The 57,671-nt window shown below is 38.0% G+C and carries 46 protein-coding genes and 1 riboswitch (2 of these 47 running past the window's edge); of the genes, 22 read left to right on the top strand and 24 right to left on the bottom strand.

The annotated features are described in order from the left end of the window. Positions 1-44 carry the start of a WD40/YVTN/BNR-like repeat-containing protein gene (locus tag BM141_RS00655; RefSeq protein WP_177217219.1) on the bottom strand. The gene continues 3,061 nt to the left of window position 1, outside the view, so 44 of the gene's 3,105 nt are visible here — the first part of the coding sequence; the start codon lies at positions 42-44; its stop codon lies off the left edge, out of view. 456 nt (positions 45-500) lie between these two features. On the opposite strand from BM141_RS00655, the gene BM141_RS00650 reads away from it, so the two are divergent. From BM141_RS00650 to cutB, 3 genes are all read left to right on the top strand, one after another. After that, positions 501-989, top strand: coding sequence for a (2Fe-2S)-binding protein (locus tag BM141_RS00650; protein ID WP_091538551.1), 489 nt, complete (start codon positions 501-503; stop codon positions 987-989). Continuing rightward, on the top strand, positions 982-3,348 hold the full coding sequence (locus BM141_RS00645; protein WP_091538335.1) for a xanthine dehydrogenase family protein molybdopterin-binding subunit: 2,367 nt from the start codon (positions 982-984) through the stop codon (positions 3,346-3,348). The genes BM141_RS00650 and BM141_RS00645 overlap by 8 nt, the downstream gene beginning before the upstream one ends. A gap of 97 nt (positions 3,349-3,445) precedes the next feature. Further along, entirely contained in the window at positions 3,446-4,291 is an 846-nt protein-coding gene (cutB, locus tag BM141_RS00640; protein ID WP_091538333.1) for a glyceraldehyde dehydrogenase subunit beta, read from the top strand. A gap of 137 nt (positions 4,292-4,428) precedes the next feature. Here the strand turns inward: cutB and BM141_RS00635 are convergent, their stop codons facing one another. From BM141_RS00635 to porX, 3 genes are read right to left on the bottom strand one after another with little or no spacing between them, the layout of a single operon-like run. Then, the gene (locus BM141_RS00635; RefSeq protein WP_091538331.1) at positions 4,429-5,364 is read right to left on the bottom strand and encodes an NAD(P)-dependent oxidoreductase; all 936 of its coding nucleotides are present in this window, start codon (positions 5,362-5,364) and stop codon (positions 4,429-4,431) included. Next, a complete protein-coding gene (locus BM141_RS00630; protein ID WP_091538329.1) occupies positions 5,361-6,803 on the bottom strand; it encodes an aldehyde dehydrogenase in 1,443 nt (480 codons plus the stop codon). The genes BM141_RS00635 and BM141_RS00630 overlap by 4 nt, the downstream gene beginning before the upstream one ends. 5 nt (positions 6,804-6,808) lie before the next feature. Continuing rightward, complete coding sequence (gene porX, locus BM141_RS00625; protein ID WP_091538327.1) at positions 6,809-8,362, bottom strand: T9SS response regulator signal transducer PorX; 1,554 nt, start codon at positions 8,360-8,362, stop codon at positions 6,809-6,811. Positions 8,363-8,646: 284 nt separating this feature from the next. Here porX and BM141_RS00620 point away from each other — a divergent pair, with 284 nt between their 5' ends. The 11 genes from BM141_RS00620 (at position 8,647) to BM141_RS00570 (ending at position 24,669) form a co-directional block, all read left to right on the top strand. After that, positions 8,647-10,674 (top strand): GAF domain-containing protein, encoded by a 2,028-nt coding sequence (locus tag BM141_RS00620; protein ID WP_143090732.1) that lies wholly within the window; start codon positions 8,647-8,649, stop codon positions 10,672-10,674. Between the two features lie 14 nt (positions 10,675-10,688). Continuing rightward, positions 10,689-11,537, top strand: a complete 849-nt coding sequence (locus BM141_RS00615) for an alpha/beta hydrolase (RefSeq protein WP_091538323.1) — start codon at positions 10,689-10,691, stop codon at positions 11,535-11,537. Between the two features lie 38 nt (positions 11,538-11,575). Then, positions 11,576-12,184, top strand: coding sequence for a hypothetical protein (locus BM141_RS00610; RefSeq protein WP_091538321.1), 609 nt, complete (start codon positions 11,576-11,578; stop codon positions 12,182-12,184). A 96-nt stretch (positions 12,185-12,280) separates the two neighbouring features. After that, complete coding sequence (locus BM141_RS00605) at positions 12,281-15,463, top strand: ligand-binding sensor domain-containing protein (protein WP_091538319.1); 3,183 nt, start codon at positions 12,281-12,283, stop codon at positions 15,461-15,463. 54 nt (positions 15,464-15,517) lie between these two features. After that, positions 15,518-16,267 carry a Uma2 family endonuclease gene (locus BM141_RS00600; protein ID WP_091538317.1) on the top strand — a complete coding sequence of 250 codons (750 nt, stop codon included), beginning with the start codon at positions 15,518-15,520 and terminating at the stop codon, positions 16,265-16,267. Between the two features lie 31 nt (positions 16,268-16,298). Continuing rightward, positions 16,299-17,048, top strand: a complete 750-nt coding sequence (locus tag BM141_RS00595; RefSeq protein WP_091538315.1) for a LytR/AlgR family response regulator transcription factor — start codon at positions 16,299-16,301, stop codon at positions 17,046-17,048. Positions 17,049-17,359: 311 nt separating this feature from the next. Then, on the top strand, positions 17,360-17,869 hold the full coding sequence (locus BM141_RS00590) for a hypothetical protein (RefSeq protein ID WP_091538313.1): 510 nt from the start codon (positions 17,360-17,362) through the stop codon (positions 17,867-17,869). Between the two features lie 176 nt (positions 17,870-18,045). After that, positions 18,046-18,519: a hypothetical protein gene (locus BM141_RS00585; protein ID WP_091538311.1), complete on the top strand. Its 474-nt coding sequence runs from the start codon at positions 18,046-18,048 to the stop codon at positions 18,517-18,519. Between the two features lie 41 nt (positions 18,520-18,560). After that, entirely contained in the window at positions 18,561-21,260 is a 2,700-nt protein-coding gene (locus BM141_RS00580; protein WP_091538309.1) for a trypsin-like peptidase domain-containing protein, read from the top strand. Positions 21,261-21,279: 19 nt separating this feature from the next. Continuing rightward, on the top strand, positions 21,280-23,364 hold the full coding sequence (locus BM141_RS00575) for a WD40 repeat domain-containing protein (protein ID WP_091538308.1): 2,085 nt from the start codon (positions 21,280-21,282) through the stop codon (positions 23,362-23,364). Positions 23,365-23,367: 3 nt separating this feature from the next. Further along, positions 23,368-24,669, top strand: a complete 1,302-nt coding sequence (locus BM141_RS00570) for a hypothetical protein (protein ID WP_091538306.1) — start codon at positions 23,368-23,370, stop codon at positions 24,667-24,669. Positions 24,670-24,917: 248 nt separating this feature from the next. On the opposite strand, the gene nqrE is transcribed toward BM141_RS00570, so the two are convergent. The 7 genes from nqrE to BM141_RS00535 form a co-directional block, all read right to left on the bottom strand. After that, on the bottom strand, positions 24,918-25,529 hold the full coding sequence (nqrE, locus tag BM141_RS00565; protein ID WP_091538305.1) for an NADH:ubiquinone reductase (Na(+)-transporting) subunit E: 612 nt from the start codon (positions 25,527-25,529) through the stop codon (positions 24,918-24,920). A gap of 79 nt (positions 25,530-25,608) precedes the next feature. Then, positions 25,609-26,289: an NADH:ubiquinone reductase (Na(+)-transporting) subunit D gene (locus BM141_RS00560; RefSeq protein WP_091538303.1), complete on the bottom strand. Its 681-nt coding sequence runs from the start codon at positions 26,287-26,289 to the stop codon at positions 25,609-25,611. 35 nt (positions 26,290-26,324) lie between these two features. Then, positions 26,325-27,140, bottom strand: a complete 816-nt coding sequence (gene nqrC / locus BM141_RS00555) for an NADH:ubiquinone reductase (Na(+)-transporting) subunit C (protein ID WP_091538302.1) — start codon at positions 27,138-27,140, stop codon at positions 26,325-26,327. After that, positions 27,127-28,353: an NADH:ubiquinone reductase (Na(+)-transporting) subunit B gene (locus tag BM141_RS00550; protein ID WP_091538300.1), complete on the bottom strand. Its 1,227-nt coding sequence runs from the start codon at positions 28,351-28,353 to the stop codon at positions 27,127-27,129. The genes nqrC and BM141_RS00550 overlap by 14 nt, the downstream gene beginning before the upstream one ends. A 171-nt stretch (positions 28,354-28,524) precedes the next feature. After that, positions 28,525-29,901: a Na(+)-translocating NADH-quinone reductase subunit A gene (locus tag BM141_RS00545; RefSeq protein WP_091538298.1), complete on the bottom strand. Its 1,377-nt coding sequence runs from the start codon at positions 29,899-29,901 to the stop codon at positions 28,525-28,527. Positions 29,902-30,106: 205 nt separating this feature from the next. Then, on the bottom strand, positions 30,107-30,382 hold the full coding sequence (locus BM141_RS00540) for a hypothetical protein (RefSeq protein WP_091538297.1): 276 nt from the start codon (positions 30,380-30,382) through the stop codon (positions 30,107-30,109). Between the two features lie 250 nt (positions 30,383-30,632). Continuing rightward, positions 30,633-31,286, bottom strand: coding sequence for an RNA polymerase sigma factor (locus BM141_RS00535; protein WP_245763949.1), 654 nt, complete (start codon positions 31,284-31,286; stop codon positions 30,633-30,635). 367 nt (positions 31,287-31,653) lie between these two features. Between BM141_RS00535 and BM141_RS00530 the strand changes: the two genes are divergently transcribed. Beyond that, positions 31,654-33,414, top strand: coding sequence for a family 43 glycosylhydrolase (locus BM141_RS00530; protein WP_091538296.1), 1,761 nt, complete (start codon positions 31,654-31,656; stop codon positions 33,412-33,414). 9 nt (positions 33,415-33,423) lie between these two features. Here BM141_RS00530 and BM141_RS00525 read toward each other — a convergent pair whose 3' ends face one another. The 3 genes from BM141_RS00525 to BM141_RS00515 form a co-directional block, all read right to left on the bottom strand. Then, positions 33,424-34,554 carry a trans-sulfuration enzyme family protein gene (locus BM141_RS00525; RefSeq protein WP_091538295.1) on the bottom strand — a complete coding sequence of 377 codons (1,131 nt, stop codon included), beginning with the start codon at positions 34,552-34,554 and terminating at the stop codon, positions 33,424-33,426. A gap of 130 nt (positions 34,555-34,684) precedes the next feature. Continuing rightward, positions 34,685-35,011: a HesB/IscA family protein gene (locus tag BM141_RS00520; RefSeq protein WP_091538294.1), complete on the bottom strand. Its 327-nt coding sequence runs from the start codon at positions 35,009-35,011 to the stop codon at positions 34,685-34,687. Positions 35,012-35,265: 254 nt separating this feature from the next. Then, positions 35,266-36,000: an outer membrane beta-barrel protein gene (locus BM141_RS00515; RefSeq protein ID WP_091538293.1), complete on the bottom strand. Its 735-nt coding sequence runs from the start codon at positions 35,998-36,000 to the stop codon at positions 35,266-35,268. A 436-nt stretch (positions 36,001-36,436) separates the two neighbouring features. On the opposite strand from BM141_RS00515, the gene BM141_RS00510 reads away from it, so the two are divergent. The 4 genes from BM141_RS00510 to BM141_RS00495 all read left to right on the top strand — a co-directional run bounded on the left by BM141_RS00510 (position 36,437) and on the right by BM141_RS00495 (position 40,989). Beyond that, complete coding sequence (locus tag BM141_RS00510; RefSeq protein WP_143090731.1) at positions 36,437-37,420, top strand: hypothetical protein; 984 nt, start codon at positions 36,437-36,439, stop codon at positions 37,418-37,420. A 35-nt stretch (positions 37,421-37,455) separates the two neighbouring features. Continuing rightward, complete coding sequence (locus tag BM141_RS00505) at positions 37,456-38,697, top strand: S-adenosylmethionine:tRNA ribosyltransferase-isomerase (protein WP_177217218.1); 1,242 nt, start codon at positions 37,456-37,458, stop codon at positions 38,695-38,697. A gap of 287 nt (positions 38,698-38,984) precedes the next feature. Beyond that, entirely contained in the window at positions 38,985-39,638 is a 654-nt protein-coding gene (locus tag BM141_RS00500; protein WP_091538287.1) for a response regulator, read from the top strand. A 124-nt stretch (positions 39,639-39,762) separates the two neighbouring features. Beyond that, on the top strand, positions 39,763-40,989 hold the full coding sequence (locus BM141_RS00495) for a Glu/Leu/Phe/Val dehydrogenase dimerization domain-containing protein (RefSeq protein ID WP_091538544.1): 1,227 nt from the start codon (positions 39,763-39,765) through the stop codon (positions 40,987-40,989). Between the two features lie 83 nt (positions 40,990-41,072). Here BM141_RS00495 and BM141_RS00490 read toward each other — a convergent pair whose 3' ends face one another. The 6 genes from BM141_RS00490 to metE all read right to left on the bottom strand — a co-directional run bounded on the left by BM141_RS00490 (position 41,073) and on the right by metE (position 47,528). Then, complete coding sequence (locus tag BM141_RS00490; protein WP_091538285.1) at positions 41,073-41,828, bottom strand: TIGR02757 family protein; 756 nt, start codon at positions 41,826-41,828, stop codon at positions 41,073-41,075. Positions 41,829-41,877: 49 nt separating this feature from the next. After that, complete coding sequence (locus BM141_RS00485; protein WP_091538283.1) at positions 41,878-43,686, bottom strand: 1-deoxy-D-xylulose-5-phosphate synthase; 1,809 nt, start codon at positions 43,684-43,686, stop codon at positions 41,878-41,880. A 237-nt stretch (positions 43,687-43,923) separates the two neighbouring features. After that, complete coding sequence (locus BM141_RS00480) at positions 43,924-44,322, bottom strand: acyl-CoA thioesterase (RefSeq protein WP_091538281.1); 399 nt, start codon at positions 44,320-44,322, stop codon at positions 43,924-43,926. Beyond that, positions 44,322-44,882, bottom strand: coding sequence for a PAS domain-containing protein (locus BM141_RS00475; protein WP_091538279.1), 561 nt, complete (start codon positions 44,880-44,882; stop codon positions 44,322-44,324). The genes BM141_RS00480 and BM141_RS00475 overlap by 1 nt, the downstream gene beginning before the upstream one ends. An 8-nt stretch (positions 44,883-44,890) precedes the next feature. Continuing rightward, positions 44,891-45,133 carry a cysteine-rich CWC family protein gene (locus BM141_RS00470; RefSeq protein ID WP_091538277.1) on the bottom strand — a complete coding sequence of 81 codons (243 nt, stop codon included), beginning with the start codon at positions 45,131-45,133 and terminating at the stop codon, positions 44,891-44,893. A gap of 85 nt (positions 45,134-45,218) precedes the next feature. Further along, the gene (gene metE, locus BM141_RS00465; protein ID WP_091538274.1) at positions 45,219-47,528 is read right to left on the bottom strand and encodes a 5-methyltetrahydropteroyltriglutamate--homocysteine S-methyltransferase; all 2,310 of its coding nucleotides are present in this window, start codon (positions 47,526-47,528) and stop codon (positions 45,219-45,221) included. Positions 47,529-47,706: 178 nt separating this feature from the next. Then, a riboswitch (cobalamin riboswitch) is annotated at positions 47,707-47,901 on the bottom strand. 197 nt (positions 47,902-48,098) lie between these two features. Between metE and BM141_RS00460 the strand changes: the two genes are divergently transcribed. Beyond that, entirely contained in the window at positions 48,099-51,830 is a 3,732-nt protein-coding gene (locus BM141_RS00460; protein WP_091538273.1) for a DUF7149 domain-containing protein, read from the top strand. Here BM141_RS00460 and BM141_RS00455 read toward each other — a convergent pair. Then, on the bottom strand, positions 51,819-52,817 hold the full coding sequence (locus BM141_RS00455; RefSeq protein WP_091538271.1) for a sensor histidine kinase: 999 nt from the start codon (positions 52,815-52,817) through the stop codon (positions 51,819-51,821). The two genes, BM141_RS00460 and BM141_RS00455, sit on opposite strands and share 12 nt — an antisense overlap. A gap of 190 nt (positions 52,818-53,007) precedes the next feature. Between BM141_RS00455 and BM141_RS00450 the strand changes: the two genes are divergently transcribed. Together BM141_RS00450 and BM141_RS00445 are read left to right on the top strand one after the other, a co-directional pair. Beyond that, positions 53,008-53,628 (top strand): hypothetical protein, encoded by a 621-nt coding sequence (locus tag BM141_RS00450; protein ID WP_143090730.1) that lies wholly within the window; start codon positions 53,008-53,010, stop codon positions 53,626-53,628. A 51-nt stretch (positions 53,629-53,679) separates the two neighbouring features. After that, complete coding sequence (locus BM141_RS00445; protein ID WP_091538267.1) at positions 53,680-55,071, top strand: alpha/beta hydrolase family protein; 1,392 nt, start codon at positions 53,680-53,682, stop codon at positions 55,069-55,071. Positions 55,072-55,087: 16 nt separating this feature from the next. On the opposite strand, the gene BM141_RS00440 is transcribed toward BM141_RS00445, so the two are convergent. The 3 genes in view from BM141_RS00440 to BM141_RS00430 are tightly spaced (at most 56 nt apart) and all read right to left on the bottom strand, a layout consistent with a single transcriptional unit that may run on beyond the window. Beyond that, positions 55,088-56,287 carry a hypothetical protein gene (locus BM141_RS00440; protein ID WP_143090729.1) on the bottom strand — a complete coding sequence of 400 codons (1,200 nt, stop codon included), beginning with the start codon at positions 56,285-56,287 and terminating at the stop codon, positions 55,088-55,090. Positions 56,288-56,343: 56 nt separating this feature from the next. Continuing rightward, positions 56,344-56,982, bottom strand: a complete 639-nt coding sequence (locus BM141_RS00435) for a hypothetical protein (RefSeq protein WP_091538263.1) — start codon at positions 56,980-56,982, stop codon at positions 56,344-56,346. A 32-nt stretch (positions 56,983-57,014) separates the two neighbouring features. Further along, positions 57,015-57,671, bottom strand: partial view of an LVIVD repeat-containing protein gene (locus BM141_RS00430; protein ID WP_143090728.1) — the 3' portion only. 102 nt of this gene lie beyond the right edge of the window; only the last 657 of its 759 coding nucleotides appear in the window; the start codon falls outside the window, past its right edge; its stop codon occupies positions 57,015-57,017.

The raw sequence follows: 57,671 nt of genomic DNA, 5'->3' as shown, positions 1-57,671 counted from the left end.
ACTTTTTGGCTGTAAGCAGTGAAACTTAATAGTACAAAAATCACTAAAGCACAAAGTTTGAAGTAGATTGAAATGGTTGATTGTTGGTTGTTTATTGCCGGTTGTTGTTGGTTAATAATTAATTGATGACTGTTTATTGTTAATTGATAATTATATTTTATTCCAGCCTCCAAATTACTTTGATTCCAGATTCCAGCCCGTTCTGATTCCAGATTTTGCATTTTTCTATTCATAAATATTCTCATTTTTCTAAAAGGATTTATTGAAAGCAAGGTAAAGTTAAAATTGGAATTTTCAAAAAGAAAATATTAAGTTGTCTTATTTAGATTCATTCAAAATAAGCTATTAAAGATAAAAATTTCCCTATTCACCTTTTTTAAATCCAATAAAATCTTTATAACTTACAAGCATAATTTTCTTTGCAAGTTTCTTCTTTCAACCTTATCATTTCTAAAGAAACTCACTTAATTACTAACAACTCATATCATAACATAGTAAATATGAATCTATCCATTCAAGTAGAAGTAAACGGAAAAAAACACAGAAGTACTGTTGAGGCTCGGCAGCTACTCGTGTATTATCTCCGCGACCAATTGCGACTGACAGGTACGCATATTGGTTGTGATACAAGCAGTTGTGGTGCTTGTACAGTCATTTTAGACGGCAAGGCTGTTAAATCTTGCACTATGCTGGCGGCGCAAGCTGACGGTTGCTCTATTACCACAGTAGAAGGACTTGCTCAAAATGGCGAACTGCACCCTATCCAAGAGGGTTTTCGTGAAGAGCATGGCTTGCAGTGTGGTTTTTGCACACCTGGTATGATTATGACCGCAGTGGACTTGCTCAATAAGAATCCTGAACCTACCGAAACTGAAATTAGGCATGCCTTGGAGGGTAATTTTTGTCGTTGCACAGGTTATCACAACATTGTAAAAGCTATTCAGTACGCCGCAACAAAAATGAAAGAAAAGGAGGTGGCTCATGTGTAGTTTGATAGGACAAGCTGTAAAACGTGTTGAAGACAAGCGTTTTATCACAGGAAAGGGCAAATATACAGATGATATTGTATTGCCTAACATGACTTATGCTTACATTATTCGTAGCCCGTATGCTCATGCTAAGATTTTGAAATTGGACACTTCTCAAGCCTTAGCTATGGAGGGTATAGTGGCTATTTTTACAGGAGAGGACATCGCCAAATCAGGGGTAAACGGTGTACCTTGTGGCTGGCAGGTGAATTTTAATACAGGAGAAACGATGAAAGAGCCTCCTCACCCGCTTTTGGTCAAAGATAAAGTTTTGCACGTTGGGGACTCTGTAGCAATAATCATCGCAGAAAGCAGAGCATTGGCAAAAGATGCCGCAGAAATGGTAGAGATTGAATATGAGGAACTCCCCTGCGTAACTGACCCCTATAAAGCCATTCAAAAAGGTGCGCCCGTAGTTCATGACATTGCTCCTGACAATAAATGTTATGTGTGGGAATTGGGCGATAGACAAAAAACAGATGATTATATGGCTAAGGCACATCACGTAACAAGTTTAGAGTTTGTCAATCAACGCCTTGTACCCAATGCCATAGAACCTCGTGCCGCTATTGGCGACTATGACGAAACCAATGATAGATATACGCTCTATACTTCTTCTCAAAACCCTCACTTAATCAGGCTCTTGATGTGTGCTTTTGTGCTTGGTCTGCCTGAACATAAGGTTAGGGTAATCGCCCCAGACGTAGGGGGAGGTTTTGGTAGCAAAATTTTCCATTACGTAGAGGAAGCCTTAGTTACTTGGGCATCTAAGCAAATCGGTCGCCCAGTAAAGTGGACAGCGGAACGCAGCGAAAGTTTTATTACTGATGCGCATGGACGCGACCACGTTACCAGAGCAGAAATGGGCTTTGACAAAGACGGAAAAATTATGGCTCTAAGAGTCAGAACTGCCGCCAACTTAGGGGCTTATCTTTCTACTTTCTCTACTTGCGTGCCTACTTATTTGCATGGAACGCTTTTGCAAGGACTTTACACTACCCCTGCGATTCACGTAGAGGTTACAGGGGCATTTACGCACACCACCGCAGTAGATGCGTATAGAGGTGCAGGTCGTCCCGAAGCGACTTATCTCTTGGAAAGATTAGTAGAAAATGGCGCAAGAGAGTTAGGCATAGACCCTGCCGAGTTGCGTTTTAAAAACTTTATCCCTCCTTTTGACGGAGTAAACCAACCAGGGTATCAGACCCAAGTAGCTTTGCAATACGACAGTGGGAACTATCCTGCAGTATTAGAAAGAGCCTTAGAAATGGTGGATTACAAGAATTTTAGGAAAGAGCAAGAGGAGGCTCGTAAAAATGGAAAATACTTAGGGATTGGCATTTCTACTTACATAGAGGCTTGTGGCATAGCTCCATCAGCAGTAGTAGGCTCGTTGGGTGCAAGAGCAGGGCTATTTGAGTCTGCCCAAGTCCGAATCCAGCCCACAGGCAAGGTCAGCGTTTACACAGGCTCGCACTCTCACGGACAAGGACATGAAACCACCTTTGCACAAGTAGTGGCAGACAAACTCGGAATCAGCATGAGCGATGTGGAAATCGTACACGGAGATTCTGATTCTGTAGCTTTTGGCATGGGAACGTATGGCTCTCGTTCTTTGGCAGTAGGAGGCAGTGCCATTGTAAAAAGCATTGACAAAGTTTTGGAAAAAGGAGCGAAAATCGCCGCCCACAAATTAGAGGCTTCGGTTGATGACCTCGAGTATGCAGGCGGAAAGTGGACAGTCAAAGGTACAGATAAATCTATTGGCTTTGGAGATATTGCCTTAACGGCTTATGTACCACATGACTACCCACAAGGTTTAGAACCAGGATTGGACTTTTCAAGTTTCTACGACCCTGCTAACTTTACCTATCCTTATGGGGCGCATATTGCAGTGGTAGAGGTGGATATAGAAACAGGAAAAGTTAATTTGAAACGCTTTGTGGCTTGTGATGACGTAGGAAACATTATTAATCCTATGATAGTAGAGGGACAGATACATGGTGGCGTAGTACAAGGCATTGGACAGGCACTTTTTGAGGAGGCTATTTACGATGACAACGGTCAGCTGCTCACAGGCTCATACATGGACTACACCATGCCAAGAGCTGATGATGTGCCTTCTTTTGAGGTGGACAGAACCATAACGCCCTGTCCTCATAATCCTTTGGGAGTAAAAGGTGCAGGAGAAGCAGGAACAATTGGCTCTGCCCCTGCGGTAGTCAATGCAGTACTTGATGCCCTTGCTCCTTTCAACATCAAAGACATCAAAATGCCACTTACGCCACAGAGAGTGTGGAAAGCAATACATGGGAAATGAGCAATTACTAATGATGAATTACTAATGATGAATTTTGATTTAGTAATTTCTAATTAGTGATTAGTAATTAAAAAATTATTAATTAGTAATTAAAGACATGATTCCATCAGAATTTGAATATATCAAAGCAAAAAGTATAGACGAGGCGATAGTTTTACTGCAAGAAGACGACAATGCAAAACTATTAGCAGGAGGGCACAGCCTTATTCCTGCTCTCAAATTGCGCCTCAATCGCCCTACAAAGTTGATTGACATTAGTCGTATTCCCGAACTCAAAGGTATTTCTCAGGAAGGCAATGAGTTAGTAATAGGAGCTATGACTACGCACTATGAAATTATGACCAATGACTTGGTAAGAAAGTACTTGCCTATCCTCTCCCAAGCAGCAGAACTCATTGGGGACGTGCAAGTTCGCAATGCAGGCACGCTGGGGGGGAGTTTGGCTCATGCTGACCCTGCTGCCGACTGGCCTGCTTCTATGCTAGCAACCGAAGCGACCATAGTAGTAGCTGGAGGAGGTGGAAAACGCAGCATTAAGGCAAGTGATTTCTTCACAGGCTTTTATACCACTGCCTTAGAGGAAGGAGAAATCATTACTCAGATTCGTGTTCCTATCCCTCCCGCAGGTACAAAGACTACTTACCTCAAGTTCATGCAACCTGCTTCTCGCTTTGCCATAGTAGGCTGTGCAGTAGTAGCAAAGGTCAATGGCGTATTTGATGATGTAAAAGTAGCTTTTACGGGTGTTTCCGACATGGCTTTCCGAGATACTGCGGTAGAGAATGCCTTGAAAGGTCAAAAAACAGACGAAGCGAGCATCATGTCAGCCGCTGCTATTGCCGCCGAGAGTGTCAATATCCTTTCTGACCACTTTGCTGATGAAGGCTACCGCAAGCACTTAGCAAAGGTGTATCTGAAAAGAGCATTGGTGAGCTTGGTGTAAGGAATAGGAGTATGGCTTTCTTAACTCACAAGTTTTAAGTGCATTGAAATCCTACAAGGTTTTTGCAATCTTGTAGGATTTTTCTACTAAGAACGTTTAGCATTGTTGATGTACTTATGCGATTTGGAGAAACTTTTTCACAAATCTAAACGTCTTATCTTTTCCACCAACACCTCATTAATCCTAATATAAGATTCTACTGTCCAGCCTGCTACATGTGGAGTGAAAAGAATATTGTCCATTGTTTTAAGGACTTCAAAAGCTTCTTTTTGTTTTTCTGTCATAGTAGCTAATTTTTCATTTTCCAATACGTCTAAGCAAGCACCTCTAATTTTCCCTGAGCGTAATTTTTCTTTTAATACCTGTAAATCAAGGAGTTCTCCTCTGGCAGTATTGATGATAAAAATATTTTTCTGAAAGTTATCAAAAAAAATAGCCGTAAAAATTTGCTTATTCTCTGGGGTCAAAGGAATATGCAAGCTAAAGATGTCTGCTTCTGCTTGGATTTGGGCTAAAGAAGATTTAATTACAAAGCTATCTGTAACTTTCTCATCGCAAAGGTCATACGCTAAAACCCGACAACCAAAACCCACTAACCTTTGAGCAAAAGCTCGACCCATGTTGCCATAGCCCATGATGCCTACGGTTTTGCCCATGAGTTCTATGCCTCGATTGCCTTCTCTATCCCAAACCAAGTTACGAACCTGCTTGTCTGCCAAGTTGATTTTATTGAATAAACAAAGCAACATTCCTACACAGTGTTCTGCTACAGCATCTCTATTGCCTTCGGGTGCATTCAGCAGGGCAATGTTTCTCTTTTGGGTTTCTTCTATGTCTATCTGGTCTAAACCTGCGCCTGCTCTGGCAATAAAACGCAATCGCTGGGCTTTTTCTAAAAATGGCTTATCTATTTTCAACTTACCCCTTACTACTATCCCTTCGTACTCTCCGATACTTGCTAAAACCTCTTCTTTGGTGATTTTAGGCTGATAATCTGCTTGGAAACCTATTTCTTGTAGCATGGGTAGTAGAGAGGAGTGCATTTCATCTACAATGAGTATTTTTTTCGTCATAATTTGATACAAATATTTTTTTCTTCCGTAAAAAATCGCAGGGCTTCAAATCCGCCCTCGCGCCCCAACCCTGAGTTTTTCATTCCTCCAAATGGAGTTCGCAAATCTCTTAATAGCCAACAATTTATCCAAATGATGCCACTTTGCAAGTGATGGGCTACATAGTGAGCAGTAGTCAAGTTTTCCGTCCAAATCATCGCCGCCAAGCCATAGGGCGTACAGTTGGCTAAGGCGACGGCTTCTTCTCTGCTCCCAAAAGGAATCAGCGTAACTACAGGTCCGAAAATTTCTTCTTGGTTAGTACGACAATCGGCAGAAAGCCCTTCAATAACAGTAGGTGCTATGAAAAAACCATTTTTACAACGACCTGATAGACTGATTGCCTTGCCTCCTGTCAAGATTTCTCCTCCTTCTTCTTGGGCTAAAGCAATGTAAGACAGCACTTTTTCTTGGTGTGCTTTGGAAACTACAGCCCCTAAGTCTGTACTTTCCTCTAAGGGATCGCCTACATTGAGTTGCTTTACTTTTTTTACAAACTCATCTCTAAACTGCTCATAAATAGATTTTTGTATCAAAATGCGTGAACCGCAAAGGCAAATCTGCCCTTGGTTGGCAAAAGAAGAACGCAAAGAAGTAGCCAAAGCGTTTTCAAAATTCGCATCGGCGAAAATGATGTTTGGGTTTTTCCCTCCTAACTCTAAGGAAATTTTTTTGAAAAGGGACGCTCCAGCCAAAGCAATTTTTTTTCCTGTAGCTGTGCCTCCTGTAAAGGAAATCGCTGGAATTTCCGGGTGTTCGGCTATGGCTTGTCCTATTTTGTGTCCGTATCCATGCACTATATTTAGCACTCCTTTGGGCAAGCCTGCCTCTATGCAAATTTGGGAAAGCAAGTAAGCCGTCATAGGAGTAATTTCCGAAGGTTTGGCAATCACACAATTTCCTGTGGCTAAGGCGGGGGCTATTTTCCAAGTAAACAAATACAAAGGTAGGTTCCAAGGGGAAATACAGCCTACAATGCCGAGTGGTTTCCTGAGCGTGTAATTAATCGCAATGGGATTAGTAAAATGAGATTCAGAAAATTCGTGCAAGATAGCTGTGCCGTAGAAATGAAAGTTGGCAGCAGCTCTGGGAATATCCATTGTTTTTGCCAAACTTAGGGGCTTACCGTTGTCTATGCTCTCTGCCAATGCCAACTTTTCGCTGTATTTTTCTATCAAAGTGGCTATTTGTACTAATAGCTTGGAACGCTCCTGTTGAGAAGTGCTTGCCCATGATGTGAAAGCACCTTTTGCCGCTTCCACTGCCAAAGCCAAGTCCCTTTCATCAGAATTAGGTATCAAGGAATACACCTCGCCAGTAGCTGGGTTTACATTCTCAATGTACTGCCGAGAAATAGGTAAAATGAGTTTCCCGTTAATATAGTTTTTGAGTTTCTCCACTTGCTTTATTTTGCACTAAGTTCTACAAAAGGAATGATGACTTCCTCCAAAGAGACGCCTCCATGCTGGAAAGTATCTTTATAATACTTGACGTAATGATTATAGTTGTTTGGATAAGCAAAGAAATAATCTTCAGTAGCAAATACGTAAGTAGTTGATACATTGACTTTTGGAAGGAAAAAGCGTTCAGGTCTGCGACACTCAAACACATACTTGTCATCATAGTCTAAGTTTTTTCCTTGTTTATAGCGTAAATTCGTATTAGTATTTTTATCACCTACTATCTTGTAAGGTCTTGTAGTTCTGATAGTTCCGTGGTCGGTAGTGATAATTACTCTACTATTTTTTTCTGCTAATTTTCTCAACAAATCCCAAAGTGGAGAGTGGACAAACCAAGACTTAGTCAAAGAGCGATACGCTGCTTCATCAGGAGCGAGTTCTCTAATCATTTCTGTATCAGTACGTGCATGAGAAAGCATATCTACAAAATTATACACAATCGCATTGAGTTGATTATGGTAAAGGTTATTCAAATTGTCCAATACCGTTTTTCCTTGACTTATATGAATTACCTTGTTGTAACTCATTTTGATATTAGCTAATTTATTTCTTTGGAGATTTTTTTGTAAAAATTCTTTCTCATGGTTATTTTTTGAGCCTTCGTCATCTTCCCCTAACCACAAATCTGGTTGCAAACGCTCCATTTCTGATGGCATCAGCCCAGAGAAAAGAGCATTGCGGGCATAGGCGGTAGTAGTGGGAAGAATAGAATAGTAAGTGCTTTCTTCTTTTACATTAAAGTATTCGCTAATAATAGGCTCTAAAACTTTCCATTGGTCGTAACGAAGGTTATCTATAACGATTAAAAACAAAGGGTTTTCATTAATCAGTGGGAAAACCTTTTTTCTGAGTAATTGATGAGAGAGGATGGGTTTGTCAGTATCCGCATCGTTGAGCCAGTCTTCGTAGTGGTCTTCTATGAACTTAGCAAAATTGACGTTAGCTTCTACTTTTTGCATTTGTAGTACATCAAACATGCTTTGGTGTTCGGTATTTTCTATCTCTAATTCCCAATAAACCAATTTTTTATATACTTCTGCCCATTCCTCATGGTTCATGGCATCGCTAAAAGCCATGCTGATATTTCGGAAATCTTGCTGATAGTTTTGGTTGGTTTTTTCTGTAATGATGCGTTTTTGTTCTAAGATTTTTTTGGCAGACAGTAAAATTTGATTGGGATTGACAGGTTTTATCAAGTAGTCAGCAATCTTTGCCCCGATAGCTTCTTCCATGATTCTCTCCTCCTCGTTTTTGGTAATCATCACTACGGGCAGGTGTGGACGCAAAGCCTTGATTTGAGCTAAGGCTTCTAAGCCACTCATGCCCGGCATATTTTCATCTAAAAAAACAAGGTCATAAATATTTTCTTCTACTTTTTCTACAGCATCAGCACCGCTATTCACTGCCGTAATGTCATAGCCTTTTTTAGAAAGAAAAAGAATGTGGGGCTTCAAAAGTTCTATCTCGTCATCAGCCCAAAGGATATTGTATCTTTGCATTGAGTTAGTAATAAGTTTTTAGTTATGTATTTTATGTCTTGCTTTGAGTATTTTATACGCTCTTTTCTACAAATGTAACAATTTAGAAGTTTAGAATATCAAACTTTTGTTGATTTCAAGCGCAATTCGTTAAGGAATAGCACATTTTCTGCAAGTTAAAAATTTATCTTTGTAGTAGAAAAACTTAATTTTTTTCATTTAACTTTACATTTGCACTCCCTTATCGTCAAAACTGTTTGGAAAGCATCAAAAAAGAGTCTGCTTTATTAATTTTTTTTGAATCAATGAAAGCATTTAAGGATTTAAACTTAGCAACCAAGTTTTCTCTCATTACCGCACTTTCGCTCAGTACGGTGTTTGCTATACTTATTATTGTTATTTATTACAATCAAAAGGCTAAAATCATAGAAGATGCAGATGCACGTTTTTTTACCCATTTGAGCGATTTAGTAAGTATCATAGACGAACAGAGAAAATCACAAGAAAATAAAGTAAAACAAGCGTTATTTGTCGCAGAAAAAATGATTCAAGAGCAAGGAGGGATTCGAGAAGGGGATTCGTTGATTAACTTTTTTTATATAGACCCTGCTACAGAAAAAAGGCAAAACGTCAAGGTCAAGGAATTATACATAGGAGAAAGAACTCTCCATTCAGATACTTTGTTAGCAGATGATTTTCAGACTATTACAGGTACGATGTTAGCCATAGAACAGTTTATACCCGCCGTAGGTTATACCAGTATTGTATCCTCGAAGATTCCTGCTTTTAATAACGTAAGAACGGTTGGTTCTGTTACTTTGCAAAAACCTATTGTAGAGGCACTGAATAATGATGCTTCCTATTTGGGTACATCTATCGGGACGATTTCTAAAAAAATTATCACTGTCGCTTGTAAACCCTTGAAAACAAACAAAGAATCAAAGTTAGCCTTGTATGCCTATGATGTACTTCAAGATGACGAGGGAATCAAAAAAAATATTATTCAAAAAGGCTACCTTGAGAAAGGCTTTGCTTATCTGATAAATGAAAACGGGGTCATTCTATTCCACCCCAGCCCTAAGGCTATAGGCATGGATTTGAAACAAATAAGCAAGGAGATGTTTGATTTCATGACAACTAATATGACGGGGCAGCACAAGTATATTTATACCGACCAAAATGAAGTAGTCAAATATAAATATTTCCAATTTTACCCTTCTTTCAATATGTTTGTAGCTATAGTTATTCCTGAAATGGATTTGTTGGACAAGCCATTGTCTGCTTTAAGGAACTTATTGATTATTGGGGCTATCTTTTCTATTCTGATTTGCAATTTTGCTATTGTCTTGCTTGCTAACAATTTCAGTACGAAACCTACTAAAAAAATATTGACCAAACTTAGTGCTTTATCAGAAGGCAAATCTGTTCTCAAAGAGGAGGTTACTCAAAAAGACGAGTATGGGCAAATTTTTATTGCGATGAACAGCCTGATAGAACGTCTAAATAAAGCGTCTCATTTTGCCAAAGAAGTAGGGAAAGGTAATTTTGGTGCAACACTGGAAGTCAGTGCCAACGATGAATTAGGAAAGGCTTTAGTAGAGATGAGAAATGACCTTAAAGAAGCTAACGAGCAGGAAACCAAAAGGCGTTGGATAAATGAAGGTATAACAAAGTTCAACGAAATCATTAGGCTGAACGCCAATCACATTCACGAACTTACTTTTCAGGTTTTGTCGGAACTCATCAAATATATCAATGCCAACCAAGGTGCAGTATTTTTGATAGAAGAAGATGAAGGTAAAGAACCTTGCTTAGAGTTGAGTGCTTGTTATGCTTATAAACGAAGGAAATATGCTAAGCAACGCATTTACCGCGGGGAAGGTTTGGTAGGGCAGACTTGGCAAGAAGGAGAAGAAATATATCTGAAGAAAATACCTGATAATTATATACGCATTGGCTCGGGACTCGGCGATGCCTTGCCTAACTGTTTGTTTATCGTTCCTTTGAAATTCAATGAGGAAATACAAGGAATTTTGGAAATAGCCTCTTTTAATCAATTTTCAGATACAGAAAGAGAATTTATCTTGAAAATAGTAGAATCGCTGGCAGCGGCTGTTTCCGTAGCAAAGTTTAATGAAAACACCAAAAAACTCTTGCAAGAATCCCAATACATGATGGAAAGCCTAAGAAGCCAAGAGGAAGAAATGCGACAAAATTATGAAGAATTGCAGGCAACCCAAGAGGAGATGTTTCGTAGGGAAATGGAATCCAAGCAAGAAAAAGAAGAACTTTTGGTCAAAATAAAACAGTTAGAAGAAAAATTAAAAACATAGCCTTGTATTTATCAATGGAAACTTTTGATTTTGATTGGCAAAGTACAGATGATTTAAAAATCTATGGTAAGTGTTGGCTTCCTGCTGCTATTACACCCAAAGCGATGATATGCACGGTTCATGGCTTTGCTGAGCATATAGGCAGATACGAACACGTAGCCCAATACATGAACAAACAAGGGTATGGATTCATTGGTTTTGACCAAAGAGGACACGGCAAATCAGAAGGACAACGCGGGCATACACCCAACTATGAGGCTTTACTAACCAATGTCAGCGAGTTTATTGCCCTTGTTAAAGAAAAATTTAATGGACTGCCCCTATTCCTATACGGACATAGCATGGGGGGGAATATAGTAGCTAATTTTGTGATTCGCTATCAGCCTAATTTTTTGCAAGGGGCAGTCATCACAAGCCCTTGGCTCAAATTAGCGTTTAATCCCCCTGCATTCAAACTTTGGTTAGGCACGCTCATGGCAAAAATATATCCTGCTTTCAAAGATAAAAGTGAACTGAATGCACAAGAATTATCTCATGACCCTGCTATAGGACAGGCTTATCTTGCTGACCCCTTAGTGCATCGTTCTATTTCTGCCAAAATGTTTGTAGAAATCACCAAAGCGGGGCTATTCGCTATAGCCCATGCCAAAGAGTTTAATTTACCACTCTTGCTGATGCACGGAACAGGAGATAATATCACTTCGCACCAAGCCACCCAAGAGTTTGCTAAGCAAGTACCAGCCAACTATCTCACTTTCCAACTTTGGGAAGCCATGAAACACGAACTGCACAATGAAATTGTGAAAGAACAAGTACTATCCACTATGAACGACTGGATAAAAGATAGGCTATCCATAAGTTAAAAATTTAAAATATCAAAAATCTAATGTAGCACACCACCATGAGAACTATTATTTTTTCTTTATTTTTCACTTTGTTTGTATTTACTTCAAGCGTTGCTCAAACATCTGTGATGGATTTTTTTAACGCCAGAATGAAAGCCTACAAAGCCGAACTTCGCAAAGGCAAGATAACCGATGAAACGCCTTTCCAAAACAATAAAAATATTACCGTCAAAGACATTAAAAATGGCTTTCTTAGATATGATTTACCTTATGCAGAAGGCTTTGAGGAAATGGCTTATTATATTCCTACACAAGGAAATAAGTTTGCTGTCATAGCTTCTTTTGCTTGCGGACCTGCTTGTGAAACAGATTTACCTACATTTTACGAGTTAGAAAATGGGAATCTGGTGGACAAAACGGACAAATACCTGCCCAAAGCTACCAGAGAAGAAATCAAAGAGGCATTAACTAAGGCTGAGTCTAAAATAGTGCTGTCTGACAAAGATGCTTCTTTGGGAATGTGGGTAAAAGTTCCTCAACAAGGCACTACTATCTTCATAGGTTTTAAAGAAGATGCAGGAATAAGTGAAGATGGTAAGTTTCACCAAATCTATGAGTTAGTATATACCCGAGCTAACGGAACTTTCAAAGCAGTGAGAAAGTAAAGAGAAGTAAAAAAAATTAGATATTTATATTAGGAAACCAGCTATGCCAACTAATTCAAATGATATTAAAACTTTCAATAATCACTTTGCTTTCAAATGCGGTTTCTATATACATCATTTGCATTTATATTGAGCCTTTCTACTTTTGCTCAATCTCCTACTGTTAAGTTCAATCATTTTACTACCGACAACGGCTTGGTATCCAATGAAATCAAATCACTCTTTACAGATAGTGAAGGTTTTATATGGATAGGGACAAGAAATGGGCTAAGTCGTTTTGATGGGAAAAATTTTAAAAATTATAAACACAACCCAGAAGATAGTTTATCTATTTCCAATAATTACATTTGGCATATCCATGAAACCGCAGATGGTTTACTTTGGTTTGGAACAAAAAATGGATTGACCGTTTTGAACAAAAAAACAAATCAGTTTAAAACGTATTATCATCAAAAAAATAATTCTAATTCTTTGATTGATAATGATATAAGAGAAATTTTAGAAGACGAAAACGGAATAATTTGGTTAGGAACAAAAGATGGATTGACTGCTTTTGACCGCAAGAAAGCACAATTTACAAACTACAAAACACCCAACCCGCAAGATGCCAGTAAACCTAACAGCATTTGGGCAATGTGTTTAGACAAAAACAAAACACTTTGGATAGGAACAGCGCAAGGTTTGTTCATTTTTGATAGGGAAAAGGGGGATTTTCTCTTGCAACCTTATCGTTACAGAGGGAAAGACAATGCTTTTATTGAACTTTATGAGGACAAAGAGGGCAATTTGTGGGCAAGTTCGAATGGAGGTGGAGTTTACCTAATTCCGCCAAGCAGAGAAAGAGAAAAAGTACGGATTTTTCATGCGGATTCCACAGATAATCAAGGATTTAAAGGAAGAGCAACGAATAAAATCCGCCAAGATAAACATGGGCTTATTTGGTTTCTGAATGCAGAAGAAGGTGTTTCTGTCTATAATCCTCAAAATAAACGTTTTACGAATTATGAAAAAGATGCGCGTAATCCCTATTCGCTTTCCAATAACTCCACAGGTGGTTTTTGTGAAGATAGAAGTGGTAATATTTGGATTGGTACTTACCAAAGTGGGCTAAATTACTCCGACAATCGCCAAAAAGGCAAAGCGTCTTTTCAGCTATTCCAACATTCCCCATTTATACCTAATCAACTACCTAACCAAGCCATTGCCGCTATTTTTGAGGATAGTGAAGGTTTATTATGGATAGGAACGTATGGAAAAGGGATTAGTGTTTATAATGGAAATAGTCAAACATATACAAATTATACAAAAGAAAATACACAAGGTGTGCTTTGCACAAATTTAATTGCAGGCTTTGCCGAAGATAGCAAGGGTAATATATGGGTGGCAACGGCTCATTGTGTGCGTTATTTTGATAAAAAGAGGGAAAAATTTGTTAGCGAAGTAAATAGCTTAATCCCCCAGATTGAATCAGAGTTTTTTGAAGGCACTTTAGCAAGCATTTACGAAGATAAAGAAGGAGTTTTTTATTTTGGAGGGAATGCGGGTCTTTTTAGGTGGCAAAATAATTCTTTTAAAAAGTGGAAGGTTTTTAAAGACTTAAAAGAGCAAGAACAAAAGTTAGATAAAAACTCACCCATTATCGAGGATTCTAATGGTTTGCTTTGGATAGGAAAAGGTGCAATCAATCGAGGTATTTTTTCTTTTGATAAAAAGACAGAAAAGTTTACGCACTATCTTCTCGAGCCTGATAAAACGAATGGACTTGCAGATGAAAATATTTATAACTTGGCATTCGATTCGCAGGGCACACTATGGGTTGCTACTTCAGAAGGTCTGTATTTCAAAGAGAAAAATCAGACCAAATTTTCCTCCATTTCAGAAAAAGATGGCTTGCCCACCAGTATGATTTACAGCATAGTTATCGATAAAAAAGACAGGCTTTGGTTAGCTACTTCCGCAGGTATATGTAAAGTGAGTATTCGCAAAAATAAGAATATTCGTATCAATTGCTATGATGTATTAGACGGAGCAGTAGGAGCAGACCAAACTCATGTTAGAAATGCCCATTTTGTGGACAAAAATGGTTATATCTATTTTGGTGGCTCTAAAGGCTTTTGTAAGTTTCATCCTGACAGTGTTCAGGAAAATAACCTCGCTCCTGCTATATTTTTCACTTCATTCAAGTTATTTGAGCAAGAATATCGCTTGGATACTGCAATTATGTATAAAAAGCATATTACACTCACACATGAGCAAAACTTCCTTTCTTTTGATTTTGCAGCTCTTAACTTCATTCGTCCTGACAAAAACCAATATGCCTACAAAATAGACGGACTTAACAAAAATTGGATTCCTCTTGGGAACAAAAGTACCGTTAGCATTGCGGGTTTAAAACCTAATACTTACACCTTAAAAGTAAAAGCAAGTAATAACGATGGAATATGGAATGAAGAAGGTACAAGCATAAGCATTACAATTCTGCCTCCTTGGTGGGCAACTTGGTGGTTTATTTCACTGATAATCATTACTATATCAGGGACTATCTATGGCATTTACCAATACAGAATTAAAGAAATCAGGAAAGAAGAGGCATACAAAAAAGAAAAGGAAAAAATGAAAGAAGCCTATAGCGTTTTACAAAACGATTTTCAAGAAGTTAATCAGAGGCTACATTCTGCTCGCATAGATACACACTTTTTAGCTAACTGTATGATAATGATAAATAATTATATCAATAAAGGAGATGCACAAGAGGCTACAGAGGCAATGAACGACTTGAATAGACTATATCGCCTTTTGCTTTATCATTCAGGTAAAAAAATAATTTCTCTCAAAGAAGAATGTGACTTTTTAGAAGTTTATGTACGAATGAACCAGCGCAGATTTGATAATAGCTTTGATTATGACGTAATTAACAAAGAAAATATAGACTTGGAAAGTGTAGAGATTCCTCCTTTGCTTTTGCAACCTTTTGTAGAAAATTCCATTCTGCACGGGCTAAGGAATATAAATAAAAGAGGGAAATTGGCATTGGAAATATTCTCGAGGAATGAACTTTTACATATCTTGGTAGAAGACAACGGGATAGGGAGACAAAAAGCTGGCGAACTAAATGGGAAATTCCACCACAAGCGCCAATCGGTAGGGCTGGCACTCACCGAAAAAAGAATAAGAGATTTATTTGACAATGAGTTGGTTAGTCCTTTGGAAATCACAGACTTGGTAGATGAGCAAGGCAAGCCAGCAGGCACAAGGGTAGTGTTAAAAATTCCGTATTGATTATTGTACTATTTTCAAGAGAAATGATTATTTTCGTAAAAAAATAAATTTGAGATGGAAAACATGACCGTAGTAGATTTTGTCATAGAACCGCCAAACGTAGAACATCTCGTAACCGAAGACGATACGCCTGTGGACAATATATTTTCAGAAAAGCAGCAACGCCTTTTGGTAGATGCGCTTTTTGCCTCTATGCCTTTTGGCGACCGCCCTTTTGTTGCTTCTGCTAATGTAGGGATTTATTATGGTATTAACAAACCTGCCGTAGTACCTGATATGTTTGTGAGTTTAGACGTGAACTACCCGCCTGATATATGGGAAAAGGCAAATCGAGTGTATATGATTTGGCAGATTGGGAAAAACCCTGACGTTGTGATAGAGATAGTTTCCAATGCGGTAGGCAATGAAGGCGGCAAAAAGTTTGATATTTATGCCAACATTGGGATTCCTTACTATGTGGTGCTTGACCCCTTGCTTTTTATTAACAAGCAAGTGCTTAATATTTATGAAAACAGAGGAGGTTATTACTATCACAAAGAAAATCAATTTTTAGAGCGTATAGGTTTGGGACTTACACTTTGGCGAGGCAAATACGAAGAGAGAGAAGACGAGTGGTTGCGCTGGACAGATAGCAGTGGCAATTTGTTGCTCACAGGCGTAGAAAGCACTTTGTTAGAAAAGCAACGTACTAATGCAGAAAAACAGCGTGCTGACGCAGAAAAACAGCGTGCTGACGCAGAAAAACAGCGTGCTGATAAACTTGCTGAAAAACTCAAAGCATTAGGAATCAATCCAGAAGACTAAAAAAATATGCTACTTAAACTTTCAAAATTGTATGTTGTTATCCGCTATTATCATTGATGATGAAAAACATTGTAGAGAGCATTTAAAAAATTTATTAATTCAGCACTGCCCAGAAGTACACCTTCAAGGCACCTGTACCTCAGCTGAGGAGGGGCTAAAAGCGATAGAGCGCAAAACGCCTGACCTTGTTTTTTTAGATGTTGAAATGCCACAAATGGATGGATTTCAGTTTTTACAGGCTTTGCCAAAACTTGATTTTCATATCGTTTTTACGACCGCCTTCCAAGAATATGCTGTCCAAGCCTTCAAAGTCAGTGCCTTAGAGTATTTGCTCAAACCTGTAGGCTTAGACGACCTGAAACTTGCTATACAGAAAGCTATCCAGAGGAGCGGAGAACTAATGAACCAAGAACGCCTTGTGGTTGCTTTGCAGACCCTCAATAGTAAATTATCTGCTTCGCAGCCAGTTTCTCTGCCCCATGCCAGGGGGTTCGACTTCGCTGATGCTAAAGAAATCATTTACTGCCAAGCAGAGCAAGGGAACATAAAAGTATGCTTTGCTGACGGAAAAACCAAAAATTATACACGTACCCTCAAAAACATGGCAGAAGCACTTGCTAATTACCAATTCGTTCAAATACACCGCGATACTGTGGTAAATTTGAACGAAATCAGAACTTTTCTTACTGGTGATATGCAACTGCTACTTAGTAATGGAGAGCGATTGCATATTGGTAGAACTTACCTGAATAACCTAAAAAAGGCTTTGTTTGCTCAATAAGCAAAAAAATTTTAGGCGGTTTATTGCCTTAAAATATCCGTTCATCTCTCAAAACGACTCACTCATCACCACTTGGAGAGTCGCAAAATTTAGGCGGTTTGCTTCCTATTTTTACATTTCTTAACTTTGTAATAAATCATTGATTTTAAAGACTTTTAATAAGCTATTGGGTGCGAATACGCATCACAATATTATCTTATTGCTTTTACTAAAGATATTGCTCGTAAAATTCGGCAAATGTAGAAATCTCTCAATCAGTTTTGTTGCTTTTAAACTTTCAAAATTATTTTATTTTAAATCTGTTTAGGACTATGAAAAATTCAAAATTCTTTCGTTTTTTTTTAAGTAATAGAGCAAGTCTCGGGCTGATACTCTTGGCTTTGTATGCTTGCAATAAAAGTAGTGATGTTGTTGAACCAGAAGCCAGTGTAGCCAAGTTAATTAGTGGTAATTATACAGGGGGAACAAGGTATAATGCAAGTTTTTGCAGTGGTATATGTGCGCCACCTGTAACCTACATTTCAAGTAATGCAACAGCAATTTTAGTAGCGGTCAATGATACTACTGTAAACGTTCAGGTAAATTCTACAAGTAATTCCGTACCACCGAGGACAATGCCCAATGTAATAATGCGTAGAAGTAATAACAATCCAGATGAAATAGAAGGGAAAAGAGGTAACTACAAAGTAACTATTTCTGGTGCTACTATTAGAGTAAGATTTCTTGATGATGTTGGAAGTTGTACCTGTCCTTGCAATACGCCAATTTGCATAAGCTCGATTGTGTATAGTGAGTTAATTTTTGAAGGGATTAAGAATTAAGGACAGAAAAGTTATTTGATAGTCGCAAGCATACATAATATTCAGCGAGAGAGTTATGAACAGGTGAATTAGGATTACGGGTGAATTAGGATTAATAGAATAAATATTTTGGCAAAAAATACTCTTAGGCATTTACTATCTATCATTTATTTTCACTTTTAAAAAATTAAAAAATTATGAAAAAATTACTTTTTTTATTTTCACTATGCCTTTTAGGTTTTGTATTTGCCTCAGCAACATCTCCATATAAAGTAGATAGTAGTTTGGTAAACAAGCAGCTAAGCTATGATGTACTTAAAAATTTAGCTATTCAACAAAAAAATGCTCCCTTGACCTTGAAAGAGAAGTTAGCACTTAGGCTAGTTGCTCATAAGCTAAAAAAACAAGATGATAGACCTATGCACTGGTCGGGTATTACTTCGTTTGGCGCAGGTTTATTAAGTGTACTGCTGGTGCTTTTATTTCCTTTGGCTGGGTTAGTCCTTAGCGTCATAGGCATGACAACGGCAATCATTGGTTTTGGCAAAACAGGTTCTCGCAAAGACTATAAGGGGAAAGGCTGGGCATGGACAGGTTTTATATTTAGTTTATTGGTGTTGTTATTTTTTGTGTTAGGCATTGTGCTACTTAATATTATCTCTCTCAGTTAAATTTGCTTGATTCGTTCATCATCTTTTATTTTAGATATACTATGAAACCTCTAATTTGTTTTTTATATGCTTTTTTATCTATATATGGTGTTTTTTCCCAAGATAAGATTTATAAGAAAAATGGGAATGTAGTAAAGGTAAATATCACGCTTATTGATGAAAATAGGCGTGTAATTTCCTATACAAATCATGGGGAACGTACTCCTATCAATATGATGAGTTTTGAAGAATTTGAGAAAATCGTTTATGAAAAGCCCAATAAAAAGCCCTACAAGCCCACAGAGAAAAAGGCAGAAGTGAAAGACTATGACCACCAAAAAGATACAGATTCTCCTAACAAAACTCTCAACTTTAATAAAGAGAAAGATGAAAGGAAAGTAAAAACTACAAGTTCTGAGGTGAGGAAGGTTAGAGAATATTTTGACATGGATTGGAATAGATTAAAAGACAAAAAAGGAGCAGCTTATTATCGAGAAATTGGCTACAGCAAAGAGGGACAGCCTGAAGGTGTAGTGAAAGACTATCAAATAAACGGAGAATTGCAATGGGAAGGTAGGTTTACTAAGGTAGATAGCCTTGACGATAAATTAAATATCTTGGACGGTAAATGTACTTGGTACTATCCAAATGGCAGGAAGCAAAAAGAAGTAGATTATAAAGAGGGGGTTTATGATGGCGAGTACAAAGAATATTATGACACTGGCAAGCTCAGATATGAGGCTGTATTCAAAAATAATATACTCATGGACAAGCGTTACGTAGAGTATGACGAATACGGGAAGGGAGAGCTTATTGCAGAAGAAGCATTTACTGATAATAAAAATAACTGGGCAATAGGTACTGTAGCTGAGGGTAGCTCACAAATACTAAACGATTTAGAAGAAACGGGTTACTTAATAAAAACGAATAGCAAAGCAAGTGTTATTACGAGGTGGGCAAACTTCCCCTTGGAAAGCCAAGAAGTAAACTATACAGTAGAGGCACGTATCAAAAGCAAAGAGATTAAAGGTAGCTCTGAAGTAGGTTTGATTTTTGGATTGCGAAATCCAGATAACTACTATATGTTCTTACTCAATATTTCAAGCGATGAGTATGCTATAGTAAGAAGATATGAAGGCATTAATGCTAACATTAGTAGCTGGCGTAAACTCCCTAAAAAAGGTATTATTAATGATAGAGAAGGGGAAGAGAATGTTATCAAAATTTTTAAACTCAAAGAAAGCACCTTTTTCTTTATCAATGGACTGCAAGTGAAAATGATAGAAGAAAGCTTACCTCTCTACGGTAATAATTTTGGTTTCTATGTAAGTGGCAAAGGGACAGAAATTATTGCAAAATACTTGAAAGTTAAGCAACCCTACTTTAAACCTCAAGAAGAAAAGAAAAAAGAAAGTAAGCCCATAGTGAAAGGTACTACGCTGGCAGGGAATTGGGAAGGTAATGGTTCTGGCATTATCATCTCAAAGCAAGGTCATATTACTACAAACTACCACGTAATAGAAGGGGCAGAAGAAATGGAAGTAGATTTACTACAACCTGATGGCTCACGTAAATCGTATAAAGTGAAGTTAATAGAAACAGATAAAACACACGATTTAGCAATTTTGCAGATAGATGACCCCAAGTTTAAACCCTTCCAGAATATCCCTTATACACTGAAAGCCCAACCTATGGACGCAGGAGAAGATGTTTTTGCAATGGGGTATCCCTTGGCAGATATGATGGGCAAAGCCGTAAAAACCACCAATGGTACTATTAGTTCCATATCTGGCTACAAAGACGATAAAACTACATATCAAATATCTGCTCCTATCCAACCTGGTAATAGTGGCGGACCTCTATTTGACAAAGAAGGCAACTTAGTTGGTATTACCAATGCAGGTATTCCCTCTGCGGACAATGTGGGCTATGCGATTAAAATAAAATATGTTAGAGATTTGATAGAAGAATTACCAAGTACTTTCGACCTACCTAATGGCAAAAATGCGCTTAATAAACCTCTTAAAGACCAAATTAAAATTTTACAACCTTTTGTTGCTATTATCAAAACCAAAGGTAGGGCATTAGGAGAAGAGGAAGAGGAAACAGATGAAAGAAAGCCTAAAAATAATGATAATAGGGCAAAAGCTAAAGGAGAGAAAGAGGAAGATACCTCTATCAAGAAAGCCAGAGTAAAGGAATATTTTAAAATCAACGATGCTGTGCCTTTGGACAGGGAAACAGGTAAAGTAAGTTTTGTAGGTGTAGTGGAAATGCAAAGTATAACTAAAAATGCACTATTCCTGCGCGGTAAAGAATGCTTCCTCAAATTATACGGTACCATGAAAGGTATTTTAGAAATAGAGGATAAGGAAGAGGGCAAGTTAGTCGGTACAACTTTTGAGCCTTTTAATGTCAATCCAAGCACGGGGGCTATCATAAGTGGGGTAGTTTTAGACCTTCTAAGCGGTGGAACTGCCGCCACTGACTACCTCAAAGACAATGCGAAATATAAAATTTGGTACACCCTAAAAATAGATGTAAAGGAAAATAAATACCGCTATGAAATCAGTGATATTTATTATACAGACAGTAACAAAAAGCGTTACTATCCTGAGCAGATAATCACTAACAAGCACTTATACAATGAAAAAGGTAAGTTAAACAACAAAAATGTGCAAGTAAAGCAAGCAACTATAGAAACTATCAATGTAATAGCCCATGTCATTAATAGCTATATGACAAAAACCAACGATTGGTAGAGAATAATATTAGGTTCAAATGAAACGACTAAAAGCATTTTTAACACTTACTTTCCTTTCTCTGCTATTACAAGTATGTGGTAGTGAGGAGATGCAAGAAATTATAGAGGGTATTCCAGACCCATCTCTACAAGAGGCAGCTCAAAAACTTTTTGCTGCTAATGAAGATACTACCTTGCGTACTACAGAGCAAACATCTATCTTAATCAGAAAAAACACCCTAACAAAAAATGGGCAACCTTTTGCTGGTAAGGCAAAACTCTATTACTACCAAGCAGACAATGCGGAAGAAACTCTCGTCAGTCAGCTCATTGATTTTTTAGGCAATCAAGACCAAGCCTTCGAGTCTGTAGCTATGTTTTTAACAAAAGCAACCACGGAAACTAATGAAAATCTCGAAATTGACAATGGCAAAGAAGTAGCAATTGCTATGCTTACAAAAACAGTAAAAGAAAAAGGATATGGTTATTATCAACTTGCAGGAATCAGTAGTGATTCTATCAAAACAATGAGCATTTTATCCCGTACTCCCTACTACAGCCTATATGCCAAAGGAAATAAACAAAAAATCACACGTTGGCAACTCATAAAAGCAGATGAAAAGGCTGAGGCGAACTTCCAATTCAAATTCAATATAGGAAAATTCCCTGAACTCTCCCAATATGCTGACTCAGTGTGGATTTTTATGGGTGAGGACAATAGTAATAACCCCTTGAACCCTAAAAATAAATGGGTATTGGAAGAAATATGGGACAGGTTTAGCTTTGTCCCAAGAGGGAACTATCAAAAAATCCTAAATATTAAAGCACATCAAGACAGAGTATATGCAGTTGCCTTCTCCCCAGATGGGCAAAAAATACTTACAGGCAGTGGAGATAGAACAGCAAAATTGTATAATTTAGAAGGAAAAATCTTAGCTACTCTGCAAGGGCATACAGACGAAGTAAAAGCAGTGGCTTTTTCCAAAGATGGGAATAAAATAGCCACAGGTAGTGCCGATAATACAGTAAGAGTTTGGAATGTAGCAGGCGAGCTTTTGCAAACTTTCAAAGGTCATCAAGATGCTGTATCTGGAGTAGGGTTCTCTGCCGATGGGCAAAAAATCGCTTCTGCGAGTTATGATGAAACCATAAAAATTTGGGCAGAAAATGGTAGTCTTTTACAGTCTATCAATGCCCATGATTCTTACATCAACTCCTTACAAATATCTCCTGACAACCAAACCTTTATTACAGGCAGTAGTGATAAAACTGCTAAAATTTGGGATTGGGCTGGCAACTCCAAAGCAATTCTTAGAGGACATAGATACGGTGTTTATTCTGTTACTTTTGATGCTACAGGTAAGCAGATAGCTACAGGAAGCGAAGATGGTACGGTAAAACTTTGGAACATTGCAGGAACGGAATTAGCCTCTTACAATATTGCTGGTGAGTCTGGGGTTGTGTATGCCGTTACGTTCACCCCTGATAGCAAACAGATTGTTACACAAAGTAAAGGCAAACTCATTTATTTTGAGATAGGGAGCAAACGCACTTTAGAACTACCTATCAGCGAATCGACTATTTATGGGCTAACTACTTCCCCTGATGGGCATTACCTACTCACTGCTAATTTTGATGAATCTGCTACACTTTGCCAACGGATAGAAGATAATGCAAATTTTTATACTATACAATTAGGCAACACAAATAAGCAGTTCTCTACTTCTGTCAAATCGTATACTAAAACTCAAACAAATGAAGTAAAAGTTTTTGATATTAAGCAATTTGGCATTTATGCTTATGGGAAGCCCTACAATTACGACCAAGCAATTTCTTGCAAGGCTAATTTTACTTTGCAAGGGCAAGAAATAAAAGGAGAGTTTAAGTTGTATCATCTGACCGGCAAAGAAGGCACTGCTATCATAAACTATAGCGAACAGAAATTATGGGTAAACTTTAAATATGTCCCTCAAGACAACAATAAAGTAGTCTTAATTTACAAGGGTAAGGTGAGTGTCATTGACAGTGAAAACTTTAAAAAGCAAGCGGAAAAATGTGCTTTTGACTTCCCCACCTCTTTAGAAAAACCTAATATAGAATTGCTTAAACAAAAATTACAGTAAAAAATGGAAGAAAATCTGCACGAAGATAACCAGCACTTACCTTCATGGTTAGAAGACATAAAAATTCGTACATGGGAAGTAGAGCTACTCATTTCTGGCTTTTTCTTAGTCGCACTATTGCAGTTTTCCGATTATTCTGAAATTATACGCTACTACGTAGTTTCTCGCTATTTAGATTTTATAGGAGCAACTGCTTTGGCATTGCTAATTGAGTTTGGGGCAAAAGGACTTTTAATAGGGTTTTTAACTCATTTAATTTTACGAGGTATTTGGGCGGGCATGATAGGTCTGTACGCAGTATATCCGCAGGGCATGAACCAAATTTATGAACAATATACTCAACAATTCAAAGAACATATCAAACACAATTTAAGCATTTTAGATAGTATAAAGCGGTTGGAAAAATTATGCAGACTACTTTTTTCTATCTCTTTTCTTTATTTCCTTACTATCCTAAGTTTTACTATTTATGCTTTAGTAGCACTCATTTCTATATCATTTGTCATCAATATTCCCTACATAGGCAACATCTATGCTATCATTATTAGTAGCATTGGTTTCTTATATTTAGTTGATTTTCTGAGCCTTGGCGATATTAAAAAGATAAAATGGTTCAGTAAAGTTTACTATCCTATCTATTTATTTATGAATTACTTAACCTTATCTTTCTTGTATAAAAATATTTACTATACCTTAATAGGCAACATTAAAAAATGGAAATTACTCTTGATATTCATTAGTCTTATGACTATATCTTCCTTCTTATTTATATTCAACAGGTTAGGTGCTGGCATAGGTGAAGGAAGAAAATATTTGACTTATGCTAACTTCCAAGAGCATGAAATGGATTGGCGGCACTATGAAGACCGTTTTGTAGATAATGGGAATGCCTCAGATAAATTTATTTATCGTGTTTCTATCCCAAGCTATACTGTAGAAAGCGATTTTCTGCAAATATTTATAGTCCACACCATCGGATTTGAAGACAATATGCAAGAAATATGCAAAGAGCAGGAAAAATCTATAAAAAAAACTACCTATGAACGAAGGAAAGAATATTCGCATCAAAATTTAGATTGCTTATCTCAATTTTATCAAGTCAGTGTTAATGACACACTCAAAAATAATCTTCATTGGCGATATTATGAAAATCCTAAAACAAAAGAAAGAGGAATAATTACCCATATAAACATAAAAAATCTTGAAAACAAAGAACATATACTTAAGGTCAAATTAGCAGTCCAGTTTAAGTCAGCCTCTCCTTATTTGGCTTACATCCCTTTCTGGAAACAAGAAAAAAGCTAATTGACTTATTTTAGTCTGTTTCTTAGATTGCGTTTTAGTTCCTTAAAAATAAATCTCTTTTATAAACGACTTGGCTGAGAGTTTGGCAGGTAAAAAAGTAAAGGCAGGAATTTCACCAAACCTATGAGTTAGTCTATACCCGAGCTAACGGAACTTTCAAAGCGGTGAGGAAGTAAAAACAAAAGACAACAGAAATTATCATTTGATTGCTCCGTTGTCTTTTACTAAATTAATGCTTATTTATGTTTTTATAAAGTAATACCCATGAAAGACATGAAGGCGATACCCATTAAGCCTGTAAGAATCATAGTGATACCCAAACCACGTAAAGGTGCAGGAACATTAGAATACTTCAAACGCTCTCTGATAGCCGCCAAAGCAATAATAGCTAACCACCAACCTATGCCTGAGCTAAATCCAAATACGACAGACTCTGCAAAAGTATAATCTCTCTGCACCATAAACAAGCAAGAACCTAAGATAGCACAGTTCACGGCAATCAGAGGAAGGAAAATACCAAGAGAGCCATAGAGCGTAGGCGAGATTTTCTCAACCAACATTTCTACCAACTGTACCGTAGCCGCAATAGTAGCGATGAAGGTAATGAATTGTAAAAATTCTAAGTTTACCTCTGCAAAATCAGGGCTAAGCCATACTAAAGCACCTTCTTTCAATACGTACTCTTGCAAAACCCAACTTAAAGGTACGGTAATGGTCAATACGAAGATAACAGCCGCACCTAAGCCCATTGCTGTAGATACTTTCTTAGAAACTGCTAAAAATGAGCACATTCCCAAAAAATAGGCAAAAACCATATTTTCTATGAATATCGATTTTATACCAAGATTTACTAATTCCATCTTCTTATTAGTTATAAGTTTGGAGTTATAAGTCATGAGTTATGAATAATTTATAACTCATAATTCATAACTAAATAAATTAATGTTCAGTATATTTATTAAAATGACGTTGTACCCAAATAATGATACCCAAAATCAAAAATGCACCCACAGGAGAAGTCATCAGACCATTAGTTGGGAAAGCCGCACCTGTCCAGCCTGTTTCAGAAATACCAATTGCCTCAAATACTTTGAAGCCAAAAACAGCACCAGAGCCAAACAACTCCCTAAAGAAAGCCACAGTCAAAATAATCCAAGCATAACCCAAACCATTGCCCAACCCATCTAAAACAGAATCATAAGGCTTATTTCCCATGGCATACGCTTCCAAACGACCCATAACGATACAATTAGTAATAATTAGACCTACAAATACGGAAAGTAGCTTAGAAACATCGTAAAAATAAGCTTTCAATACTTGGTCGACTACCGCCACTAAGGTTGCAATCACCGCTAACTGCACAATGATACGTATGCGTGTTGGAATCAAATTTCTGATAAGAGAAATAATGAAGTTAGACATTGCAACTACTACTGTTACAGCTATTGCCATCACAAGAGTTGGCTCCATTTTGGTAGTAACTGCCAATGCAGAACAGATACCAAGAACTTGTACCGTGATAGGGTTATTACTATTCAAAGGGTCATTAATAAGAGCTTTTCTTCTCTTTGAAAGTAATGGTTCTGAAGGTTTTACTTTTGCTACTGTTGTTTCAGCCATATTGATAGTTTTTTTATTTTCTTGCTAAATCCTTATTATTTAGATGTTTTATTTGTTGCTATTGTATCTACTACCAAGCCTGTTGTATCTATATTCACTTTCCCAGTGTCCATTACAGGCATCTCTTTGGGAGTAGCTAACTTTGCCTTTATTTTGTTCAGATAAGGTTGATAATAAGAAACATAGTTGTGAATCATTCTATTTACTCCATTTGCTGTCATGGTAGCACCAGACATGCCATCTACTTTGTGGTCATCTAAAGTATTCCCTTTCTCTGATTTTAGCATAGTTACTGATACAAAATTTCCACTTTGGTCATAGAGTTTCTTGTTCACGTATCTTTCCTGAATTTCTTTATCCGAAATTCTTGCTCCCAAACCCGGAGTTTCTGCTTTATGGTCAAAAACTACACCTTTAATGGTATTTAAGTCTGAAGAAAGAGCTAAATACCCCCAGATTCTATCCCAAAGACCGTTACCATAGATAGGTAAAATATACGCTTCTACCTCATTAGGATTATTTTCATCAACAAACTGGAATACGGGGTATTCTCTGGCTTCTGGGGCAAGTTTGTAGTTCTTGCCAATATCAACTTTTTCAGCAATTACCCCCTGCTTTTCATCTCCATTGGCATCGACTACCAATGATTTAATGCGCTTAGCATAAATGCTTTTGATGTCATCTCCTTCTTTGAAGTTCATGACTGCTCCAAGGATTTGCTTTTTGGTATCCAAATCCCTTGCTTCAGCTTGCCTCTCTCGCAAACCTACTGCTGACAAAGATAACATTGCACCTAAAATAATGGTACAAGCTACAGCGAATCCAATAATATATCCGTTAGATTGCTTCACGACGTACTAACCTCCTTTCTCTGCGTTTTTTGTTTGCTTCTATTACATAGTGGTCTATTAGTGGTGCAAATACATTCATCAAAAGCACAGCTAACATAATTCCTTCAGGATAAGCAGGATTTACTACTCTAATAATCACAGTAAGCACTCCAATCAAAAAGCCGTAAATCCACTTGCCCACGTTCGTATGGGAGGCTGACACAGGGTCAGTTGCCATGAATACCGCTCCGAAAGCTAATCCGCCCATAACTAAATGGTAGTGGGGGGGGATTTGAGCAAAGGTGTTACTACTCAATAGGTTAAATATCCAGCCCATTACATAAGCACCTGCAAATACACCAACAATGATTCTACCGCTTGCTACTCCTGTACCTACCAATATCAATGCCCCAACGAGTGCCATAAGTGTAGAGGTTTCTCCTACACAACCGGGAATAGCTCCCCAAAATAGATTCCAAAAGCTAAAAAGACCTTCTGACCAAGTTGCCGCAAATGCTTCTAATACAGGTTTGCCTTGCGTACCTGCTGAGGAGGCTATAGAAAGAGCAGTAGCACCAGAGTAACCATCTACTAAACCTTGTGTACCAAGTGCTATTACCTCACCATTTTCATTAGCAGTCCACACATCACCAGAAATTTGAGAAGGATAAGCAAAATATAAAAAGGCTCTGGCAGTCATTGCAATATTCAAAACGTTCATGCCTGTCCCCCCAAATACTTCTTTTGCCAGTACCACCGCAAAGATATTTGCCAAAGCAATTTGCCAAAGTGGAATAGTAACGGGACATATCAAAGGAACTAATAGTCCAGTAACTAAATACCCTTCATTGATAGGGTGTTTACGAATAATGGCAAAAATAACCTCCACCAGTCCTCCAGAAGCATAAGAAACAATTATCATCGGCACTACATACCATGCTCCAAAAAGGAACTTATCCATAAAAGACATTTCCTTGCCAAACGCCAAAGCGTGTTGATGACCTACATTCCACATACCAAAAAGCAAGCATGGGAGCATCGCAATTACTACGGTCATCATCAAGCGTTTCAAGTCAATAGCATCTCTAATCTGCACACCCTTGGGGGCAGTAGTGGTCGGAGGAGTAAACAAAAAGGTTTCCCCTGCCTCAAAAAGATAGAAAAACCTCTCAAACTTCCCTCCTTTTTCAAAGAGAGGTCTTTGTTTTTCTAAGATTTTATGTAAAAACTTCATATTTTTAATTGTAAATTATGAATGATGAGATATGAATTTAACTAAGACCGATAAAATACTCATATCTAACTTGTTCTAACTGCAATACAATACTTTGTGATAACTAAATGTTTCTAAATTAATAAGAATGAAAAATAACGAATAATGAATTCACAATTCGTAATTCAATCTTTAGCTTTCCCTTATCATATTGATTCCCTTTCGAATAATAGCTTGCAAATCTTGCTTAGCAACATCTACAAACTCACACAAAGCAAAATCTTCTTCTATAACCTCATAAATTCCTAAGGCTTCCATTGCATCATAATCATTTGCCAAGATAGCCTTGATAAGGTGCATAGGCAAAATATCCATAGGAAGTACTTTTTCGTAAGTCCCTGTAACCACAAAGGCGCGTTCCTCTCCGTTGGTACTTGTATCTAATACGCGCTCCTTATTAGGATTTAAGAAGGATAACAAGCCAAATGCCCTATGAAAACTTAACCTATCTGTAGGAGCGAGCCAGCCGTCAGAAAGTACAAATCTTGGTCTATCACCTTCTGGGATAACTGTAATTTGGTGGTCATAAAAACCAAGATGACCATTGGAGGCTATCTTATGTCCTGTCAGTACATTGCCAGAGATAAAACGAACGTGGTCATTTTTAATATTTCCTTTAACGTATTTCTCAATATTTGCCCCAATAAAAGTCTTGTAATACTGTGGGGAACTGACTTCCGAACCTACCAGTGCAATTATCTTAGAGGCATCATATTCTCCATTTAAAAAGAGTTTACCGATTTGAATTACGCCGTAAGGGTTTAATGTCCAGACTATTTCTCCTTTGTTGATAGGCGAAACATGGTGAATTTGTACGCCTACATTGCCTACAGGGTGCTTACCTTCAAACTTTTTCAAAATCACGTTTTTAGTACCGCCAAAGATTTTTGATACTTCTGCTTTGGCATTGATTCCCAAATAGATATTACAATTATGAGGAACAATTTTTTTCAAAACATCAATCCCTGCTTGGAAAAACTGCTCTTGCCCTTTGAAAATAAAATCATAGTCAGGAGCCAAAGGGCTGGAGTCGAAGGTAGAAATGAATATTGCTTTGGGAGTATCCTGAGGATTGGCGATGATGCCGTAAGGTCTTTGAATAATATTTGTCCAAACACCACTTCGGAGCAACTCAGGCATAATTTCTTCTTTGGTAAGGCTTGCTAACTGAGAAACTGTATAGCGTTCAAACTCCAAGTAGTCTATCTGCTTATCTGCTAAGATTTTTACTTCCAAGAGTTTACGCTTCTCACCTCTCTTAATCTCAACTACTTCACCACTTACAGGAGAGGTAAACATGACCTCTTCCATGCTTTTGTCAAAAAAAATCGGCGTGCCAGCCTTGACCAAATCGCCCTCTTGGACTACTACTTTGGGGCGTCCCATCCCAACAAAATCATCAGGCACAAGTGCCACTGTATCAGGATGAATATTATCAATGAGTCTTTTCTCTGCTTTGCCGACCAAGTTTATATCGAAGCCCTTTTTTAATCGGATAACGTCTGACATTGTGAATATGATTTTGATTAATTGCTTGTTGCTATTATATCAATTTTGAGCCAAAAATGTTTGAATTAATCGCAACATTTTATCGCTTGTGTAAGCTGATAAACCTACCCACGAGGAGTTGGGTTTTACCACTTCTTACAAAAACACTGCAATATTACTATTCAATTTTTAAAAATCAATCATTCAAAGAATGAATTTTGGATTTTTATTTGCGCTGATACTTTTGCTCTTGCTGAGGGAGGTTTTTCTGTTCTATTTTTTCTACTTTTTTTAAAATTTTGCTAAAATAGATGATGAGCAACACCATCAAGATAGAGATGATGAGGATGGGCAACTGCTTGTTAAGTCTGAGCAGGACATTGTGCAAGGACTTGCTTCGCCGCTTTTCCCTGTACTGCCGCAAAACCCGATGGAAGTTTTTGAACTCCTCGATTTCTTTGTCTTCTACCTCGGGCTTATTGATGTTGAGCTTGTATTTCATTAGAGTTTTTACTTGCTTATAATCAGCAAGTTAATTGAATAACTTTTTTGCATAATAACTTTAGAATACATATTTTACAGATGATACGTATTTTCACTGATGAATTACTCAAAAATCTGTGTTTTATCAGTAAAATCGGTATTATCCGTGTGCCATAAATGGTTAGAAACAATTTAGATAAATTAAAGATTTCTAATTTTCAAAAAACGTTTATAAAATTAACTCACTCATAATTAATAATTTATATAACTTATAACTCATAATTCCTCTTTGCTATTTTTTTTAGTTTCTCTATAATCCTGTATGTGCGTACTTTGGCGTTATTTTCGGTAATGTCTAAGATAAAAGCAACTTCCTTGAAAGGTCTGTCCTCAAAAAAACGCAATTCTAATAACTGCACTTCGTCCTCGTCCAACTCCTCCAATAGCTTGCTGATAAGCTCTGCCTTGTCCTTGTCGGGGACAGCTGCTTCTTTGAATACATTACTTATCTGCTCGTCCTCTACGCTGACCACTCTTTGGAAGTGCGAACCTCTGTAAAACTCATTGACTTGGTTAGTAGCAATGCGATAAAGCCAAGCCGAGAACGGCAGACCTTGAAACTTGTACTTAGGCAGGTTGAGCATTGCTTTGAGAAAAACCTGCGAAGCAAGGTCAGCGGTCGTTGCCTTGTCGTCTATGCGTCTAAGAATGAATAAAAAAATCTGTTTATAATACTTTTCATACAAGAAACCAAAGACTTCAGGGTGTTCAATGGCTTTTTTGATGATGTCATGTTCTTCTTGGATTTCTTTTTCAGATTGATGCACGCGCTTCTTTTTTACATTGCTGTTTTTAATTTTTTGCTTAATGCTTAAAGGTAGAGAAAAGTTACAATTATGCAGAAAATTTGTATTTATACTCAAAATAAAATGATTTTTCAATCCCTTTCTTTTGCTGAGAAAGGGACTTTGGTTCTCTGACACTTTGGGTGGAGTATGCCAATGAACAGTACTACATCTAACTTTAAGCCCGTAGGGGTGAAATATGCCACCGCTACGCGGTTTTATTCATTATTTTCTACAAAAATAGCACACCTACGGTGTTAGTCAAGGGCAGATGAAAGTCCATTGCTTACATAAGTTTTACACAGGAAGTGTCAGAGAAGCGGGACTTTTAGTAAAGAAAATTTCAAAAACACTTTTGATTGAGTATATCTTCTAATGAAAGTTTTTATTTTTACTAATGAATAAGTTTGCTTGTATATAGATAACTTTAAACCTCAAAGTAAATATGAAAATAAAAGCTATTTTACTCATTTTGTGCTTTATATACATCAATTTTTCCTCTTTGGCTCAACAACAAAAAACCTATTGTAACCCTATGGACATAGATTACAAGTACAATTTTGAGCAGTTGAATGATAGCATTTCCTATCGCTCAGGGGCAGACCCTGTCATCATTAACCACAAAGGGGAGTACTACCTATTTGTTACTATTTCTGGCGGTTGGTGGCACTCCAAAGACTTAGTGAATTGGCGATATATCGTTCCTGACAAGTGGCCTATGGAAGACATGTGCGCTCCTGCGGCTTTGTCAGTCAGAGATACGCTTTACCTTTTCCAATCTACTTTTGAGCAAAGACCTATTTTTTACAGCTTAGAACCTGAAAAAGGCAAGTTGTTGTTTTATAACCGTTGGTTGCCACGTCTTCCGCCTTTGATAGGACCTTGGGACCCTGCACTTTTTTATGATGAAGATACAGACCGTTGGTTTATGTACTGGGGTTCATCAAATACTTTCCCAATTTTTGGAGCAGAGTTGGACAAAAACCGAAGGCTTACCTACAAAAACAAAGACGATTACAGAGGCTTAATTTACTTAGACCCTAAAAATCATGGCTGGGAACGATTTGGACGCAATCATAGGGATACGATTCGTCCTTTTACCGAAGGAGCTTGGATGACCAAGCACAAGGGCAAGTACTTCCTCCAATATGGTGCGCCGGGAACAGAGTACAATGTCTATGCGAATGGGACTTACGTAAGTGATGACCCTTTGGAAGGATTTAAGTACGCTCCCTATAATCCTATTTCCTACAAACCGGGTGGCTTTATGACGGGGGCAGGACACGGCAATACTTTCCAAGACAACTTCGGGAACTATTGGAATACAGGAACGCCTTGGATAGCAGTGAATTGGAACTTTGAAAGGAGAATTGCGATGTTTCCCGCAGGCTTTGACAAAGACAACCAAATGTTCGCCAATACGCGTTTTGGAGATTTTCCTCATTATTTACCAACTCAAAAATGGGAAAACAAAGACGAACTTTTTACAGGCTGGATGTTGCTCTCATACAGAAAACCTGTAACAGCTACCTCGGTCAAAGATACTTTTCATACCGAAAAACTAACAGATGAAAACCCTCGCACTTTTTGGGTGGCTAAGCAAAATAAGTCTGGAGAAGAACTGGTCATGGATTTGAAAGAAGTTTTTGAAGTCAAAGCTATACAGATGAATTACACAGATTACAAATCCAATATCTATGACAACGACCCAGAGAAAGTTTATACCCAATTCAAACTTTACACTTCTCTTGACGGGAAAAATTGGAATTTAGTAAGAGATTTGACCCAAGAGCCTAAAAAAGACCGTCCCTGTGCCTACATAGAATTAGAAAAACCTATGAAAGCTCGCTACGTGAAGTACGAACATATTTATGTAGCCTCTCCCAATTTGGCTATCAGCGACTTCCGAGTTTTTGGCAATGGCTCAGGCAAAGTACCTCAAACGCCTAAAAAACTAACTGTCAGGCGAGATACAGACGAAAGAAATGCCTTCATTGCTTGGGAGAAAGTGCCTAATGCCGTAGGTTACAATATCCTCTGGGGCATAGCCAAAGACAAACTGTACCAAACTTACCAGATTTGGAATGATGAGCCTAATACTTTGGAACTAAGGGCTTTGACCGTAGGGCAGAAATACTACTTTGCGATTGAGGCTTTCAATGAGCATGGGGTTTCCAAAGTAAGTGAGATAGTAGGAGAACGCTAATCCACTATCTCATATCTTGGCTAAAACCTGCCCAAAATCTGCTATCAAATCGTCAATATGCTCTATGCCTACGGAAACTCGCAAAAGATTCTCAGGGCTTTTGGATAGTTCGCCCTCTACGGATTTACGATGCTCTATGAGGCTTTCTACTCCGCCCAAACTTGTAGCATGTCTGATGATTTTCATTCCAGAGGCTATTTGAAGGGCGGCGGTTTGTCCTCCTTTGACCAAGATAGAAAGCATACCTCCAAAACCATTTCTCATTTGTTTTTGAGCAAGCGCATGGTACTCATTATCTGGTAAGCCGGGATACATTACTTTTTCTATTTTAGGGTGCTGAGATAGGTAAGTCGCAAGTTGCATCGCATTGCTTGCATGGATAGGCATACGAGCATAAAAAGTAGCCAAACTTCTGCTCAACAGCCAACACTCGAAGGGGCTTGGCACAGCTCCCCCTATTTTTTGAAAATTTCGGACAAATTCAGTTACTGCACTTTGCTCTTTAAAAATTAATGCACCGCCTAATATATCGCTATGACCTCCTAAGTACTTAGTAGTAGAATGATGCACAATATCTATTCCCATAGCAAAAGGCTGTTGGAAATAGGGGGTTCCCCAAGTATTATCGCATACGGTCAGTAGTTTGTGAGCCTTTGCTATGTTTGCAATAGCTTGTAAATCAGTGATTTTAAGTTGAGGGTTTGAGGGGGTTTCAGTCCATATCAGTTTAGTTTTTGGTGTAATAGCCCGCTCAACCTCCTTCAGATTTGTCATATCTACGACTGTAAAAGACAAGCCCCATGAAGCATATAGCTTTTCCAAAATATTCCTTACCCCAAAGTAGATGTCATCAGGCAAAATCAAATGACTACCTGTGCCTAAACTTTGAAAAATAGCCATTGCCGCCGCCAAGCCTGAGGCAAAGGTAATACACTCTGTTCCCCCCTCCAATGCGTTCAATTTTTCTTCTAAGGCATGACGATTAGGGTTATCGTAACGGGAATACATGTAACCACTTGGGAAAGACAAGCCATCTTCGCCACGTTCAAAAGTGGTGGAAAGAATAATAGGTGGCATAATAGCATTGGAGGCATCAGCAAAATGCCCCGTATGAATAGCCTGCGTCTGAGGGTGTAACATAGCAAAAAAGGATTAAGATAAATATTGGCTTGCAATGATAGGGAATTAAAATAAAATGGTCAAATAGTTTCCTATCTGACCACTTCCATTCAAAAAGATAAAGTAAGTAGTATTAAAAATGACAAAAGAATCACACTGCAAAACTTTCCCCACAACCACAAGTACGAGAGGCATTAGGATTGATAAATTGAAAACCCTTGCCATTCAGACCATCAGAAAAATCAAGTGTAGTGCCTGCCAAATAAAGCAAACTTTTCTTGTCCACCATGATTTTTACGCCTTTGTCCTCGAAAACTCTGTCGTTAGGCAAGCTCGCATCGTCAAAATTTAAGTCGTACATCAAGCCTGAACAACCTCCGCCCTTGACCGAAACCCTAATATGATGATTCTCTGTTTTTCCTTCTTGGTTGCGAATCTCTACAATCTTATTTCTTGCTTTGTCTGTAATGCTAATCATATATTCAAATAAAATGATATGTCCTTTTTTTTGTAAAAGAGAAACTCGTTTTCTCTTAAAGAAATGTAATTTATCTTTTAAAATGAATTTAACTCATTTTTAGTTCCCTTAACTATTTGTTATTTTTTACTTGATAAGTACTTCAATCATTCTAAATGTCTTGGCTGGGGTAGTTGTTTTTACTCACTTACATATAAGAAAAGCCTCAGAATCCTAAAATTCTGAGGCTTTTCTTATATGTAAATTACCTTGAATTACTTACCTATCTTGAAGCCAAGACCAACATTGATAGCCCAGCCTCTTGTGCGTACATCACTGTTACCCATGCCGATAGAACTGATGTATTGGTCACCTAAACCATATTTGTTATTTACATCAGTGATACCATGTCTGTAGCGAGCATCTATCATCAAAGTAGCAAATTTGATGTCGAAATCAACACCTAAACCTACAATCATAGCCCAGTCCATTGACTTGAAGTTATTAGTAGCATCAACACGGTATTTCAAAGGACTTCCTGCGGCAGTCATACCTTCTACGTTACCTGTTGCATACACGTTTGCGTCCATAGATGGACCGATAAAGATTTTTGGCTCATATACAGAAAGCACAGGCAACTTGAAGTAAGTCAATAAGTTCGCCTGAACATTGCTCAATCTGTAATCAGTCAATCTTGGACCATTAGTAGCTTCAGTTGCAAAACGAGAAGCACCACTTTGAGAGAAGCCAACTTCTAAAGCTGTTCCTACCCAACTGTTGAAGTTCAAGTGAGCAAAAGCCAATGCCTGACCGCCTGAATAGTAGTTAGTTGCACTCCAGTCATGTGAAACCAACATTTTGTTTACAGTTAAGCCACCTTTCACACCGATAAGGAAGCTTGATTTTGACTCAGGTTTAGCTGCATCTTGTGCTTGTGCGTTGCTAAATGCAAAAGCAAAAACAGTAGCTAAAGCTACCAACAAGCTTAATTTTTTCAAACCTTTTTTCATGGATTGTAAGTGTTTTTCTTTAAGTTTATTAATAAATATAACAACAAAATTACGTATAAAAACGATATTCAAAAAAAAATCGCTACAATTTACGCAAATTTTGTAACATAAAACAAATTCGCCACAAAAATAAAATGATAATTTTTAGCTAATATGGTTTATGTTGTTGTTTGCAAACCAATAGAAAATAAAGGTTTTACTATTTTCTATCAGTTTATTTCGAGAGCAAAAATAAATACTTTTTTCACTTTGCCAAAATTTAAGCTAACTTTCTTGTAGAAAAAACACTTTAAGTAATAAGATAAAGCTAAGAATGATTCAATTAGAAAGCCATAAATACGATAACTTTGTACTGACTTAGCTAACTTTGTGCGGTCTTTTAGGCAAAATAATCATTTGGAAAGGCATTAAAAGCAAACATAATGATAATAAATTAATGAATTTGACCAAACAGCAAACAATCACTTGGAAAGTAATTATTACATGGATTTTTGTTCTGAACGCCTGTGGAGGGTTTAAAGATGCCTCGCTTAATTCGCAACTTGATAAGAGTAATTGCAATCAGCAAGCAGTTTTCAATTACACCAAAGAGGAATTACCCAAACCTATTCATACTCTCGCTATTGATACAATGTTAACTAATTGCTTTTCTTTTCATTCTTTGAATAATGCAAATGCTATTGGAGTTATTGGGCTTTTGACCGATTTTGTAAACTTAAAAAAAGACTATCAAACGAATCCAACTCTCGAGAAAAGAATAAAAATTACTGAACTATCGCAGAAAATACATCAAAGAATCAACGTAGCTTCTCTTGAAATCTCATCTGTGGCAAGTGAAATGGACTGTGAAGAGGAGCGAGCCGACCAAGTAGCTACTTATTTGAAAGAAAAAGAAGATGAAGCGGAAACCAAACTCACCGTTGGGGCAGTCGTTATTGGTGCAACAGGGGCAGTAATTGCAGGTATTTTATTAGCTAATGGTGATGAGAGCAACCGACCCGAGTTCATTGGAATTGGTGCAGGTTTGGCAGAAACCACTTTAGGTATGCTGATTCTACTAAATAAGAGAAAAGTACATTTTTATCACCCAAGAAATGCCCTCCAAGATATTTGGACTGCCCCTGCGACTTCAAGAATTTTTCCTCCTGCGGTTTGGTATTACTTGACTTACGAAAATAAAAATGAGAAATCTTTAAGACAACAACTTGTGGACAAATGGCTGGGCTTTGGACAAATTGCAGATACAAGAGAAAAAAAGAAGGAAGATGTTTATTACTTATTTTTTGGGAAAGGTGGGAAATATACAGCCGACCAACTAACAAATAGGGCTAATATGCACGACCAAATTGAGGCACAAATCAACTTGATGAAACAAGACTTGAAACTCTTAGCTTTGGAACTCGAAAAATTAGACAATTAAAAGCATTTTAGTATCATAAAATTATTACAATACTCATGAAACCTGATTTAGAAGCTATTAATCTTGCTGATTACTACTACGAACTTCCAGAAGAACGTATCGCTAAATTTCCTTTGGAAAAAAGAGATGAGTCTAAGTTACTTATTTACAATCAACAAGCTCAAATTGTTCACGACCAATTTAAAAATATTTCTACTTATCTTTCACAGGAGGATACCTTGTTTTTTAACGATACCAAAGTCACTCCTGCGCGATTATACTTTCAAAAGCATACAGGGGCAGTAGTGGAAATCTTTTTACTCAATCCTATTACTCCCCTCGAGGTTCACTCTGCCATGCTTACTACCGACCAATGCACTTGGGCATGTGCCGTAGGTAATTTAAAAAGACTAAAAAATGAACCTGTATTAGAACGAATAGTAAGCATCAACGGACAAGAAATTACCTTGAAAGCCGAATTGGAAGATTACGAGAAACAAATCATTAATTTTGAATGGGACAGTCCCCATATTTCCTTTGCCGAGCTTCTTACTTATATAGGTGAAGTTCCCTTGCCACATTATTTAAAAAGAGAAGCACAAGAAAGCGATAAAACGAATTATCAAACAATATATGCCAAAAATGAGGGGGCGGTTGCTGCGCCTACCGCAGGACTGCACTTTACAGAAAACCTTTTAGAAAAAATACAAAAACAAGGGGTAAAGTTAGATTACCTAACCTTGCACGTAGCAGGAGGTACTTTCCAACCTATCCGACACGAAAAAATCATAGACCACCCCATGCATGCCGAGCAGATGATAGTCAGTAGGCAAAATTTGGAAAACCTCCTCAGTAGTAAAAAAATTATTGCTGTAGGGACTACTTCTATGCGAACTTTGGAAAGCCTGTATTGGTATGGAGTAAAACTGATGAGTCTGCCAGATGCCCCTTTCAAAATTGCTAAGTTGATGCCTTACAGATATGAAGTAGAAATATTGCCAAGTCGACAAGAAGCTTTCCAAGAAGTGCTTAGCTATATGAAAAGGCATAAATTAGAAAAAATTAGTGGAGAAACAGAAATTATGATAGTGCCGACTTATCCTTTCCAAGTTTGTGATGCCCTTATTACCAACTTCCACTTGCCAAGCACTACATTGATTCTTTTAGTAGCCGCCTTTGTAGGAGAAGCATGGAAACAGATTTACCAAGCGGCTTTGGAAAATAACTATCGCTTTCTCAGTTTTGGAGATAGCTCTCTATTGTTTAGACAAAGTAACATAAATAAGATAAGTGTTTAATAATAAGGTCTTTACATTTTGAAAATCTACCCTTTAACTACTAAAAATTAGGTAATTATACTTAAAAAAATTAAGTAATTAAACTTATTTTTCCAATTTTTTCATCTATTTTAAAGTTATGGTGAATATTTTGCTAATTGTGGTTAATGTTTTGCTAAATGTAATTTATGAGTTGGTTTTTATTCATTTTCCATGATTTTGTCGCTTTAAGTTATTCCTTTCCAACTCTTACAACTATTAAACCCTTTTGAATTAATTGATTTATTTTAAGTAGCTTATTTGATAAGATGATACAATTAATGTTGGTTGATGACCACCAAATCATCAGAGATGGGATAAAGCAATTACTGACCAATGAGAGCGATATTAAAGTAGTAGCAGAAGCATCTAACGTAAAAGAGGCTTTAAAACATTTAGAAAATGTAAAGCCTAATATAGTGATGACTGATTTGTCAATGCCTAATGGGAGCGGCTTTGACTTTATTAAATCTGTAACGGCTAACTATCCTGAGATTAAAGTAGTGGTATTAAGTATGCACGTAGAAGAGGCTTACATACGCAAAGCCATAGAGTTAGGGGTATCAGGCTACATGCCCAAAGACATCTCCAAGTATGAGTTGGTAGAAGCCATACAAAGTGTCGCCAAAGGCGAAATGTACTTCAGCAGTACCGTTTCTAAGGTGATGATGAACAACATGGTCAAAAAAGTTCGTAAAAGTGAACAAGCCGCTCAAGCTACTGCCAAACTTACTCAACGCGAAAAAGAAATCGTGAAACTTATTTTAGACGGAATGAGCAGTCCTGAAATTGCTGATAAACTATTCATCAGCCACAGAACAGTAGAAAACCACCGTGCCAATATCATGAACAAACTCAAAGTCCGAAATACGATTGAGTTGGTCAAAAAAGTGTTGGAAAATGAATTTTGGGACCAAGATTAATTTTTTTTGTACTCAAACTTAGCCTCATCGGGTCTTGTAAACCTGATGAGGTTTTTTTATGTATGCAATCTGTTTATTTTTTATACTTTTGCACGCAAAAACCAATAAACACATTTTACAAGTAATGGAAGAATTATTACAAAAGTTTGAGAATAAAAAACCTGAAATTGTATTTGAGTGGCAAGATTCTGAGACAGAGGCTTGTGGCTGGGTAGTCATCAATTCCCTGCGTGGTGGTGCGGCAGGGGGAGGTACACGCATGAGATTAGGGCTTGACAGACGAGAAGTAGAGTCTCTGGCTAAAACTATGGAAATCAAGTTTACCGTATCAGGACCTCCCATAGGCGGCGCAAAATCAGGTATCAATTTTGATCCTAACGACCCTCGCAAAAAATCAGTATTAAAAAGATGGTATAAGGCAGTTGTGCCTTTGCTCAAAAACTATTACGGAACAGGAGGCGACCTAAACGTAGATGAAATCGCAGAGGTTATCCCCATGACTGAAGAATACGGCTTGTGGCACCCACAAGAGGGCATAGTCAATGGTCATTTCCATCCCACAGACCGCGAAAAAATTAATAAATTGGGACAGTTGAGGCAGGGGGTTTCCAAAGTCATAGAAGATGCCAATTACACTCCTGCTTTGCACAAGAAACTCACTGTAGCAGATATGATTACAGGATACGGCGTAGCTCAGTCAGTAGCTCATTATTACGAACTTTGGGACGGAAAATTAGCAGGAAAGCGTGCTATTATACAGGGCTGGGGAAATGTAGGCAGTGCGGCTGGATTTTACTTAGCCAAAATGGGTGTTAAAATCGTTGGTATCATCGATAGAGCAGGCGGACTGATTCTCCCCGAGGGCTTTTCCTTCCAAGAAATCACCAAATTGCTCTTAGACAAAGACGGTAATAAATTGATTGCTCCTAATATGCTGCCTTATGAAAAAGTCAATGAGCAAATCTGGGAAACGCCTGCGGAAATCTTTATCCCTGCGGCTGCGAGCCGTTTAGTTACTCGTAGTCAAATAGATGCACTGATAAAAGTAGGCTTGGAAGTGATAGCCTGTGGGGCAAACGTACCTTTTGCAGACCCAGAAATTTTTATGGGTGCAACAGGTAAGTATGCAGACCAACATATTTCTCTCATTCCTGACTTTATTGCTAACTGTGGCATGGCAAGAGTTTTTGCTTACCTAATGGGGAACGAGGTTGAGGTAACAGACGGAGCTATTTTTGAGGATACTTCTATGACTATTCGCAAAGCTCTCCGCAAGATTAGGTCAGTCAGCGATAGTAAGTCTTTGATAGCGCATCGCGCTTTTGAGATTGCCCTCAAGCAGTTAATCTAAGGTAAGCTATCACAAAGATAAATAGGTGATTTTAAATATGTTCCTTTATATATAACTTAGCTAAAAACCCTAAAGATTTACTATCAAAATTTTTCTAAGCCCAGTCCAAAAAGTGCAAAATCGTACTTGACGGGGTCTTGAGGGTCAAGTTTTTTCAAATTTTCTGTGAGTTCTATGGCTGCTTCCCAGTCCGTCTGAGGGCGTGTGAGCAAGTGAAGTTTGCGTGCTACTCGTTCTACATGTACGTCCAAAGGACAAATCAAATACTGAGGAGCGATTTTTTCCCATAGCCCAAAATCTACGCCTTTGTTATCTTTTCTGACCATCCAACGCAAGTACATGTTCAGCCTCTTGCAGGCAGACTTTCGCTCAGGGGTAGAAATATGCTTGCGAGTGCGTAAAGGACTGTCCTCTAAGCTAAAAAACAAACGGTGAAAGTGGATAAGTGCTTCTTTCATACTCATTACTTTCTCCTTATACAAAAAAGCACTCTCTAAAGAGTCATGTTCAGCATAAAAATTTTTGAGAAAGTGGATAAAGTACAGTGTATCAATATCATTAAAAGTACGATGCTTGAATTTTAAAAAAGGTTTTAGGTCGTTGGCTTGGTGGTTTCGGATAAAATCAAAAGGAGTGTAGTCCATGAGGCTAAGCAACTCTTTGCATTTCTTGATGATAGTAACTCGCTGTCCCCACGCCAATACTGCCGCAAACAAACCTGCAATCTCAATATCTTGCTTTTGTGAAAAAAGATGTGGAATTTGGATAGGGTCATGCTCAATGAAGTTTGGCTGGTTATACTGTGCTACTTTTTCATCTAAAAATGCTTTCAGGTTCATTTCATTTATTTTTTGGGTTATGTATTGAAAATTGAATAGTTACAAAAGGCTAATTAACTCTCAGCAGGTTGTAGCTTTGCTCTACTCTTTGGGCTATTTTTTCTGCGGTCAAGCCACACTCCTCATAGAGTTCTTGCATTTCTCCTTGTTCTATAAAATGGTCAGGAATACCTATGCGAATCAAAGGCTTAAAGTATTGGTTATCAAGCATAAACTCTGCTATAGCACTGCCAAAACCACCGTGCAGGCAACCATCTTCTATGGTGAAAATAAACTTATACTTAGCAAAAACTTGATGTAAAAGTGCCTCGTCCAAAGGTTTAACAAACCGCATGTCGTACAAAGAAGGGAATATATCTTTTTCTTTGAGCAAACTGCAAGCCTTTAAAGCATGATTCCCAATATGTCCAATACTTAATATGGCTATTTTTTCTCCTTCTACTACTTGTCTTCCTTTACCAATAGGCACAGCCTCAAAAGGGACTCGCCAATCCAGCACGACTCCATTCCCTCTGGGGTAGCGAATACTGAAAGCCTTATCTTGCAGCGCCGCAATATCCAATTGGCTTGTATAGAGTAAGTTGCGAAGCTCTATCTCATTCATAGGAGCAGAAACTATCATATTGGGCAGGCAGCGAAAGTATGCTAAGTCAAACACTCCATGATGCGTTGCACCGTCTGCTCCTACCAGACCTGCTCTATCCAAGCAAAATATTACCCTCAATTTTTGCACACAAACATCGTGAATCACTTGGTCATAAGCCCTTTGCATAAAAGTAGAATAAATATTACAAAAAGGAAGTTTGCCTTGAGTAGCTAATCCTGCCGAGAAAGTAACCGCGTGTTGCTCAGCTATGCCCACATCAAAAGTACGCTCTGGAAACGTCTGCATCAATAGTCGCATAGAAGAGCCAGAGAGCATAGCAGGGGTAACTCCCACAATACGAAGGTTTTGCTGGGCTAACTCTACCAAAGTTTCTCCAAACACATCTTGGTATTTGGGGGGAGTTGGTACTGTCATTTGTGTTTTGCGAATTTTCCCTGTAACTTTATTGAAAGTAGTAGGGGCATGCCAAGTTACTTGGTCGTCCTCTGCCACATGATAACCCTTGCCTTTGACAGTCTGTATATGAAGGAGTTGTACCCCTTTATTTTCTTTTGTTTTTCTTAGTGTTTCTAAAAGCACAGGCAAATTATGTCCATTGATTTTGCCGATGTAAGGAATTTGCAAGGCTTTAAACAAGTTATTTTGCTGTATAGCACCCTCTTTTTGTAAGTATTCATGCAAGGCTCCTATGTTGGGGTCTATCGACATTCCGTTGTCATTAAGAATAATAAGCAGATTGACATGCTTAAATCGCTTTGCTCCTGCGTTGTTAAGAGCTTCGTAAACCATACCCGCAGTCATTGCCCCATCGCCTATCACTGCAATATGATACCTGTCTGTATTTTCATTAGCGACTGCCATGCCCAGAGCCGCAGAGATAGAAGTAGAAGAATGTCCCGTGCCAAAAGCATCATAAGGACTTTCTTCCCGCTTAGGAAAACCTGAAATCCCTTGGTAGCGTCTATTGGTATGGAAACTATCTCGCCGTCCTGTCAAAATTTTATGCCCGTAGGCTTGATGCCCTACGTCCCACACTATCAAGTCTTTGGGAGTATCAAAAAGATAATGCAGGGCTACTGTAAGTTCTACTGTCCCCAAGCTTGCTCCTAAATGTCCACCATACATTGAAACCACATCTATAATGAATTGCCGTAGTTCTTCACAAATCGCTGGCAGTTCATTTTCGCTGTATTTTTTTAAATCTTGTGGAGAATTGATTTGGGAAATATATTTGTACGTATTGGTATTCAAGATATTAGAAAATAAGGCATTTTTTTAACTGCAAATTAGCATTAATTTCACAATAAAGTAATTATGCCGTTTTTTACTTAGCAATCTTGAAAACCACCTTGTTTTTTGCGTTAAATTTTAAATAGAGTTTTATGATTTGACTACTTTTCAGTCTTAGATGGTTTATTCATAGTAAGTAGTTATTAATTATGGAACACGGATAATACTGATTTTACAGATAAAACACAGATTAGCTTTCTACAAAACCGACACAGGCTTTTTGTTCTCGTCAATCGCAACGAAGGTAAAAATCCCTTTGATTGCTTGCTTGCGAGTATCGTTGTACATTTCTTCTACCATAATCTCTACCTCTACATCTAAGCTCGTTTTACCAACTCTCGTTATTTTACCTATTAACTCTATTATGGTGTCGGCAGGAATGGGCTGCTTAAAATCTATCTTACCTGATGATACCGTAACAACTTTTTTTCGACAAAAACGGGTAGCCGTAATAAAGGCAACCTCGTCCATCAGATACATCGCCATTCCGCCAAAAAGGGTATCATAGTGGTTAGTAGTATTAGGAAAAACTACCTTGAAAACACGTGTTTCAGATGCTTTTATTTTTTGGGCTAAATCTAAGCTTTCTTTGCTCATTATATTTCTTGTTCTAAGGCTAAATAATGTGAAATTTGACCAAGTGGACTGGTTAATGGGTGAATTTCTACTCTGCAAAAATACTCCTCCCCATTTTTCCTGTAATTGACAATCGTTAAATCAAAGTTTTTACCTTCTTGCAATTTTTGCCTGAATTGCAAACGTGTATTTGGGTCAGTATTTTTTCCTTGTAAAAAACTTGGTCTTTTGCCGAGCACTTCGCAAGTCCGATAGCCTGTCATTGTTTCAAAACCTTTATTGACCCACAAAATTACTCTCTCGGCATTGGTCAGAACAAGAGCCTCATAGGGCTTTTGCAATATTTCATTAAGATTATTCTGCCATTGCATTTGCAGAGCAATTTTCTGTAAATATTGCCTATCTCTATTGTCATCTAACCTCACTTGCCAACTAAGCGAAGCTACATCAAAACATTCTAAAATATGTTTTGATGTAGTGCTGGAGAATATGTAGGCTTGTAAAGCCCGACGTTCCTCTAAAGACAAACTCATCAGAAAAACATCTAAACACATCATTCTATCTAAGTTTTTCTTACTCATTGTTCAGACTATTTGAAGTTCATAAAATTGAAAAAATACCTAATTTTTCTTTCAAAGGCTTTTTGCTTACGCTCATTTTTCAAGGCAATCATACACGCCAAACACAAGCAATCCTCATATTTTTCACGAATGTAAGTTCTATCGCTCTCATCAAGCCGAACAGCTGTACATTGACACAAATGGATACTACCCAATTTGCACTCAAATTCGGCTTGGCATCGCGGACATACCTTGATTTCGTGTTGTGGCATTTCTTGAAAAATTTAAACCTTCGATGATTGCTAAAACTTGGCAATCTCCATAAGAGCAAAACTCTTACGGAGATTTGCGCATCTTTTATACCTTTACCGCACTTACTTCTTCACGCAACTCTTGGGCAGCCTGTACCATATTTTGCAGGGCAAGTTTTGTTTCTTCCCAACGGCGAGTTTTCAAGCCACAATCAGGATTTACCCAGATATTTTCTAAAGGCAAAACTTCGGTAGCTTTATTGAGCAACTGCTTAATTTCGGCTACGCTTGGCACGCGAGGCGAGTGTATGTCATATACACCGGGACCAATTTCGTTTGGGTACTTGAATGCCGTAAAAGCATTGAGCAATTCCATTGCTGAGCGAGATGTTTCTATTGTGATGACATCAGCGTCCATAGCGGCGATATGCTCTATAATATCGTTGAACTCCGAATAACACATATGCGTATGTATTTGTGTTTCATCTTTCACACCACTTGCTGCAAGGCGAAACGCTTTCACAGCCCAATCCAAGTACGTTGTCCAATCTTTTTTGCCTAATGGCAGCCCTTCTCGTATAGCTGGCTCATCAATCTGAATAACCTGAATTCCTGCTTGCTCCAAAGCTATGACCTCGTCGCGAATAGCAAGGGCAATTTGGAAGGCAGTTTCTTTACGAGCTTGGTCGTTGCGAACAAAAGACCACTGCAAAATAGTTACAGGACCTGTAAGCATTCCTTTCATCAGTTTTTTTGTATGTTTCTGGGCAAAACTACTCCAACGCACCGAAAGGTCTTTATTACGTGCTACATCACCAAAAATAATTGGTGGTTTTACACAACGGCTGCCATAACTTTGCACCCAGCCATTTTCAGTAAAAGCAAAGCCCTCTAAAAGTTCGCCAAAGTACTCTACCATATCATTGCGTTCAAATTCACCGTGTACCAAGACATCTAAGCCCACCTCTTCCTGCCAACTAATAGCCTCCAAAGTAGCTTTTTCAATCTCGGCTTCGTATTGGGCTTGTGTGAGTTCACCTTTTTTCCATCTTGCCCTAAGCTGTCGCACATCAGTAGTTTGTGGAAATGAGCCTATCGTAGTAGTTGGGAATAAAGGCAGCTTGAAACGCTTTTTTTGCAAAGCCTGACGCACCACAAATGACGATTGACGAGAAAAATCCTCTTCGCAAATTCCTTGCAATCTTTCTTTTACTTTCGGATTGTGAATGAGCGTTGAGGTTTTACGATTTTGATGAGCTTGTATGTTTTCTTGCAGGGCTTTTTCCAACTCAGGCGTTTTTTCGCCTTTAGCAAGTTTTGTGAGCGTAACTACCTCATTCAACTTTTGCTTGGCAAAAGCTAACCACTGCTTGATTTCAGGATTAAGTTTTTGCTCAAAGTCTAAATCATAGGGGCTATGAAGCAAGGAACACGAAGGGGCAATCCAGACTCTTTCCTTACCCAGCTTATCTACTGCTTTTTGAATGACTTGTAAAGATTGCTCAAAATCATTTTTCCAAATATTTCTGCCATCAACTATCCCCAAAGAAAGAATTTGCGAGTCTAAATTTTTGTGTGTCAAAATATCGTCTAATTGAGAAGGACAACGCACCAAATCTAAGTGCAAGACCTCCAAAGGCAGTTGTAAGGCAGTGGCTAAATTATCGCCATAGCAATCAAAATAATTAGCTAAAATGATTTTAAGCTGAGGCACTTGTTTTTTGATTTCGGTATAGACTTGAACAAAAACTTGACGTTCTTTGTCTGTTAAGTCCATAGCCAGATAAGGTTCGTCTATCTGTACCCAAACAGCCCCTTGTACCTGCAATTTTTGTAAGATTTCAATATAAACAGGCAGTAGTTGGTCTATCACATCCAATTTTGAGAAGCCTTTATCTTTCTCTTTTCCTAAAAGTAGATAAGAAACTGCCCCAATCAGTACAGGTTTGGCATTAAATCCCAAATTTTTGGCTTCGGCAAATTCCTCAAAAACTTTTGTTCCAAAAACTTGAAAAGTTTGATTTTTTTTAAATTCAGGGACAATGTAATGGTAGTTGGTATCAAACCACTTGGTCATTTCCATAGCGGTAAGGTCGTAGCCATCTCTCTGATAGCCGCGAGCCATCGCAAAATACAAATCTAAATTTGATTGGGTGGAACGTAGAGGCTGATACCTGTCTGGGATATTGCCTAAGAGCAAGGACATATCCAGCACTTGGTCGTAGAAAGAAAAATCATTGACAGGAATTAGCTCTATACCTGCCGTTTGTTGCGTTTGCCAGTTTTGTGTTCTGATTTTTTTGGCAGTTTCAAGCAGTTCGTTTAGCAAGATTTTTCCTGTCCAATAGGCTTCGCAGGCTTTTTTAAGTTCACGTTGGCTACCAATCCTCGGATAGCCTAAGTTGTGATTTTGCATTGCTTTTTTGTGTTTTTAAAAGGTTTGAAAAATACTTTTCAAAAACTTCGCAATGCACTCGTGTTTTGGGAAATGTAGAATAAAAGTCATAAACGAATAGGAACACATTTTACCTGTATAGGCAAAATACGAAACACTACTCATCAGACCTGACTCTCCGCCCCAATCCACGAGGGCATTTGTCAATCCTTTGTAGGCAAGTCTCCTGGCTCGTAACGGCTTCTGCCGACCTTCTCACTCAAAACATTTTGAGCAATGGTACGCAAGGGCAAAAGCCTTTGGTGTGTTACTTACAGTTGCGGGACAGCTCGCGATTTGCACACGATTCCTTTTTCATCAGCCTCTCGGCTGAACCTGCAAAGTGTTGATGAAATCTTGAAAAAATAAAAACAAATCAAAGTTAGTACATTTATAATAAAAATGCAAAATTATCATTTCAGAAAAGTAAGACTATAGAGCAATTTTCAAGACGAAAGCTCAGACGGTTTAATAAAGAAGAAAAGTAAACCTTTGGCAGGTGTTAAGAACTTTTCACTAAATTTGAAAATAAAAACCAAACTCATTTAACACTTGACAGTAGAAGTCCTTACTCCTCAGCAATCTATTAGTGAAATCTATCAGGCGCATTACTTAGTCCGCCGAGAAATCGACTTGCTCAAAAGCGAATTGGGCAGGCTTTTTAGCAGGATTGATGAAAACGAATCGGAGGAACACTTTAAAAATATTACTGCTGATTTTTTGAAAACTGTTTTTTACAAGACTGACTATGAGGTAAATACCAAAAATCGCAAAGATTTGGTCATTCACAACGGCAAGTCGGTCAAAGATGCCGTAGGGGTAATCATAGAAGCAAAAAAGCCAAGCAATAAGGCAGAGATGTTTAGTGCAGAAAAACCCAATGCAAAAGCCCTGCATGAGTTGATTCTGGACTACTTTGAGGAGAGAGAAGAAAAAGACAATATAGAAATCAAGTATCTCATTATCACTAATTTGTATGAGTGGTTTATTTTTGATGAAAATGGGTTTGACAAGGCTTTTTATAGAAATACAGAAATAAAAAAACTTTACAAAAGCAAAAAAGAACAAGGCAAGGACAATCCTTTTTTTTATACAGAATTGGCTAAAATACTCAGCCAAGTTGATGATAACCTAAAAGTTACCTATTTTAACCTCAAAGACTACCAGCAAGTCGCCGCCCTCCCACCTGACGATGAACAAGACCTTGTTTTTGAGCATCTGTGGAAGGTGCTTTCTCCTGCTCACCTGCTCAAACTCCCTTTGAGCAACGATGCCAATACGCTTAATCAGCCTTTTTACAATGAGTTACTGCACATTTTGGGCTTGGAGGAGGTTATAGACAAATCGCAAGGGGGCAAGAAACTTATCAAGCGAATCCAAAAAGAAAGCGAAAGAAGCGAGGGAAGTATGATGGAAAATGTCCTTTACATAATAAGTTTGGACAAAAAATGGCAACACTTGCCTAACCTGAGCGAATACGGAGATACGCCCCAAGAGCAGTTAGAAGAAATTGCGATTTCGCTTTGTATCACTTGGCTCAATCGGATTTTGTTTTTAAAACTTTTAGAAGGTCAGCTACTTACCTACAAAATCAACGAGCAGGTGATAAATGAAAAAGAGCAAGGGAAAAGTGCTAATCCTGTGGATTTGAGCAAGGTAAGGTTTTTGCACACCACCCAAATCAAAGATTTTGACGAACTGCACGAACTATTTTTTGAAGTTTTAGCAGTAAAAAAGCACGAGCGAAACAAGGTAGTCAGCGAGAAATTTGGAGAAATTCCTTACCTGAACAGTTCTCTGTTCGAGGAAATAGAATTAGAAGAAAAAGTATTAAAAATCAATCAGTTAAAAAATAGACTGGAGATACCGCTCTATAGTCAAACTGTACTGAAAAAAAATGGAAAAAGGCTGACGGGTAAAAAGCGGGCATTGGAATACTTATTTGATTTTTTGGGGGCTTTTGATTTTGCCAAAACAGAAAAAAATAAAATCCAAGAGGAAAGCAAAGACCTTATTAACTCTGCTGTCTTGGGCTTGGTCTTCGAGCAGCTCAACGGCTACAAGGAAGGCTCGTTTTTTACTCCAAGTTTTATCACGATGTATATGTGTAGAGAAACGATTAGAAAAGTCGTAGTGCAGAAGTTCAAACAGGCAAATATTGGTTTTGAAGGAGATAGCTTCGAAGATTTGAAGATGTTTTTGTCTAAGGACAATTATAAATCAGACAGGTTAAGGCTATACAATCAAGTTTTTAATAGCATTAAAATTTGCGACCCCGCAGTTGGTTCAGGACACTTTTTAGTTGCTGCTTTGAACGAATTAATTGCTTGTAAATCAGAACTTCAAATCATTGCAAGTCCTGAAAATATGCTTTTAGGCTTTTTGCAAATAGAAATACAAAATGATGAATTGAGGGTTAAAAACTTGCAGTTAAACGAGGAACACGCATACAGAAAACCGCCTCAAAACTTTACTCAAAAACCTTATTACCAAGTTATTCAAGAAACGCTTTTCCATGAGAAAAAAACACTGATAGAAAACTGCTTGTTTGGAGTGGATATCAACCCTAACTCTGTCAAAATCTGCCGTTTAAGACTTTGGATAGAGTTATTGAAAAATGCCTATTACCAAGCCGAGCCTACGCCCAAAGGTTTCCGATACACCGAACTCGAGACCCTGCCCAACATAGACATCAATATCAAGGTAGGCAATTCGCTCATTAGCCGCTTTGCCCTTGACGACAAGTACCAAAAATTAGCCAATGGTGCAAGGCAGAAACTACGCTTAGCTACTCAAAAATACAAGGAACAGGTCATCATCTACAAAAATACCACAGACCCACAAACCAAGCAAAATGCTGAAAAGGAGATAGCCAATATCAAAAAGCTATTTTCTACTACGGCAAACCCCTATGACAAAGACTATCAGTTGCTCAAAGAAAAAGAAGCACAGTTAGGTGAAATGCCCTTGTTTTTTGACAGAAAAGAGCAGGAAACTTGGATAGAAAATACCCAGAAATTGACTCAGGAGGTAGAAGCACTGAGAAAAAAACACGAAGAGAAACTGCAAACGGTCTATGGCAAGGCTTTTGAGTGGCGGTTTGAGTTTCCCGAAGTGCTAAACGAAGACGGTGATTTTGAAGGCTTTGACTTTGTGGTGGGTAATCCCCCGTATAGTAGAGATTATCTGTCTCGCCTAAAAAAGTTTTTTGACGAATTATTTGAAACAAGTGAATATAAAATAGACCCATTTGTATTTTTCATAGAGCGGGGCACACATTTGTTATACAAAGAAGGCTGGCTCAATATGATTGTTCCAAATACTTGGCTTAATACAGATACATTCTCCAAGTTACGTCATTTTTTACTCAATAAAACTCATATTGAGTTTATTACAAATCTTGGAAGAGATGTATTCCCCAAAGCAAATGTAGATACTTGTATAGTTTCCTTGAACAATTTTAATCCAATAAAAGAAGTCAAAATTACAGATGCTTCTAACGAAAAAGAAAAGGATTTGAGAATCATTAATTACAAAAAACTCTTTTATAAAAATCCGAATGATTGGTTTAAAAATAAAAATTATATATTTGATATTCATATAGATAGCAATGAAAAAGTAATCATTGAAAAATTATTATCCAAATCTATTTTGTTAGGTTCTATCACAGAGATTAGTCAAGGGCTTATCCCTTACAATAAAAGGGAGCAGAGCTTGCTGAATCCTTACATAAGCACTGAACCCCAAGACGAAACTTGGAAGCCCTTTTTAGATAGAGGAAACTGTATTGGTAAGTATTCACTGACTTGGAATGGACTTTACGTTAAGTTTGGTAGTTGGTTATATACAGCTAATCATCCTAAGTTTTATGAAAATGAAAAAATTTTAATTCAAAGGCATAGAAATCCTACATTAAAAACAAGAATAATAGCAACTTATGATAATCAAGGCTATTATTACAAAGATAATCTTTGTGGAGTTATTCTAAAAACTCAAGACTATGATTTAAAATTTCTTTTAGCCGTTTTAAATTCAAGTACTGCCAATTTCTACTATAAGAAGAATCATACAGAAGTAAGTCTTAACCCAACTTATTTAAAACAAATCCCTATTCCCCAACTCTCTGCCGCAGAGCAAGTTCTCTTTGTTGATTTGGTAGAGCAGATTTTAACTAAGAAAAAGCAAGGGCAAGACACCAGCCAATTGGAAAGGGAGATAGATGAGAGGATATTTGACTTGTATGGACTAAGTGAGGAGGAAAAAAAATGGGTATCAAATAGCTAAACTCAAAGGTAAGGCAACCCCAAAAGTAGTCAGCTCTTTGGTAGAATCTACCAGCCAGATACGTCCTTTGAGCTTTTCAGTAGCTCGCTTTGCGGTATAAAGTTTCAGTCCTGTATTTTCTGAGTGTTCGTAGCGATAAAACATATTAAAAATTTTATCACTCGCTTCCAAAGGAATTTCATGCCCTTTATGGCTCACAAAAATCTCAAAATGAGTTTGTTTTAGTACTGTTTTAATTTGTATTATTTCTGGGTCAATTCGCTCATTAACAGGGGTTGTCAGTGTGTAGGCGGCATTCTCAAGTAGATTGTAAAGCAATATTTCAAGGATATTTTTGTCTAAATATAAATCAAAATCATCTACGACAAAGACTTCAAAGCGAACCCCAATAAAAATCTCATTCTTGTAGGCATATTGGTTGATGACTTCATTGATAAGTGTTTGAATACGAAACTGTTGAGGGGAAACAAATGTATTCTTCAGCTTGTTAATAATCATCAATTTTGAGAGGATATTGTCTAAACGCTTGGTTGTCTTTAAAATTAAGTCAAAATAAAATAAAGAATAAGTGTCTTCAATTTCCATTTTAGCTAAATTGCACAAACCTAACAATGTAGCCAACGGCCCTCTGATGTCATGTGCGGCTCTATACACAAAACTGTCCAATTCTTCGTTAATAGCAAGCAGTTCTATATTGGCTTGTTTGAGTTCTTGGGTGCGTTCTTCTACTATTTTTTCCAGATTTGCCTTTGCTGCTTCCAACTCCTCGTTCATGTCATAGAGTTTCGATTGTAGCTTATCGCCTACTTTCGTATGAATCCTCACCTCTTCCAAGAGGCTTTCATACCTTGTAACCAGCAGTGCATACGCCTTTCTCATCACCTCTTCCGATACATCTTTTTGAGCAAGGAGATGCTTAGATTCATTCAAAATGCTGTACTCATTTTGATACAGTTGTATTTGAGCATTTGTTTTCTGGATAGTCATAAAAGTGACAAAGGGTAAAGTCGCAAAATCGTAAAAATTAGGTAGAAATTAAACTTGTATAGAACAAAAATTTCACCAAAAAAACATATATTTGTAGAGGTAGATAGAATAGCGCAGTAAAGTTTCCCAATAGGGAGGCTAAGGTAGCATTTGGACAATAAATTATTAACTACTTCTAATATTTTTACTTATGAAAAACTTACAAATGTGCATGTTCTTGCTAATATGCTTGTTAGTATTAGCCTCTTGTGGTAGCAAAAATGAAGGAACAGAAGCCGCTCAGGAGGAAATCGCCGACAATCCGATGTCAGAAGAAGCCATAGTCAAAATCAAGTTGAATGACGACTTGATGAAAAAATACATCAATGCTATCAAGGTCTTGAAAGAGAAAGGGCAAGAAATCGATAACAATGCCAATGCTATCAGTTCACTCTACCAATACAGTCAGATAGAATCTTTGGTAAAGGAAACAGGGTTCAAGAATATCAATGAATTTGTAGCTGTTCATACCAAAGTAGTTTGGTCTATGGTTAGCTTTCAGAGCGGAGAGGAGATAAAAAATATAGACTATGACAAAGCCAAAAGTGAAAGTGAAAAGAGTTTAGAAGAAGCGCTTAAAGACCCAAATTTGACCGAAGAGGCTAAAAAACAGTTAGAGCAAGCCCGCGAGCTAATGAATAGTTCACTTTCCCAAAGTAAAAACAGTATGCAACAGTACTTAGAACAAATCAAAAAATATGCTACAGAAGAGGACGTTGCGATAGTAAAACATTATATGGAGGATTTGAAAAAAGTTTATGAAATGGAATAGTTGAGTGCATTGAACTTGTTTATTTATTGTCTTAATTTTTTGAGTATAAAAATGAAAAACATAATCTGTATCGTCAGTTTAAGTATTTTTTTGTTTCACTTTGCCCAAGCCCAATTCCAGCGAACTCCAGAACAAGACAGTCTTTTTGCACGCATGCAAAGAAAAACGCAAGCAGATTTCGAACAGATGCGAAAGCAGTTGGGACTTACCGTGCCTAATCGTCCCGGGCCCTCTGGCAATCCAGACGCTCCTAATGCTGCTAATAGAGAAGAAAGTAAAGTCAATTCGTACACTTTGCCAGACCCTTTGCTACTCAAAAATGGGAAAAAAGTAAAAGATGCCAAAACTTGGTGGGAACAGAGGCGACCAGAGATTGTGGAAGATTTCGAAAGAGAAATCTATGGCCGCTTACCACAAAATATTCCCTCGGTAAGTTGGCAGGTCGTAGCTGTCAAAGATACAATAGTGGGTATTTTTTTAGGGAAAGAAAAAACGCTCAAAGGCGTAGTGGATAACGCTGCTTTTCCGTCAATCAAGGTAGAAATAGAAATGGTATTAGTTACACCCGCTAAGCAGCAAGAGGCAGTACCTGTGGTGATAGAGTTTGGTTTTATTAGGTCTCCTTTTGGCAACATGCCTCCAATTACCCCTATCGGGCTTGGCTCGGCAGGCGAACCTACGTGGAAAGAACAACTTTTATCAAAAGGTTGGGGATATGCTGTCATTGTACCTAACAGTATTCAAGCGGATAGCGGGGCGGGGCTAAGCGAGGGGATTATTGGCTTGGTCAATAAGGGGCAGCCTCGCAAACCTGACGACTGGGGTGCCTTGCGTGCGTGGGCTTGGGGCGCAAGCAGAGCCATAGACTATTTGGAAACGGACAAAGACGTAGATGCAAAGCGTTTAGCAATAGAAGGGCTGTCAAGGTACGGAAAAGCTGCGTTAGTAGCTATGGCTTTCGAACCTCGCTTTTCTTTGGGCTTCATAGGGTCGTCAGGTGCGGGAGGTGCCAAAATTTTGAGGAGAGTTTTCGGAGAACAGGTAGAGAATCTGGCTTCTTCTGCTGAGTATCACTGGTTCTGTGGTAATTTTATCAAATATGCAAGCATACTTACCCCCAACGATATGCCCGTAGATGCTCACGAATTAGTTGCCCTCTGCGCCCCCAGACCTGTGTTTATCAGTGCTGGTTCTCCACACGTAGAGGGGCAGTGGGTAGATGCCAAAGGAATGTTTTTAGGAGGCGTACATGCTGGAGGTGTTTACAAACTCTTGGGGAAAAAAGGCTTAGAAAGTGCAGAATTTCCTCCTTTGGGTACGCCCTTAGTCAATGGGGAAATTGCATTTCGCCAACATGCAGGCGGGCATAGTACAGGACCTAATTGGAGTACTTGGATTGCTTGGGCTTGTAGGTATTGGGGAAATGGTAAGTATTTTGATTAGTGCTTAGCATTATTGGTTAATGATTTGCTTGTTTCTTATTTTTTTTCTGTTTGCTTCCGTTATTGGGTGTTAGCCAAACAAGCAAGGATTTTAACTGCTCTGGGGTAGAAAAGTCATCGTTTTTCAGATGCAAAGAACCGCCAGTCTGAAGTGCAACTTGGACGTAGTCGGTGGTTATCATATTGGGCTTAGGCACTCTTGCCAAGATGACATGTATAGGTTTTTGTATTTTATTCAGAAGTTCTATATCTCTGATTTTGCCAAAATTATCAGCAATCATAATGAAATGTTTGGCATAAGGGAACTCCTCTGTAGCTTTGAGCAATGCTTCTACGTCATTTTCTTCTATATCTCCTCCTCCATTGCCATTTTTTTTGCACTCTTCCATTTTTTGAAGTGCCTCAGCAAAATCTGCCGACCTACTTACGTATATGCCTCCTGTTTTTCCTATTTTCTTCTCGCGGTCAGGGGTAGTATCTCCATCGTTAAAAAAGACATACCCTATTACATAATTGGCTTTGGTAGCGCGTTTTACTTGCCAGACTAACAGTTGGAGCGTATAGGGATACATGCTCGAAGTCCAATCCGCAATAATGACTATACTGTCTAAACCTGCAAAATTTCGCTCAAAAATATGATAGGTAGTTGAGTCCCTGCCCACAGACATTCGCTTGATTTCCTTTGCAAATTCATTGTCTATTTCTTTGATATTGAAGTGCTTGTACTGCTTGTAAAATTCTTCTTTGGTTTCTTTAGCTGTTGGGGATTTTGTTTTAGTATTTGCATTTTCTTTGTCCTTATAAAAAAACAAAAAGCCATGAAATAACTGACGTGCCTCTGATTCATTCTTGCAGTTTTCCTGCCTAATTACTTCCAAATCAATATATTTTGTCTTTAAGATAGGTAAGTGCTTCAACAAATTTGTTACTCGTCCATCATTGAGCATTTTTTGCTGATTTACCTGATAGTCTGCGGTTTGTGGATACTTGGAATAATACATTCTAATCAAAATACTGTCCGCTGATTCCAATTTTGCAGCGAGCGTTTCGTAGGGTGGGGGGAAGTCCATTTCTCCAAATTGCAAAGGAATTACTACGCTTGCTTTTGAGGTTTCGGAAAGGTCTAATTGATAAACACTCGAAAAACGAATATTGATAGACTGTGCTTGGACAAACTGAACCAATATGATAAAAACAAACACTAAAAATTTTTGCATAGCAGAAAGCATTAAAATTAGCTCATGAGAGATTTTCACCAAACTTACATAATTACTCAATGAAAAGCAAAGCCCATAGATAGTCCTGTCTTAAAGAAAAAACCCTGCTCGTAAGGATTGACCAAAAATAGCGAGGGGGTGCTTCTTGGGTAGTCATTGAGGGGGAGCAGTAGCCCTGTGCCTAAATAAATATCGAGTACATAGCGAGAGTGGCGAGCTACTTTTTGCGAACCAACCAAGATGCCTACTACCCCTGCGCTTGCAAAGGTGTTTTCTCTTTCATTTACTTGCTTTTCAACGGGTGGATTCCCTTCATAAAGCAAATAGGAAATATTTTTATAAAGATTGATGTGTTTGTATTGGAGGTAAGGACTTGCGTACAATCTTCCTTTTCCCCTTACTAAATCATCAAAATAAAAACGAGGCTGGATTTCTACTTTTAAACCGTTGAACCCGTCAAAGGAAGTATAGAAGTACGGTTTTTCTGCCAAATAATAGCCCAAAGTAAAGCGGATAGATTGCCTTTCTTTGATGAATCTCTCATAGTTGAACTCCATGCCATTGGCAAAAAGGGGAAGTAGATTAAAGGTAATGACATTGTTTAGCATACCTTGGCTACTCTCAGAGGTAGCCTCTTGGCAGTAAGCGTTTAATCTTACCGCCAGAAACACTAAACTAAAAAATAAGTTTTTCATAAGTGAAAATGTAGATAAATTTGCTATAATAACTATTTTTTTACTGCAATCTTGCTGATGAAGTCCAACTGGCTGGCTCGGTAGCTGTACTGGTACAAACCATCTGAACCTATCAGGAGTAGCCTGCCTCCCAGAGGAATCACGTCATACGCATTAGAAATGTTGAGTTTTTGGCGTTGGTTGAGTTGCCAAGGTTTTGACATATCTATCTCAAATACTTTCAATCCTTGGTCGCACACAAAAAGTTGCGAGCCATCTACGCCTAAGCCCTTAGGATTTTCCATTGGATAAGTCGCTAACAACTTGGGGCTTATCAGATTGCTAATGTCTATGACTTCTAAGAGGTTCTGCCCCTGCCGACAGTTTGTGCCGTCCCTGAGCGTTACGTAGGCGCACTGATTTTGCACGGCTACAGGGTCGCAACTCAATACGTGCTGATAAATAGACAGCACTTGGGGAAATTGGGGGGAGGAGATGTCTATGATATACATGCCCGCATTCGCTCCTAAAAACAATTTGTCTTGGTAGGGAAAAATCGTTTCTATGCCAAAACCTAAATCCTGCCTTTTAATAAATTGTGGGTTTTGTGGGTTATTGATGTCAAAGACTCTCAGGCTGGTATTATCTACGGTGTAGAGGTGATTGCCTACTATGGCAAAGCGTGCCAAAGAACCTCCTTTGCCTGTACT

This window comes from Thermoflexibacter ruber (genome assembly GCF_900113045.1).
In the GTDB taxonomy this organism is placed as follows: domain Bacteria; phylum Bacteroidota; class Bacteroidia; order Cytophagales; family Thermoflexibacteraceae; genus Thermoflexibacter; species Thermoflexibacter ruber.
Note: the sequence above shows the minus strand (reverse complement) of the source record. Positions and strands in the feature narration are given on the sequence as shown.

Coding starts and splice junctions, on each gene's coding strand:
- BM141_RS00560 (WP_091538303.1), bottom strand. CDS start 26,289: ATGGCTGAAACAACAGTAGCAAAAGTAAAACCTTCAGAACCATTACTT.
- nqrE (WP_091538305.1), bottom strand. CDS start 25,529: ATGGAATTAGTAAATCTTGGTATAAAATCGATATTCATAGAAAATATG.
- BM141_RS00590 (WP_091538313.1), top strand. CDS start 17,360: ATGAAAAATTCAAAATTCTTTCGTTTTTTTTTAAGTAATAGAGCAAGT.
- BM141_RS00575 (WP_091538308.1), top strand. CDS start 21,280: ATGAAACGACTAAAAGCATTTTTAACACTTACTTTCCTTTCTCTGCTA.
- BM141_RS00435 (WP_091538263.1), bottom strand. CDS start 56,982: ATGAAAAACTTATTTTTTAGTTTAGTGTTTCTGGCGGTAAGATTAAAC.
- BM141_RS00440 (WP_143090729.1), bottom strand. CDS start 56,287: ATGCAAAAATTTTTAGTGTTTGTTTTTATCATATTGGTTCAGTTTGTC.
- metE (WP_091538274.1), bottom strand. CDS start 47,528: ATGCAAAATCACAACTTAGGCTATCCGAGGATTGGTAGCCAACGTGAA.
- BM141_RS00650 (WP_091538551.1), top strand. CDS start 501: ATGAATCTATCCATTCAAGTAGAAGTAAACGGAAAAAAACACAGAAGT.
- BM141_RS00510 (WP_143090731.1), top strand. CDS start 36,437: ATGAATTTGACCAAACAGCAAACAATCACTTGGAAAGTAATTATTACA.
- porX (WP_091538327.1), bottom strand. CDS start 8,362: ATGCAAAGATACAATATCCTTTGGGCTGATGACGAGATAGAACTTTTG.
- BM141_RS00595 (WP_091538315.1), top strand. CDS start 16,299: ATGTTGTTATCCGCTATTATCATTGATGATGAAAAACATTGTAGAGAG.
- BM141_RS00505 (WP_177217218.1), top strand. CDS start 37,456: ATGAAACCTGATTTAGAAGCTATTAATCTTGCTGATTACTACTACGAA.
- BM141_RS00520 (WP_091538294.1), bottom strand. CDS start 35,011: ATGATTAGCATTACAGACAAAGCAAGAAATAAGATTGTAGAGATTCGC.
- BM141_RS00615 (WP_091538323.1), top strand. CDS start 10,689: ATGGAAACTTTTGATTTTGATTGGCAAAGTACAGATGATTTAAAAATC.
- BM141_RS00530 (WP_091538296.1), top strand. CDS start 31,654: ATGAAAATAAAAGCTATTTTACTCATTTTGTGCTTTATATACATCAAT.
- BM141_RS00635 (WP_091538331.1), bottom strand. CDS start 5,364: ATGACGAAAAAAATACTCATTGTAGATGAAATGCACTCCTCTCTACTA.
- BM141_RS00450 (WP_143090730.1), top strand. CDS start 53,008: ATGAAAAACTTACAAATGTGCATGTTCTTGCTAATATGCTTGTTAGTA.
- BM141_RS00610 (WP_091538321.1), top strand. CDS start 11,576: ATGAGAACTATTATTTTTTCTTTATTTTTCACTTTGTTTGTATTTACT.
- BM141_RS00455 (WP_091538271.1), bottom strand. CDS start 52,817: ATGACTATCCAGAAAACAAATGCTCAAATACAACTGTATCAAAATGAG.
- cutB (WP_091538333.1), top strand. CDS start 3,446: ATGATTCCATCAGAATTTGAATATATCAAAGCAAAAAGTATAGACGAG.
- BM141_RS00620 (WP_143090732.1), top strand. CDS start 8,647: ATGAAAGCATTTAAGGATTTAAACTTAGCAACCAAGTTTTCTCTCATT.
- BM141_RS00490 (WP_091538285.1), bottom strand. CDS start 41,828: ATGAACCTGAAAGCATTTTTAGATGAAAAAGTAGCACAGTATAACCAG.
- BM141_RS00475 (WP_091538279.1), bottom strand. CDS start 44,882: ATGAGTAAGAAAAACTTAGATAGAATGATGTGTTTAGATGTTTTTCTG.
- BM141_RS00495 (WP_091538544.1), top strand. CDS start 39,763: ATGGAAGAATTATTACAAAAGTTTGAGAATAAAAAACCTGAAATTGTA.
- BM141_RS00645 (WP_091538335.1), top strand. CDS start 982: ATGTGTAGTTTGATAGGACAAGCTGTAAAACGTGTTGAAGACAAGCGT.
- BM141_RS00545 (WP_091538298.1), bottom strand. CDS start 29,901: ATGTCAGACGTTATCCGATTAAAAAAGGGCTTCGATATAAACTTGGTC.
- BM141_RS00445 (WP_091538267.1), top strand. CDS start 53,680: ATGAAAAACATAATCTGTATCGTCAGTTTAAGTATTTTTTTGTTTCAC.
- BM141_RS00580 (WP_091538309.1), top strand. CDS start 18,561: ATGAAACCTCTAATTTGTTTTTTATATGCTTTTTTATCTATATATGGT.
- BM141_RS00515 (WP_091538293.1), bottom strand. CDS start 36,000: ATGAAAAAAGGTTTGAAAAAATTAAGCTTGTTGGTAGCTTTAGCTACT.
- BM141_RS00585 (WP_091538311.1), top strand. CDS start 18,046: ATGAAAAAATTACTTTTTTTATTTTCACTATGCCTTTTAGGTTTTGTA.
- BM141_RS00500 (WP_091538287.1), top strand. CDS start 38,985: ATGATACAATTAATGTTGGTTGATGACCACCAAATCATCAGAGATGGG.
- BM141_RS00605 (WP_091538319.1), top strand. CDS start 12,281: ATGCGGTTTCTATATACATCATTTGCATTTATATTGAGCCTTTCTACT.
- BM141_RS00570 (WP_091538306.1), top strand. CDS start 23,368: ATGGAAGAAAATCTGCACGAAGATAACCAGCACTTACCTTCATGGTTA.
- BM141_RS00480 (WP_091538281.1), bottom strand. CDS start 44,322: ATGAGCAAAGAAAGCTTAGATTTAGCCCAAAAAATAAAAGCATCTGAA.
- BM141_RS00540 (WP_091538297.1), bottom strand. CDS start 30,382: ATGAAATACAAGCTCAACATCAATAAGCCCGAGGTAGAAGACAAAGAA.
- BM141_RS00470 (WP_091538277.1), bottom strand. CDS start 45,133: ATGCCACAACACGAAATCAAGGTATGTCCGCGATGCCAAGCCGAATTT.
- BM141_RS00525 (WP_091538295.1), bottom strand. CDS start 34,554: ATGTTACACCCTCAGACGCAGGCTATTCATACGGGGCATTTTGCTGAT.
- BM141_RS00550 (WP_091538300.1), bottom strand. CDS start 28,353: ATGAAGTTTTTACATAAAATCTTAGAAAAACAAAGACCTCTCTTTGAA.
- BM141_RS00600 (WP_091538317.1), top strand. CDS start 15,518: ATGGAAAACATGACCGTAGTAGATTTTGTCATAGAACCGCCAAACGTA.